A 57,671-nucleotide genomic window follows, 5' to 3' on the forward strand; every position below is an offset into this window, starting at 1 on the left:
GAAAATCCACGTGACAACGCTGTAAAAGATATGATCATTTTTCCTATCATCTTCAATTACAGACATTTTTTAGAGTTGTTACTTAAAAAGTATGCCATTAAGTACGCAAAAGATAAGAAAGACTATGAGGAGTTAGGTAAGAATTTAGCGCATAATCTTGAATTCTATTGGAAAAGAGTAAAACCGATTCTTGAGGAAGTCTATAAAGGTGCTGACTTCATTGATGAAGTAGCAATGGCGACAGAAAGCTATATTCTTCAGTTCCAAGAACTTGATAACGGGTCGTTTACCTTTAGATATCCTTTTGCGAAAGGGGAAGAATTTGCTCCGTTTTTTGAAGAAGATCTCCATATTGACGTAGTCCATTTGAAAGAAAGAGTGGATGAATTATATAACATACTCGAATACATGGAGGACCAACTTGAGCATAATAGACAGAATGAGGAGTATTTTTAATGATTGATTTTCCTAACTAGCGGGACATAAAGATGATATAAAAATCAAAATCGATTATCGAGGAGCAAGCCTAGTGCCTGTTCTTTTTTTGTTGGATTGTCGAGAATTGTCGGATGATTAATAAAGGTATTCACTCATAATATGGGGAAAGATGTCATAAGGGAGGTGAGAATGTGAATTTACAACAAATGAAAGAGATAGAAGACCTGAAAGAACATGTAAAAGAGAAAGAAAGGCAAAGTGCAACTCTTTTTAAACAGAATGTTGAACCGCTTGTAAAGAAATATGAAGACGACTTTATGGCGAATACTTCTGTTTACTTTAAAGAGAACGGTTTTGATATCGAGAAGGCGGATGACGGTTCTGCTTTCAAAGCGGAATATAAAGAATTATGGTTTAGCGTAGAAAAATCAATTCGTTCGATATCTATAAGAGAAGGCACAGCTTTGAAGGCTATGATCAATATAAGTTTTAATAGGTATATGGGTGGTTCAATGTCCATACCAGCTGATAAGTTTTTAGCCGAGAAAGCGAAGATACAACATGAGCTTAATAGAATTGAGAGAGAGATTGAATGCTTTTCTAACCCAAATGTTTATTATGAGTATGAAGGTAGAAGATTCACCGACACAGATGAATTGATAAGCCTTATTTTCTAACATTGAAACATCCTTCAGGTGTTTTTACTTCTACTGCTTCAATAAACTGTATGACATCAAAGAATATGAAAAAAACCAAGTCTAAAAGAGTGGGCCAAGCGCCTGCTCTTTTTATTGTGTTTAGTACAGAAAAAACCGTACAGGATGACGCATACAAGGCGATAGATATGTAAGTGGGGAATAGGCATATAAAGCTTTCGCGGGCATTGTGTGAGATTGTCGAGGGCGGACAGATTGTCCTACCCTCACTAACTGTGGTCATTTGCAGATAGTGATGTAATCTTGATTGGTCAATTAGGTTATCTCCTTGCTGTCAATCCACTTGTCAATTGCGTCTAAATCAAAAAGCAGTATGCGCTCTGATGGTTTGATGAACGGGATCTCTCGTCTACGCATGAGCGTATATATATGAGACTTTGATATCGGGCAACCTACTGAGTGAAGATACTCGCTTAGGTTCGCCGCGCCCCTTACTCGTCTGCGCGTTTGCATGGTTACACCTCCTATTAAAATGCCTCTAGTTGTTTACCTCGTCAATCAATATTATAAGGTTTGCCTTCCAGAAATGAAAAGCAAAGTACAACCGTAAAGGTATTAACACTTGTCCCTGGTACGATCCGAGAAATCGGAATGTAGTAGCTGATCAGTTTTGAGTATGGACTTTTTGGTACAAGGTGGATCGGCAGCCGGATAATCGGCCGCGAGAAGATGTATCTAATTTTGGACCGATGTCTCGAAGTGTCAGCACTTTGCGGACAACTATCCATAGTTTGACCGTGGCTGATCCAGTAGGGACCAAATTGGTCGGTACTGATTAATGAAAAGATGTCCTCAATTTTGGGGAGATGAAATAGGCCGGCTGATATTTCAGCTGAGAGAGGTATACGCAGATTTGCACAGTCCAAAATTGGACAGTCAGATATTTAGCAACGAGATAGTTCTTTTACAGTATGTCCGATTTTGCGCAGACCCGATAAGTCGGGAGTGAGATCCGCGTCCAATAATGGATATGTTAATCACAAGTCTCTTTAGCTGCAGAAATAATCTTGTTTCGACATACAAAAAGGAGGTGTAACGCATGAGCGTCAAAAATAATATGCCATCTATAGAAGTACAAAAAAGGATGCATGCGTTTTTTATGAGAACTTCTGCGCCAAGGATTTATGAACAATTGACAGAAGAGGAGAGACGAAAATATGATACCGACAACCACACAGCCATTCGCCAGACGGTTGGAGAACATATTAGCAGGCACTGACTCGCAAATTAAGAAGTTTCATTTGATTTTTAAGGGTATGTGAAAATCACTTACCCCTTTCTGTCCATAGCCCGCCTAAGTTATTTGTTAGCCCCAAACTAGCCCCAATACAGCCCCATATTAATGCTTTTTAATGCCTGTTATTGCATAATGAGGAATAGAGAATATATCTACAAACCTTTGCATAACAGGGTTTCGAGCGTTCACTTGTTGCTATTCGCAATGATAAATAACTATATGCAATAGAAAAGGGGGACTTGTCTTGAAGTATAAATTAAGTATATTAGATCAATCTCCTATTTCATCGGGCAGCAATGCACATGAAGCCCTTAAACAAACCGCCATCCTGGCAGGAAGAGCAGAGCAGTGGGGGTATACGCGGTTCTGGGTGTCAGAACATCATGATGCTGCAGCTTTGGCCGGGTCATCTCCGGAAGTATTGATGGCACATTTGGCTACGGTGACTGACACAATCAGAATCGGATCCGGCGGTGTCATGCTACCTCACTATTCCCCTTATAAAGTGGCGGAAAACTTTAAAGTGCTGGAAGCTGTATTTCCAGGCAGAATTGATGCAGGAATGGGTCGGGCGCCTGCAGGGATGCCGCGCGCAACCTATGCGCTGAATAACGGAAAGTATCAGAACAAAGATCAGTTTCCGAATCAAATCGATGAATTGCTGATGTATCTGAATGATTCGCTGCCTGCAGACCATCTCTATGAAGGACTGAAGGCTGCTCCGATTACAGAAGGAGCACCGCCTGTGTGGATTTTAGGCACAAGTGAAGGTTCCGCAAGACTTGCGGCAGAAAAAGGACTGCCCTATATGTTCGCACAGTTCATTAACAGTGAAGGCGGCAAAGATGCGGCGAAACATTACCGCGACCAGTTTCAGCCTTCCTTATATAATTCAATTCCCAGGCAGGGGGTCGCAGTTTTCTGTATATGTGCAGAAACGGAAGAAGAAGCGGACCGCGTGGCTTCTTCATTGGATTTACTGCTGATCATGCAGCAGCAAGGAATGCCGGTTGATGGTACTCCGAGTCCGGAACAGGCGGCCGCATACGCTTATAGTCAGCTGGAATGGGAACTAGTCCAGTTGAATCGTGAACGCATGGTGGTCGGCACGCCTGACTCTGTCAGCAGACAGCTTGCACAGCTGGCGGATAAGTTCCAAGCGGAAGAAATCATGCTGGCTTCGATAACTTATGACTTTCGTGATAAACTGAAGTCATATGAATTGATCGCAAAAAATTTAATCGAAGGGAGCAAATAACAATGAAATTGATCGACACGAAATATCAGCTGAAAGACAAGGAAAAGCACGTGGGAAAGGTCGCCGGAGTCGAGCATGCAGATGTACTCAATATTCAGTTGAGAAAAGGCGAGGAAGTGGCTGAGCATGACGCAGACCGGGAAGTTTTCATCATAGTCAAAAGAGGAAGAGTGCAATTCACAGTGGAAGGCGAACCGGTGGAAGTGACGCCTGATAACATGCTGCATATGGCACCACTTGAGAAGCACAGCCTGTATGCTTTAGAGGATTCGGATGTAGTAGTTATGAAGATTGCGAAGTGAATAGGAGGCTGAGAGAAGTAGGGAGCTTAAGGAGCTTAGGTCGTGCCTGTGTGTCACACAAATCAAACACAATTCAGAATACTTTCCCAATTGTTTGGCGCACAGGCACCCTAAAAAAGGGGATGAATAGATGTTTCCACAAATTGAGACTGACAGATTACGATTGAGAGAAATTGAACAGGACGATGCTGCAAGTCTTTTCGCGTATTTTTCTACAGATGAGGTAACGAGATATTATGGGCAGGATTCATTTCAGCAGATTGAACAGGCAGAGGATTTAATTAAGAGTTTTTCAGCAAGTTACGATGAAACGAAAGGAATCCGCTGGGGAATTGAACATAAAGAAACCAATGAACTGATCGGAACAATCGGTTTTCATTTGCTGTCACTCCGTCATAAACGGGCAGAAATCGGTTATGACCTTCATCCGGAGCATTGGGGCAAGGGATATGCTTCCGAGGCAGTGAAAGCAGCAATTTCCTACGGTTTTGAAGTGATGGAACTGACGCGAATAGGAGCTGTCGTGTTTATCGAAAATGAAGCTTCTAGTAAATTATTGCTGAAATTGGGCTTCGAAAAAGAAGGAGTTTTGCGAGACTATATGTATCAGAATGGAACAGCGCACGATACATACATATACTCGCTGCTGAAGGTGCCTGTGCGCCATACAACTTGAACACAATTCTGAGTAGTATCTGAATTGTGTGGCGCACAGGGACACTAAAACCTGGGAGATGAGCCGTGTGAGCAAACTAACTATCCGTACAGAAGATGAACCGGCCCTAAGAATTTCGGAAAGTGATCCGGCGATGAAAAAGTTGATTACTGTCATCGGAGATTTGGAGATTTTACTGCGTGCCGATTATCTAACCTCAATTGTCCGGTCCATTATCGGCCAGCAAATTTCCGTCAGTGCGGCAAGTGCTATTTATGCCCGTATGATGGATTTGCTGGGCGGCAACATAACAGCTGAAGCATTGCTGGCTGTGCCAAAGGAAGAACTGAGGCAGGCGGGCTTGACTGAACGCAAAGCGGATTACGTCAAAGACCTGGCGAATAAAATCGCGTCAAATGAGCTGGATTTGGAAAATATCGCTGATTATGATGACGAAGAAGTTATGGAACAGCTGATAAAAGTGAAAGGGATAGGAAAGTGGACAGCAGAAATGTTTCTGATCATGTCGCTAGGGCGCAGTGATGTGCTGGCTATAGATGATGTGGGAATCCAGCGTGCTGCCAAGTGGCTGTATGGAGTAGAGACGTCAGAACGGCGTCAAATTTTGATTGAAAAATCCCCGATCTGGAAACCGTATCGCTCAGTCGTATCTTTTTATTTGTGGGAAGCGATTCACCTGGGTTTTCTGGCTGATTATGAGTCGGTGGATGAGCTGGTTGGTGAACAAGACTGATAAATATGCTGTTCAGTCAATATAATTTTCATGAAAGCTGGGCGAAAGATTATGTGAAACGGTACATAAATCCGGCTGACAAAGTTTTAATCATTCCCTTTTCATTTAGTGATTCCGTTAATAATAGTAAAGACTGGGATCATGCATACAATCAGGAATTTGGAAAGTTTTATCAAAATATCTGCACGCCTTTTTTGTCTTATAGCATTCAAGAAACAAATATCAGCTGGCTTAATTATTTTCTCGATTCCCATGAAACAGCGAAAGAAATGATCAAGAACAGTGATATAATCTTTTTAACAGGCGGCCTCCCGGACAAGTCGATGGATCGGTTAAGGGAGTTCGGTTTACTGAATGAAATTACGAATTATACAGGTGTGATAATTGGCAGCAGTGCCGGAGCTATAATTCAGCTGGCCGAATACCATATAACGCCTGACAAAGATTATGCGAGTTTTTCTTACAATAAAGGGTTAAACTTATTAAGCGATTTTGATATAGAAGTTCATTATGAAGGCAGCGATGTTCAAAACAGTTCCATAAGGAAAGTGTTGGAAGAAAAAGCGGATACCGTATTTGCGATAGGAGATTCCGGTGGGATGATAGCAGCAGATCAGGAAACGATTTCATTCGGAGATACTCAGAAGTTCAGCAGCCATAAATTGAAAATGAGAAATTAGGTTATTGGAATACTGTGAGTAGTTCCGGAAATGTGTCTTGCTCAGACACCTCGAAAATTCCGTCCAGAATATATTTCATCTTCTCGGCGTAAAGTAACTTACGTCTTCATTCATATCAAAAGGAGCCTTTACATGGATCTCATTCAAGGATTGATCAGCTTTATTTTACACATTGATGAACATCTAGTCGATATCATCCAGATATTCGGCGGCTGGTCATATGCTATTTTATTTTTAATCATTTTTATTGAAACCGGTGTGGTGGTGTTTCCGTTTCTTCCCGGCGATTCCTTACTGTTCGCAGGAGGAGCATTTGCAGCAGTAGATGCTTTTAATATTTGGCTGCTTGTCGCAGTCTTCTTTGTAGCAGCCGTATTAGGTGATACAGTAAACTACCATATCGGACGCAAAGTCGGAATGTCGATACCGCCAAACAGCTGGCTGGGAAAAGTCATCAATAAAGAAAAAATGAAAGCTGCAGAAGAGTTCTTTAACAAGCATGGTGGGAAGACGATCCTGATTGCTCGCTTCATGCCATTTGTCCGGACGTTCGCCCCATTCGTAGCAGGCGCAAGCCGAATGAACTACAGATACTTTGCATTCTACAACATCGTCGGCGCAGCGGTTTGGGTAGGATTATGCACATTGCTTGGGTATTTATTTGGTAATATTCCTATCATTAAAGAGAACTTTTCGACAGTATTGCTGGCAATCATCTTTTTATCCGTTTTGCCTGCACTGATTGGTGTAGTGAAAAATAAATTCGGTAGCCAGCCTGCACGGTGACAAAGACTTTGACGGTGCCTGTGCGCCATGCAATCTGGGAACTATTCTGAATTGTTTCTAATTTGTGTGGCGCACAGGCACCATTTAAATCTTCCTGCACATTTCTCGCAAACTTGCAGTGAATCCTTCTGTTTGCTCTGCCGTTCGTTTCTTTGGACCGCGCAGGCGTCCGCCGGCTCTGCGAATCTTTTGCGCCTGGTGTCTGGCGGAAAGAAGCTGGTCGATATTGTCGTTCGTGTACCATCTGCCGTTCTGGTCGATCGGCAACCCTTGTTTGGCCAGTGCCATAGCTGCCAGACCGTAGTCTTGTGTTATCACGATATCGCCTTTCTTAATCCGGTTGACGAGCACGAAATCTACCGCATCCGCACCTTTAGAAACAGTGATGGTTTCTGCACCCTCCCTATGCATTTCATGTGCTGTATCGCAAATCAGCACACAGGGCAGGTTGAATTCATTAGCAATCGCGATGGTTTCATTGATTACAGGACAGCCGTCTGCGTCCACTAAAATTGTTGTCACACTTTTCTTCTCCTTCCGATCTCTTTCAATAGGTTTAGTATAACAAATTTCGGGTATGGTAAGGGAAAACAAGAGACAGAGGGTGACAATATGGCTGATTTACCTGAAAACGAGAAGACTACTATTGAAGAACGTGAAGAGTATGGACGGAAAATCGAAGCACGCAATGATTCCCTGGAGAACAAGGAAGTACTGCCGGAGACGAGAGCATTGGCAGATCACGAGATTCCGCCGCCGTTGACGGAAGAGGAAATCCGAGCAAAAGTCGGCGATCTGAATTACAAAAACGCCAATGATGATAATGCACCGACTGCTATTAATAGCTGATGAGATGAATACTTTATGCAATAGGGGCATCTTGGATGTTCCTTTTTTGTGTTGAATTGAAACCTAATGACCGTGAACTCCGTATATTTCATATAACTTACAATGGAGTGATCGTCAATGAATGAAGGATATTTTGTCGGATGGGGAACGCTGGCACTGATCAACGCGGTACTGGCACAAGGGAAAAATCGAAGCGGCTTGAATTGGTTCATCATTTCGCTTGTGATCGGCCCAATTGCTACGCTCAGCTTAGCACTCTTTGATAAAAAATGATAAACTGTTTAGGAAACCGAAATAACGAGGGGAGTTACTGACACATGCAAATGAACGCAGAAATTTTATTCTCAACTGATGGAAAAGTAACAAAGAATCAATTGGTGAAACAACTGACAGAGAACGAAACGGGAGGCTATTCCTCACTCGTTCTGGAGGGAAGACTGGCAGTGATCATCAAGGATAAAAAGTGGAAGACATTAGAAGACATCCGCAGTATGGCAGGTGAAATATCTCGTGACCTGGCTGCGCGGAAAGTGGAGTCTGCCACGATCAAAGCGGATCAAATAGGGAAGAAATGGTCGTCTGGAGAAGAAGCAGTGACCGCGTTTGTGGAAGGCTGGCATCTTGGGGCGTATCATTTCGACCGCTACCAATCCAAAAAAGCGAATCCTTTAACGAAACTGGAGGTCGCCGGGGCAGATCAGGAAGCTGTGAAAACAGGGGCTGTCCGTGCAGAAGCGATGAAATTCTCACGTGATCTGATGAATGAATTATCAGATGTTCTGAATCCCGAGACGTATCCTGGAGTGCTGAAAGATTATTTCAAAGGCACGAAAGTAAAAGTTGAAGTGCTAGGCAAGAAGGAAATTGAAGAGCGCGAGATGAACGGCGTCCTGACAGTTTGCCGCGGCAGTAAATATGAGCCTTCATTTGTTGAGATGACTTTGCAGACTGATGCTTCCAAGCCTCTTGTCGCGCTGGTCGGGAAAGGTGTCACCTATGATTCAGGCGGTATCAGCTTGAAAGGCGGCCGCGATGACAGTGATATGCGGATGGATATGGGCGGTTCTGCTGCAGTGTGCGGCGCGATGTCACTTCTTGCATATTCAGATGCGAAAGTAAATGTAGTGGCATTGATCCCAATGGTGGAAAATACACCGGGACCGGATGCCGTTATGCCGGGTGAAGTCATTCAATACAAAAACGGCATCAGCGTACAGGTTGGGAATACCGACGCAGAAGGCCGCTTGATTTTGGCGGACGGATTAATACGTGCGAAGGAATTGGACGCGGAATACACAGTCGATATTGCTACATTGACCGGCGCAGTAGTGAGCGCGCTCGGCACGGAAATCGGCGGTGTCTTCGGCGATGAAGATCTGGCGTATAAAATGAAAAAAATCGGTGATCAGAACGGTGATTTCGTCTGGCCGCTGCCGTTGGTGGATGTCTATGATGAGTCGCTGACCAGTGCTTACGCGGATATCAACAATATCAGCTCGATGTCGGAGGCGGGCTCGATCACAGCAGGACTGTTCCTGCGCAAGTTCGCGCCTGAGAAAAACTGGCTGCATGTCGATATGGCAGGCGTCATGGATAAGCAGAAGGCGAAGGGCTATTATACGAAGTCTGCAACCGGCTTTGGTGCCCGATTGCTTGCGGATTATACAGTTTCATTGACTAAATAAAGAATGACAGGTTGTCCAGAAAGCCGGAAATCGAGGCTTTTTGGACAACTTTTTTATGTGGATAATCATTAGATTCGGGTTTGTGATCATAGACACCGGTCATCCGCTCATACTCGCACTCAGCTTGATCATAAACTCCTTGCCTTTGATCATAGGGAAATGACAGATTACTTAATCACAGTAATTTTGCTGTCTTCCGGATAAGCACAGCAGGTAGTTCATCGTAATTTATCTTAAGCTGTTGTTTGTTCGTGCACTTGGATTGTTAATACGTGTCCTAACGTACCTGTTTTAAAAATTTTATTGAGTCATCATTAATACATCAAATCTTTCTCGAATGAAGTTATTGCCAGACCGGCAGAATACGCAACACATCTGCTGCAGTATTTTCACTGATATTATCGATTAATTCATTCATGTTCATCTCTCTACCTGCCCTGCATGCGGTTCGTAATGCTTTTTCACTTCGCTATATACCTCGAGCGCTGTCTCATAAAAGTTACTATCCGGCGCGAGCACGTACGTTTTTTCAGTGTCTCCTAAATTAAAATTTCCTGTATTATCAACTTGCACGCTGCCTGATATTTGGTCATTATGAATGAACGTAATAAAAATGGACTGCTCATCATTTACCGGTTCGTCAACTTCATCGGTATACTTGATTTCATTATAGGCATTTGTGAGCTCTTGAATCATGTCAGTGTCTAGATTTTCCTGAGCTTCAAATGATTCTTCGAGCATTCCAATCGTAAAGTAATCAGCTTTTAGCTGTGTCATTTGAGAATCATGCGCACATCCGCCGACCATTAAAAACAGCAAGAAGACACTGCATATTACGATATATCTCTTCAACATTTTCACCTCGAAATGATATTTTTAAAAACCCGCTATTACTTTAATAGAATATTCCTGACGTATTGCGCGTTTTCTTTTTCGGTACCCAGATTTACTCCGAGTATATAGTCACCTGTTTTTACCGTCAAACAAAAACCTCGATTGTCACGTATTTTCCCATTTACAGGGCAAACTGCATGCGAATTCGAAGTAATTCACCATGGTTACGCTTTATCGTTTATCTGAATTTCATTCAATATTTGTTTTTGTTTTAATATCGTGACGAATCCGTTTGGTTTTACGTCTAAGTATAGAGAAAGAGGTGAACGTTTTGAACGATGAGGAACTCGGCAGGTGGTTTAATGAATACGGTGAATCCATTTTAAGTTACATACTATTGATGGTAAGGGATTACCAGCAGGCAGAGGATTTAACACAGGACACATTTTTAAAAGCTTATAAAAATTATCATTTATTCGAGGGAAACTCGGCACTGAAAACATGGCTGTTCTCGATTGCATACAATGTGACACAAGATCATTTCAGAAAAAAGCACCCGTTGCAGTATTATTTAGGATTAACGATGACGGAGAAAGATTATATGCCAATCCCGGAACAAATTGTAGCCATGCATGATCAGACGGAACAGTTGTATTCGATTATTCAGCAATTAAAGCCATCTTACCGGCATGTCATTATTTTAAGGAAACTGAAAGAGTTTTCTACAGCAGAAACCGCAGGCATTTTAAATTGGTCTGAAAGTAAAGTGAAAATGACGTTAAAAAGAGCGTTGGCTGAATTGAAAATCGAATTGCAAAAAGGAGGATTCAGCTATGAAAGATTCATTGGATGAGCAGTTACATCATCTGCAGGAAGAGCTGCGGATAACGGAAGAGTCTAAAAGGCAGTTACAAAACAAAATTATGCATAGCATACATAGCCGCAAGCAACATAAATCGAGACCGTATCTCTGGGCTGCAGCGGCAATTTGCCTGGCCATCATATTCATGTCTCCATTTTATTCAACTACCATGGCGGGACTGGCTGCTAAAATTTCTCCGATATCAATTACACCAGGCATCGCAGACAGTGATGACAACTCAGGTCTGACATCTCAACTTTATCAGTTAGTGGAAGGGGAAGGATATGAAGTGAATTCTGTAGGGGTATTGCCTTCTCCCGATACCATTGAAATCTCGCTTGTACTAAATGAATTTTCATTACAGTATGCAAAACAGCAACTGGAACCAAAGATCATGAACTTTCTCTCAGATAACGGTTATGACAGTTACGAAATAAAAATCCTGAAAGCAAATGAGAAATTTTTGCCAGATCGTGCGGATAAAACTAATGATCTGTATGATCAGGTACGTGAAATTGTAAAAGAAATATTTACTTCGTATGGATATGCAGAAGAAACAGAATATGAATTGGCAGGCTTAAAAACCTCATTGTTTTCAAATGTTGTGACACTGGACATGCCTGATCATATTAAGGAGAAAAATAAAATTGTAGCAAGTATTGAAAAGGAGCTAAAGACTCAAAAACTAAAAGTGAAAAAAATTGAAGTGAATTCATTCAATCTGGAACATCGACAGCAAGATAATCGCTGGGCTTATATGGTTTCAGATATAAATGAAGCTTTGGCAGGAAAGTCAGTTTATAAACTGGCGGGGATTTCGTATATGGTGAGAGAAGGACGGTCGTATGTGACGATTAAAACAGAGCTGGATAGCCGAACGTCTGACGAAATATTGGAAGAGATTGAAAGAGCGATCCGAGAGTATTTGTCGCTGCCGGACATACAAGAGATTATTCTAAATGATAAGTATGCGATCCAGTTAGTAAATTCAGATGAAGAATTGCTTGTTGAAATAAAGAACTAATCATGAACAGGGAGACCACTGTAAATTGCAGCGGTCACTTTCTTGTCACTACTCTGCACGATATCTTCTTTTATTCATGACTAACAGCAGGTGATAATAGATATTAGCTGCAACAAAGCCCATCAATGCATAGGAAAAGATAATGGATGCGGGATGGTAGACAGGCATTAGAACGAAAATAAAGGCCGTGCCGGCAAGAAGCCCTGTCACTGAATAGACAACCATTTTTTTCAGATATCGGACTTTTGCTGAATGTAGTGTTGTACGTTCAATGATATTATCAATCAGGATAGAAACAGGTATACCAATTACAAGAAAAACAGGACCAGAATATAAGAGTACAAAAGCAAACGTCTCGAAAAAACCGAAATAATAAACATTCGCTTCACGCTGGGAATCAGGTATATACGAAATAGATGAGTAAATAATTGCAAATACAATCGCTGCCAATACTGCCGCTGTAAATCTTTTCATGTGTGGTACCTCCTCTGGTTCCTGCATCAATTCTATCATAATATAATATGGGGATTTTGATAGCAAACATGAGGGATTCTTTAAATCGCATAAAAAAAAGAGGGGAAGCAAAACTTCCTCTCTTCTTTCCTATGTACACCAAACGACTTCGCGTGAAAATGTGCCTTTATGCGCAAGGCAGCGGTCTGTGATGGTAAATCCAGCTTCCTTCAGCATTCCGTCGATGTTTTCGATTGTAATGAACAGACAGCCTTTCGCAAAACGTCTTGCTTCCTTCAAAATTGCCAGCTGCCCTTCAGCCGTAATATGTGTAAACAAATTATAAGGCATATCAATAATTGCCACATCATACTGCTCGTTCACTTCCGCAATAGGCCCGATTGTTACGTCGCCCTCAAGATCAAAATACGCTATATTTTTCCGTGAACCATAGACAACAAGCGGATTAATATCGCGTCCTTCAATTTGAATGCCCATTGATAATGCCTCAACCAGTACCGTACCAATGCCGCAGCATGGATCGATCACCCGCAAGCCTTCGGGGTGAGGCACCGCAATATTAACAGCTGCCCGTGCCAGCCGGGTGCCGAGCGCAGTCGAGTACATATGAGGTTTCTGCTGATGCACATGCCAATCAGACAAACTTTCCGTCAGCTTTCCTGCATACCAGCGATCATTGAGCTGCACAATCCCAATCAATAATTCCGGATCATCCAGCTCAGGCTCACCTGTAATTTGCAGGCCTATTTTGCGCTCGATCTCCCGGCGTTTCGCATGACCGATCTTCGGCGTGCCGGTGAGTTCCATGTCATTTAAACAGGCAGTCTTGAATGTTTGCTCCACAGCTAATTCAGCGGCCTGCTCTGCCAATGAATCCAATGTATTTCCCTGAATCCACACTTCAAGTCTTTCCTTGATGAATGGACTGCGTGACGGATTGATCTCGACATCGCTTATTAGAATATTATCCTGCACGTCACTTCCGAAAAAAGCACGCATTTCCATCCGGCATAATTCCTGTTCATCGCGATGCCGGATATACGTATAGATAAACTGTGATGCTGCCACTTACTTACCTGCTTTCATTTGGCTGAGGCCGCCGAGCACTCTATGGAGAAGCTGAAGAGTCTCTTGAATTGTCATGGATTCATCAAATCCTTTAATTGGATCAAGAGGCATATTCACTTCCCACAGTCCTTCATTGTCAGAGAAGGAGATGCTGAAACCCAGTAATTGCTGCTGCAGCTGTTCTTCAATGAATGAACGGATGGCTTCGCTCTCTTTTTTTCTGCCCTGCAAACCGAACAGCGCCATATATGTTCCGAAAATATCATCCACTTCGAGCACGAGCGAATCGACTTTATATTCTTCAAAGTCCGGAGACGCTACATAGAAAAATTCTGGTAGGTTTGATTTCAGATAGGATATCGGTTGCTGTAAAAAATGTTCATCTGCTTCACGGAGCATTTCTTCCGTTTCCTTTGCGCAGATTTCTAATGTCTCAATTGTTAATGGATTCATTTTGTTCACTCCTCGTTAGTAAGTATACCGGATTGCTTTTCGGGATACCAAGGATTTAAGTGAATTAACACTTCATCGACGTCTTCATTCTGTGCAATAATCAAATTGCGCAATCTGCTCGTAATCACATGTCCTTCCTGAACTGTCAAATCACCTGGAATAGCGATGCGGATATCGACTAATACATAATGACCGTGCTCTCTGGCGCGCAGCCGGTCAATCCGTTTTATTTCAGGCATGGAATGAATGAGCTCTTCAAAGGCAGTTAAGCGCTCATCACTTACGCTTTTTTCCATCAGAATATCAATACTTTCTTTACCGATTTCAATTGCAATTTTCAAAACCAGAATGGATACGATAATTCCGGCAATCGGGTCTCCATAGGCCAGCGGCGGAATTTCGAATGAATCTCCAAGCAATGCCAGTCCTATCCCGACAACTGCTGCAAGAGAGGCATAGACATCAGCTAAATGATCATATGCTGTCGCAATCAGGCCTTTACTATTTTCCGAACGTCCGACACGTATCGTATAAACGTACAGAGTATATTTCCAAATGAGTGAGATAACAGCGGTCAATAAAGCGATCCTGCTGGCGGTCGCCGGATCTTCAAATAATGCCATCACTGCTTCAAATGCAATATAAATAGCGGCCAGTCCTAAAATTATGGCAACAAAACCCGATCCGATTACTTCAGCCTTGCCGTGTCCGTAAGGGTGATCTTCATCTGCAGGGCGTTTTGATATCCTCATAGAAGTCAATGCAGCAGCCGAAGCAACTACATCACCCGCATTGTGGAAGCCGTCCGCCAGTAACACAGGACTCTTGAAAACAAAGCCGACGATCAACTTTAAAATGGTCAGTACAATATTGCTCAGTAAACTTATCCAGATCGCCATGATAGAAGAAGCTGAGTGTCCTTGGTTACTATTGATCATAAGTGTTTCCCTCCTCTACTAGTGTTTCCCCTAAGCAACAAAAAAACCTCGCCTGTTGCAGGCAAGGTTTGGAAAATTTTTAATGGTTGTGTTAGGACAAATTTAGTCATCGTCATCACTCATTCATTTGTAGTTCATTTATTATCCCATGAAATGAAGTTCTGTGCAACTGAGCCGATTGGTGAAGCAGCTAATCAAAGTTACTATAGGATTCGAGTTATGGTATAAGTTGATTTGTAAAGTGCAGAATTTAGGTGGTGCGGTTTTCGTTGCTCGACTTGGCAGGAAGTTTGAACAAAGTGTGGGTTTGCAGTTTAACCCCGCTTCGGCGCTGGGGGATTGCCTTACGCTCTGAGCCTACTGGCGAAAGGCGTGCCAGCAGTCTCATAGCAACGGCCGACCCCGCAGTTGCGCCTACGCTGGTGTGGAGAATGTATGACATGCTGCATTTTTGCAGAGTGTGATTTAGTTGGTATGGTTTTCGTTACTCGACTTTGCAAGCGCGTTGATTACAAGAATCTGATTCCTTTTTGAATGATAAGTTTTGCATGAACACCATAGTTACTATAATAAACTCAAATAGTATGCTCATACAGCCTACTCACACACAAACTATTAAAACACCAGTCAGTGTACCGGAGTGGAAGGCGGCGACTCGGGGAGGATCTGCCCGATAGGATGAGACAACTAAAGGGAGCGAAGCGAAAGAAGATGGCAGAAGGCACCCTGTATTGCCTTGATTTTTGCAAAGAGCGCAAAAATACGGCAAAGCGAACCCTTCGCTGTTCGCTTGGCTCACCGAGGGCCCTCCCGAAAGCGTCCGCCTGGAACGCAGGGAAACGGTCTCTTTCCACTTACCCCATATTGCGCAATCACAGGCTTTCACACAACTATTATTGCTGTTCGACTCGTGGTTTACCCTGTGCAGCAGCAATCACATAACCGATCAGCCCGAACACTACTGCCGGCAAAATCCAGCCGACACCCTGTGTGTATAATGGCAAGTAGCCGAGCACCTTCACTGCAGGTGCCCATTCCAGACCGAATGCGCTTAGCATATCAAATATTCCAATCACGCCGGCAGCGATTAAACCAAGAATATAGACTTCATGGTAGCCGCGGAATAAACGATGGAACAAACGGAAAATTATCAGCACGATTGCCAGCGGATAGATACCCACCAATACCGGAATCGTCACCGCAAGCAGCTGTGTTAAACCAATATTGGCAACAACAGTAGAAAATATGGAAATGATAAATACAAATCCTTTGTATGATACCGCAGTGGCGACCCTTGAAAGATAGGACGCACTGGCAGACACCAGTCCGACGGAAGTCGTCAAGCAGGCAAGCGTTACGGCAAGGCCGAGCAGATACAGACCGTTATTACCCATCAGGGCATATGCAAGCTTCGCTAAAATATCTCCGCCGTTCGTAGCGCCTTCTGCCACGCTCCGGCTCGTCATACCCAAATAGGCTAACCCTGCATACACAAGACTCAATCCTATCACAGCAATAGTACCGGCCTTCATAGTAATGGAAGTAATCGCTTTTCTATCCGTAATCCCTTTCGCTTTCACGGCATTAATGACAATGATGGCAAAGACGAGAGCAGCCATTGCGTCCATCGTTCCGTATCCTTCAATAAATCCTTTGAAAAAGAAGTCCTTGGAATAGGGCTCTTGAGGCAAACCAGCTTCACCAACAGGGTTGACAATGCCGATCAAGACAATGAGCGTCACGATAGCAAGCAATATTGGTGTTAAAATACTGCCGAACCGATCGACCATTTTATTGGGCTTCAATGACAGCCAGATCGTCACGGCGAAGAAAAGAATCGAAAACAATACCAATGCCAGCCGGGTATAAGAATCTGGAACAAATGGGGAAACCGCAATCTCAAATGATACAGTCGCCGTACGCGGCACTCCAAAAAACGGTCCAAGTGCTAAATACACAACTAAAGGAAAAATCATGGCGAACAACGGCGAGGCTTTTCCGGCCAAGTCGCTTAACTGATTCCCGCTCATCGTCACGGCAATGACACCTAAATAAGGGAGTCCGACACCCGTGATTAAGAAGCCCGCCAGCGTAATCCATGTCTGCGTGCCTGCCTGCTGACCGAGAAGCGGCGGGAAAATCATATTTCCTGCGCCAAAAAAGAGGGCAAACATGGTCAGCCCTAATTTCAGCGTGTCAAATCTGGTAAAACTATTCATTGTAAACTGCCTCCTGAAGTACTCTGAAAACTATATGTATTTTGATAATGGAACTTGTGCATAACCTCCATGTTATGCATTGCTGTAACACTATAAGATAAGTAATAATGTTCTGTCAAGTATACACAGTTGTTTTCACTATATAATGAAGAAACTGGAATTGAACCATAAAAAAGGGCCTCCGAAGAGACCCGCAAACATTTACCCCATAATATGATAACCTGCATCTACGTAAATAACTTCTCCTGTTACTCCGCTAGACAGATTACTAAGCATCGCTACCGTCATATCAGAAACTTCTTCCGGTTTAACATTGCGCTTTAGTGGAGCACGTTCTTCGATTTGACTCAGGATGGTATTAAAGGAAGGAACTCCTTTAGCAGACAATGTGCGCACTGCACCTGCAGAGATGGCGTTGACCCGGATATTCTTCTCGCCGAGTTCAGATGCTAAGTAGCGTACGGACGCTTCAAGAGCAGCCTTCGCAACGCCCATGACGTTATAGCCTTCCAATACACGTTCCGCGCCTAAATAACTCATCGTGATGATTGCGCCGCCTTCCGTCATATATTGGCGTGCTTCCCGTGCGGCAGCCACCAATGAATAAGAACTGGAGTCCTGCGCAAATGCATAGCCGTCACGTGTTGTCTCTACGAATGGATTGTGTAAATCTTGCTGATGAGCGAAAGCAATAGAGTGAACGACACCGTGGATCACGCCGACTTGTTCACCGATGGTCTTAAATGCCTGCTCCATGCTTTCATCACTGTTGACGTCACACTGTACAATTTGTGTAGCTTTCAATTCATGTTTATCCAGAGCTTTCTCTAACTTTTCACGGGAACGGTCTTTTCGGTAGGTGAAAATGACATTAGCGCCAACAGAGAATAATGATTTTGCTACACCCCAGCCAATGCTTCGTTCATTCGCAACACCCATAATAACAATGTTTTTACCTGATAGTTTTAATAAATCTTCCATAATAGCCTCCTGAATTACAGTAGTCACAATAATTTTCATACTCCTCATAATAGTACCATATTGAATGAAAGAACTGATACCTTTTCTGCAGACGGATAACTGCATTTATAAATTGACTGTTAATAAATAAAAATACAGTTGACTTTATAATTATACATACGTATACTTATCACTAATGAATAATGAGGTGATGACGATGAAGGTAGGAATCATAGGAGCGTCAGGGTACGGGGGCCTCGAATTGATCCGGCTGCTGCAGGGCCACCCCGAAATTGAACAGATTGATTTATTCACATCTTCGGAAGAAGGAACCATATTTTCTGATAAATATCCACATTTAATGAATATTCATGATCAGCCTATGCAGGCGATAGAGCAGGAAAAAGTCCGGCAGCTGGATACTGTTTTCTTCAGTACTCCGGCAGGCGTAACAACTTCTTTACTTCCGCCACTAGTAGGAACGGGACCAAAATTAATTGATTTAGCAGGCGACTTCCGGCTGAAAGATCCGACTTTGTATGAACGGTGGTATCAAAAAGATGCACCGGAACTGACATTTCTTGAGAAAAGTGTTTATGGACTGCCTGAATGGAATAAAGAACTGATTAAAGATGCCGAATTCATCGCAAATCCGGGATGTTATCCGACTGCCGTGCTGCTTTCATTGCTTCCATTATTAAAGAATGGGTTGATTGACGGAAGCCAGCTGGTCATCGATGCGAAAAGCGGTGTATCCGGCGCGGGCAACAAACCAAGTGCAGCTACGCACTTTAGTGAGACAAACGAAAACTTCTCCATCTATAAATTGCATCAGCATCAGCATATCCCGGAAATCGAGCAGGCGATGAACCATTTCGCCGGCCAGCCGGAGCCCATCACATTCACTACGCATCTGGTGCCGATGACAAGAGGCATCATGGCGACAAGCTATGCAAAAGTGAATGGCCAGTTTACTGAACAGCAGTTAGCAGAATGCTTAAGAGAAACATACAAAGACAGCCCGTTCGTACGTGTTCTGACGGATATTCAAAAAATCGGGACAAAACAAGTCTACGGTTCCAACTATTGCGATATACATGTCAAGGTAGATCCAAGAACGAACCGGGCAACCATCGTGGCGGTCATCGACAACCTCGTAAAAGGGGCTGCGGGCCAGGCCATTCAGAATATGAACATCCAATATGGATTGGATGAAACGACCGGAATTGATAATATACCATTATTTATTTGATTCATAGACATCATAGAAAACACCAGAATTGAAGGGAGCACTACTATGGAAACCATCGAAAGCATGAAGCGTATCTCGCGTAAAAATATTGTGTCACCAAAAGGGTTTAAGGCAGTCGGCATCCATTGCGGACTGAAACATAAGAAAAACGATCTGGCGCTCTTGGTCAGCGAAGTGCCGGCAAGCGTTGCGGGAGTCTTCACTACGAATGCGATCCAAGCGGCTCCGCTGAGTGTCACGAAACAAGTCGTCTATGAGACGCAGAAAATGCAGGCAGTCGTCATCAACTCGGGTAATGCCAATGCATGCACAGGTAAACAGGGAATGCTGGATGCGCTGCAAATGCAGCAGGAAACAGCTGATCACCTGGGAATTGATAAAAGCTTAGTCGGCATCGCTTCAACAGGCGTCATTGGGGAAGCAATGAAAATGGAGCCACTGCTAGAAGGCATCAAGCAACTGCAGCCCATTGATAGTCTGGAAGGTTCCATTCAATTCTCTCAAGCTATTTTAACGACTGATACGGTTACAAAGAATACAGCGTATGCAACAGCGGTGGATGATCGCGAAATCGTTATTGCCGGCGTGGCAAAAGGTTCCGGCATGATCGAACCGAATATGGCGACTATGCTCGGTTTCATTACAACAGATGCAAACATTGAATCGGAATACTTACAGCAGGCATTAAAGGAAATAACAGACGTTACGTTCAACTCGATTACAGTTGACGGAGATACTTCTACCAATGATATGGTACTGGTCCTGGCGAACGGAATGGCAGGAAATGATGCGTTGACACCTGCGCATCCCGATTGGCAGTCGTTTATTAATGCACTGCATGCGGTGTCACTCGACTTGGCGAAAATGATTGCTAAAGACGGAGAAGGTGCAACAAAACTGATAGAAACAAAAGTGACAGGTGCAATTTCTGATGAAGAAGCGCGTAAAATTGCCAAATCAGTAGTTGGTTCCCCGCTTGTGAAGACAGCAGTTTTCGGATGTGATGCCAATTGGGGCCGTATCATTGCAGCAATCGGCTACAGCGGGGCGGCAGTTGATCCGGATACGATTAATATCTATATCGGCACGACGCTTGTAGTGGAAAACAGCGAGCCCGTCGAATTTTCTGAAGAAGATCTGCTGATTTATCTGAAGCAGCATGAAGTGAAGTTTTTAGTGGAACTGAACCAGGGACCGAAAAACACTGGTCAGGGAACAGCATGGGGGTGCGATCTGACTTATGACTACGTCCAAATCAATGCAACCTACCGTACGTAAGCGCCAGGTTATCAAACTGGGCGGCAGTATGCTCGATGAATTGAGCACAGCTTTTTTTGACAGAGTGAAACAATTACAGCAAGAAGGCATACAATTAGTAATCGTCCATGGCGGCGGACCCAATATCAATCAGGAACTTGCGGACCGCGGCATCACATCTTCCGTAGTGAACGGCTTTCGAGTGACATGTGGAGAAGCCATCGGTGTCGTCCAGTCCATCTTAATCGGACGTGTGAATCCCGCGCTCGTTCACCGTTTTAATGAAGAAGGTGTCAAGGCAATTGGATTGAGCGGTTTTGATGCGAATCTGTTCACTTGTGATTTGCTGGATTTTGAGACCTATGGATATGTAGGGGAGATTCAGGAAGTGAAAACGGAGATTCTGGATTCATTGCTCGAAGCAGGTATTATTCCCGTCATTTCCTGTATCGGTGCAACGAACAAAGGGGAGCCGTTAAATGTTAATGCAGATACAGTCGCAAGCCGCATTGCACTAGCAATTGAAGCGGAAAGTCTGCTGCTTGTAACAGATACGCCGGGTATTCGGATTCAAGATCAGCCACAGGCGCATGCAGTGCCTTCAGATATTCAGGGCTGGATTGAATCGGAAGATATTTACGGCGGGATGATCCCGAAAGTGCAGGCGGCAATGGACTGTCTCCAGGCAGGAATTCCATCTGTCCAGATTGTCGGGCAGCAATTGTCCGGCACGATTATTACAAATGAGGAGGCTGTCGTGTGACTTCATTATTCAATAACTATGCAAGACGTTCTGTGCACCTGGTGAAAGGCCGGGGTACGGTCGTCACGGACGATCAAGGGAAAGAGTACCTCGATTTTACAAGCGGCATCGCCGTCGTCAGTCTTGGCCACGCACATCCCGCGATTGTCAAAACGCTGAACGAACAGGGTGAAAAACTGTGGCATACCTCGAATTTATTCGAAAGTCCTGAACAGGAAAAGTTAGCGGAAACGCTGATGAAAGATACCGGTCTTGCGTACGCATTATTCTGCAACAGCGGTACAGAAGCGAATGAAGCGGCAATCAAACTGGCAAGAAAGCATACTGGAAAACATCATATACTGACGTTTAAACAGTCTTTCCATGGACGGACTTTTGGTGCCATGGCAGCAACCGGTCAGGAAAAGATTCAGCAAGGCTTCGGTCCAATGCTGGAAGGCTTTGAATGGCTGCCGTTTAACGACGCAGTTACGCTTGAAAATGCAGCGAATGAAAAAACAGCAGCGATCATGCTTGAGGTCATCCAAGGCGAAGGCGGCGTCAATTCTGTTGACCCGGCATTCGCAAAAGCCGTAATGGAAACTTGTGAAAAGTACGGCATCCTATTGATCATTGACGAAGTGCAGACGGGAATCGGTCGAACGGGCACGCGCTATGCTTACGAGCAGACAGCTTTGAAACCCGATATCGTCACACTGGCGAAAGGGCTCGGCGGAGGCTTTCCGATTGGGGCACTCTTAGCGGGGAAAGAGTTGTTCGATACATTCGGTCCAGGTTCCCACGGCACGACATTCGGCGGGAATCCGCTAGCTGTATCGGTCGCTCAGACAGTTGTCGATCTAGTGTTTGAACCTGCATTCTTACAAGATATACAGGAGAAATCAACATACTTGAAAGAGCAGCTGACTGCGGCAATTCCAGCAGATAAGTATTCATTGCGAGGAAACGGGCTTCTGATCGGAATTCATTCGAATGAAGAAATCGGTTCTGTGATCCAGCAAGCAGAGCAGCAGGGGCTATTGCTTGTGCCGGCGGGAACGAATGTTATCCGCTTGCTGCCCCCGCTGACTGTCACGAAGGATGAAATTGATCAGGCAGTTGCGATTTTGAAGAAGTTATTAGTGTAAAGCTACTTGAATTAAAGCAGTCAGCGAACTGCTATTCAATTTGCAGGAATTCTCCAGCAGCGGAGGATTCCTTTTTAGTTTTTTCTATACAAAAAAATCTCACTCAGGTATAGTAAATGAAACAAAATTAATAGATTGGAAGTGTTGCAGACTTGAAAAAACTATGCGGTATGCTGCTGGCTTTGTTCATCGCAGCTTTTGTATTCCCACTGTCTTCTTTTGCCGCTGTATTCACAGATGTGTCAGACCAACATTCCGCCGCTGCAGAAATAAAATATTTAGCCGATAAAGGAATCCTTCTAGAAAAGCCGAATGAAAAATATCGAGTCAATGATCCAATTACGCGCTTAGAAGCTTCTGCGATGATCCAGCGGGCACTTAATCTGCCGATGGAGAATCGTCCGAGTGTAGAATTGAGCGATATAAAAACTTCCCATCCTCACTATGCACTCATTGCGACGATGGTCGATGAAGGGATTTTCACAGGTAATCCCAAGCAGCAATTCCTGCCGGACGGCAACTTAAAAAGAGGACAGATGGCTGCTGTTTTTGTTCGTGCATTTGACTTGAAAGGAAAGACCGATTATCGCTTCCGTGACGTGCCAAGTACATACTGGGCACTCCCGGATATTCAGACATTGTCTGTCAAATCCATAACAACAGGCTTTCTCGATAATACTTTCAAGCCTAATCAATCGCTGACACGCGGACATTTTGCCGTGTTCCTTGCGCGAATTCTAGAACCGGAATTTACAGACACCCCCGCCTGCTATAAAGGGGATAATAGAGCACAGCAAATCATTAATGTTCCTGTTGCTACGCTGTGGAAAACGCCTGGTGACAAGCGTCATGTTGATGCAGCTGCTGTCAGTAAAACACCGGATATCGCCAAGTGGCTGAAGGAAATGGATCTGCCTCAAAAACAATGGCTGGTAGGCAAGGTCGAAACACAGGCCCTTTACGGTCAGGAAGTAAAAGTATTGCAGACACATAAGGACTGGGTGCAAGTGGCTGTTCTGGATCAATCTTCACCGAAGAATGCAGCGGGTTATCCGGGGTGGATGCTGAAAAGTCATTTGACGACTGTCTATCCCAATTATTCATCATGCGAAAAGGCAATGGTGAAAACGAAGACTGCTGTTTTATCACAGGATGAGAAAGGTCAAAAGCCTTTCCGTACGATTAGTTTTAATACCACGCTGCCGATTGTTGGAAAAGCGGGGAACCTCATGGCTGTTCAGACACCCGCTGACGGTGTGAAATACATCAACAAGAATACTGTCAAGACAGTGAACGCAAAAGGAACGATGCCGAAACCGACAAAAGAGCAAATTATAGAAACGTCTAAAACTTTTGATGGATTGTCTTATCTATGGGCAGGCACTTCCGGTTTCGGCCTGGATTGCTCAGGATTTACGTATTCCGTTTACCGCCAGCATGGCATAGACTTACCCAGAGATGCCTCTGTTCAAGCCGTTAACGGTTTGAAAGTGAATAAGAAAGATTTACAGGCGGGGGATTTACTGTTCTTTGCATACAATAAAGGAAAAGGCACTGTACACCATGTGGGCATGTATATCGGCAATGGCCAAATGATTCACGCGCCGAATCCAAAACGGACAGTAGAAATTGTACCGCTGACATTGGAACCGTATAAAACAGAATACGCCGGGGCACGCCGATACCTGCGTTAAAGAAAATATTTTGATTTAATAAATATTATCAAGCTGGTTAGTTCACTATCATGTAATTAATAAAGAAGTACAATCATACATCCTTGCGCTGTTTTAAATGGTAGCCGTGGAGGAAGATATGAATAAGTGCTTCTTTTTTTATGTTTTGAATTACTTTTTAAATTTAAAAATTGTAATAGAAGAGTTTGCAATTGAAACTACACAGTGCTGCAACTTGACATGTGGCCTCAATGGGCAAGAATACCAAGCTAATAAGTCAGCTATATTAATGGCTAACTTTGCTTGCTGCGTAGCTATTCACTTAAATTTGCAACGCCAATTTGAGTTGTAAAACTGTGTATTTTCATTTTGCACTATACAATTTTAGTGGAAAACTCAGTATTATAATAAAGGAATCGAAGAACGATTTTCGCGTCCCTAGTTGACCTATCATACGATGGATGCTGTATACGATTTCGAAACGAATTACGAACAGGTTCATCGCGTGGGTCATCGATCAATCATTGCCTACAAACTAAGAAATGAACCAGAGCCTATAGATTTTCATGAACATTTTGCGCTGGCTTGTTTTCATGAGTATCCGTAAGGTTATAATGCCAACTATGAAACGTCGATATATACGTACCCGATAGAATGCAAGGAATGTTTGCTCGCAAACGAGGGTATCTGCCTGAAAGTATACAAAGTCAAATTCACCACTGATCTGCGGAGATATACGGCACTAGCTCGCGGCTCTAGTGCTTTGAAAAAGTTTTTTAATTGCAGAACTGCCGTTGAACGCGTCAATGCTTGAAAGACTTTTCCAGCTGACCAATGTACATTATCGCACAGGAAAACGGGCAAATGTTCATTTCGACTTATTAGCCCTAATATTATAACGCTTCTAAGCTCCTACTGATCGAATCAATGTCTAGTTATCATTGTTTCAAGCTGCATGATTTCTTTTTTTGAAATACAATTTGCCAATTCGGCCCTTGTTTGTGTTTTTTAAAAGAGCAATTCTGAAATTGACTCATGTGTGAAAAAATAGAAACAAACTAGTTAACTCAATCCAAAAAAACTTATAGCTAAAAGATTTAGCTAACGAAAATGAGATGAAAGTCATAATGCTATGATATAATTGAACGAGTATTTGCAGTGTTTCTATTGTAAGTATATTGAATCATTGATATTGTGTTGAATTGAAGGATAAATTGCATTTTATCAGTTAAATTAGAGTGTTTAGTTTATTTAATTAGCTAAAGTAAACTATTGTATTATATTTTCTGAAGTTTATTAAGCCAGTAGGCAAGTCTTTGTCAGTTTCATAGTAAAAGGATGGGGGGTATATTCATGAGTGAAATGGATATTTTTGTAGAATTAATCAATGATCAGGAAGCAGACAGGATATTAAAATTTTATGGGGAAACGTTAGTTGGAACTAGAAATAAAAAGGCTTCGTTAACTCAAAAAAAACAATATATAAAAAGAATTTTCAAATCAAACACACCAAATATGATAAAGAAAAGGATGAAAGGTAGTCGTGAACCCTTTTATAATTATATTCAATCATATAAGTCTTCAGAACTTGTTAAAGAAAATAACTTCCTAGAGACAGTAATCTTCCTAAATGAAGTAAATAGTGAAATTCCCAATCATGTTAAATTTGTCATACTGTTTTTAAATTTCCCTGAAGAAACCAAACAGAAGTTTGATATTATACAAGAAAATATAAAGGAAAGAAAATATCCTTTTAATTTTAATGAGAGTTTCGAAGACTCTACCGAATTAAAGGCATTTTTTAGAAAATCGAGGAGCTTTATAGGCGAAAAAGCTCCACGAAACATAGTAGATAATGTTTTAGAAATTCTAACAGAACAAGAAAAAGATCTTTTGAAAAAATGTGAAGATGAATTAGAAAACTATGACATTCTTTCTTACTACAACAATATAGAATATTTCAAAGAGAAGTATAATTTGATTTTTTCTAATGCAGCCTATATTCTTACCCACGATAAAGAAGATAATGACATCCTGATGCTTCTGGCAGTTGAGCTGTTATATGATTTATTAAAATTAAAGCATCAAATAAAAGAGAAACTTTTTAAAGAGGAAGATGAAAAGTTTAAAGAAGAACTATTAAACATTAAAATTGATAAGAAGAAAAAAGAAAAAGAAAATGAAAGAAAGATATCACTTTTACTTACGGATTTTTCTAAAGAAAGAAGAATTTTAACAAGCACTATTAATGAAAAAGATAGACATTTAAAACAGCTAGCAATAAGTGAAGAAAATTTGAAAAGGGAAAGAAATAAACTAGAACAAACGCTTATTTCACAAAAAGAAGAAGAAAAGACAAAAAGGGAAGAGACAGAGAGGATAATCGATAAATTGTCAAAAGAACTAGAGTCAGTGAATGAGGTTAGGAAAGAAAACAAGATTATGATGACGAATAATTCTTCAAAAGTTAAACACAATTGGGGAATAATTTGTGCAATCAATTATGAATTAACAAAAGAAATATACCCTGAATTAGACATAATTTATTATAAAAATAAACGAGAGGTAAAAGAGATACTTGTTAATAATCAGCTATCTACAATCTATCTGTTAATAAATGGACTCCCGACTGCAGAACTTAATAATATTAAAGAAAAGATAACTTCAAGTGAAAAAGAGTACAAAGTAATAGATTTCAATAATTTTAAAGAATTTCTAGATTGGATTGGGTATATGAAAACAATCGAAAGGAAAGTGTATAGTAATGGATAAAATATATCAAGAAAATGAATTAGCGCAAATTAAAGAAAATTATATAGTAGGTACACTAGCAACTGAAGAAGATAATATACCGTGGCTTGGTGATACTAGGGAGCCAGTTACATACTCTGCAAAAATGAATGATGTGATTTTCTTTGTTAAACCCCTAAGCCAAGAACCTAAAAATATGATAAGTTTGCATGACAATATAAATAAGCCTGATCTTTACGTTGGTTTTAGTAATAGAAGTATCAGTAACTTGCCATTTAATTTTAGAAATAAAAATGTTGATGAGCAAGTTCAAGATATAAAAGATTTATTAATGGAGAAGTTGCTGGTTTTTAAACCTGTCCTAACTCAAAAACTTAATACTAGTCACAAGAATATAGAAGATCTAACGCCAGAGGGTGACCTTAAACAAAATATGAGATACTACTCAATACCTAATTTAGATATTGATTCTAACGAGTTGGAAACCAAGCTGAAACATGAAGAACCTATATTTTTTGAAAGATATAATCATGCTATGCCCGCTCCGCTATTCATTTTAACCAAAGATAATTACATATTCGGAAATATTAAGGAAGATCAATGGAGACTTGATCCTTCGTTCAATCATTCGAGCCGTGTCATAATATCGCCAAAAACTATAAAGCGTGTCAAAATTGAAGAAATTGAGAAAAAAAAATACATTGGATCCAACCGAGAAAGAGTAGTCTTCTTCGAAGATGAATTCATAGATACAACAATAGCTGATAGACTTGATTCTGAAGGAGTTACGTTAGACGATGTTAAAAATGAACTAGATCAGCAAATTGAAGATAAAAATCCAAGTGATGTAATTATAAAAGCCTCTGAAATTAACTCTATTCATGAAATAACATTTCTAAAGGACTTAGAATTGAAAGCCAAATCACGCAACCTTATTTACAGTAGAAGAGACTTACTTAATTTTCATACAAGTATTAAGTCTAGTGTCATGACTATTCTTTCTGGACAGAGCGGTATAGGAAAAACTAAATTAGCTACTTTATATGCTGAAGGATTAGGGTTGAGCAGGCTTAGTAAAAATATGCTCATTATTCCTATTTCGCCTGCGTATACTGAGCCAGCTGATATTCTGGGATACTTAAACCCGTCAACAGGGCTATATATGCCTTCTGAAACAGGATTAATAGATTTTTTGAACCATGCTGAAAGAAATGAAAACCAAGTTCATTTTTTAATTATGGATGAAATGAACTTAAGCCAAATAGAATTTTACTTTGCACCATTTATTTCTTTATTAGAATTAGATGAAACAGAAAGATTTTTACAATTGTATAGTGAAAATTCTATTTGCCATAACAATCAAATTTATAAAAGTAGTATACAGCTAAAAGATAACCTAGTCATCGTTGGGACTATGAATACTGATGAAACTACTAAAGACCTCTCAGATAGGCTGCTGGATAGATCAAATATAGTTGTTCTAGAAAAAATGACATTTTCAGAAATTGAAAGTGAGATAAATAAAAAGGATGTTTTGAGTAAAGAGAATACTGGGGCTGAGCAAGCATACGGAGAATTGTTTATGTCCTGGAAGAGTATAGGGGAGAGTTGGAATGCTTTTAATAGAGAAGAACTTTCTTTTTTTGATGAAGTGGACAATTGTATATCAAGTGTAGATCCATTGAAGGGATTCTCAATCCGTAGCCTAATTAAAATGGGTTCTTATTTAAATAATTTACCAAGCGATGAAAACAATGACTTTAAACTAGATCGAAGGATAGCAGTAGATTTATTCATTAAACAAAGAGTTATAACTAAAATTAGAGGGTCCCTGGAAGAGTATGAAACATTAATAGGAACATTTGGTTCAAACGAAAGTGAAATGATTGAAGGAGAACTATATGAATTATTTGATACTGATAGGGCTAAAATAATTAGTAATTTTGAATTTACTAAAGTAGAGTTAGTTAGAAAAGCAAGGGAGCTTGGAATTAATGGCTATGCAACCTGAAGTCGTATTCACTATTTACCCACATTATCAGAAACCTATTGAAAAGAAAGCCGTATTAGGTGAGAAAGGAACTGTTTTTTCTGGGATAAGTATTACTGAATATCAGAAAGTCGATGTGAAATTAATATGTCCAGAGGATCAAGAAGCAATATTGAATATACAGACAAGTGAGTCAGACGAAGTAATAAAAATAAACCCCGATAGCAATTCAACTAATATTATGAGTGGCGGTAGTTCTGAATATATGTTAGTCCCGGGTCATTATAGATTTGAAGTACTTTCTAAAAAGAAAAAATTTAATGCTTATTACACTATTCGGGCAAATAACTTTTCAGATGAGGCGCTCTTAAATTTAAGACAATACGCGGAAAGCTTACTTAAAGGATTGTCACAAGACTTAATTAGGCAAAGGTCTGGCATGGTAAAGAATGACGTGGATTTTAATCCTGGTTTAATGATGCTTTTCCGTTTTATAAAGGAAAGTAGCCAAACGGTATTTGGCTATTTAGATTTAATAGCTAAAAATCCAATAACAGAATTATTCGGAGAATATAAAGTTATGAATGTACCAAGCAAACTTAATAGCAAAAACTTCAAATGGCAAGCACAAAAAGGAACAAGAAAAAATACAAGTCTTAATTTACCCGATAAGTATTATATAAAACACGCAAAATTGTCGTCTGAATGTAATGAAAATACATGGATGTCCTATATTATAGAATACTTTATTCGTTGCTTAAGAAAATTAGAAATGAGTTTTCAAAATGAGATAAATAACATCGCTCTTAAAATAATGAATCAAGAAAGTATGGTAAAAGAAAATGAAGAAATAATAAATAAATGGTCGAATAAATACGGCTATAAAGATACTATTAGGAGACTCAGAATAAAAGAGGAAAGAATAAATAAAACCATCGGTATTATGGAAATAGAGCGATTAAAATACTTGGAATATAAGTATGAAATACAAAAATTATCGAGAAGTTTTGCTAGTTATCAACAAAATGAGTGCTTTAATAACAAATCATTTCAAAAACCTATTAAAGTTTCTCAAAAATTATTAAAAGACTTTAGATATAAACAGATTTATACGACATACAAAGAGTTAATAAGAATGAACTCAAAACAGTCTAATTTGAAGTTTTCAGGCGTGCAATTTAGAAAGACATGGCAACTATTTGAATATTATAATTTAGGATTAGCCATAAGTATATTAATAGAAAATCAGTACAATTGGGTATCGGGCTGGTTAGCTGATAAAGATAACCCACATCAACACATAGGCATACTACCACCAAATACTATAATGCGATTTGAGAAAGAAAACAGTGATCACTTTATAGAAGTCGCATATGACACTGAAATTGCAACAACAATTGATGATAAAAATAAAAGTTGTTATTTTACAAGTACTGGTAGAAGACCGGATATTCGTATAACTATATTTTTAAAAAACGGCGCTTTATTTTCAGATAAGTGTGGTTTAATAATAGAGTCGAAATGTCGACGGCATAACTATTTGATTAATCAAAACATCGATCCAGACGTTAAAATTCAATTAAGTGATTTTAGAAGATTGGAGTACTTTGACTCGAATTCGGAAGAAAAGAGTAAGAATCCAGTCAAAACACCAATCGATAAAGTTATAGTCCTATACCCCAAACAAAATGGGAAGAAGCCTGTTGAGTTAGATCATATTTATAGAGAGAGTATGGTCTATATACAAGTAGAACCTAGTGATCAAAATAGCACTGAAGAGTCTTTTGGTTTCTTTAATCTAAAAAAACACATTGACGAGTTTTTATTACAAACAGAGGAGGAGTAAAATGTATAATAAGGAAAAAGAAATTCAGAAGATACTAAAGGGGAAATTTATGCTCGGACCTAAATTATTAATGAATGCCGATTTAACTGGAATAAACTATTTCTCTGGCGATGAACAGTCAGCCTACTATGAGTTGTATGGGAATACATCTATTTTTCACTTGATAATTATTCAGCCATCTAAGACCCTATTTACCAATCAATATGTTGGAAAAAACTTTTTATTATTTTTATTATTAGAAGATGAAAAAGTTAGAGGCGGTTTTTTACTACTAAATGAAGTAAACTTATTAAATGAATTTAAAAGGGTTTTTTCTTATTTAAATACCGAGCAAGTTGAGGAGTTAAATACTCTATGGAACAGTACTGTTTCAGCCCATTATAAAAAATTGAGTAATTAAAGATATCTGACTTATTTTTTGAATGCGTTTTATACGACTCATTATACGTTGAACCAAACATTGTAGAAAGGAAAAACTTGCGCACAAAGGATACTGAATGGAAAATTGTAGCGGTCAGGTATCCTTTGTGTGCAAGTGCAAGGGATCAGTTAGATAATGGGCCTTCATAAAGCAAGTTATCCTCTTTTAGATCGATGATTTTCACATGCTGGTCGTGCTTAATGAAAATACTCTTATAAACTTTTTCACCATTTTGATTTTCGAAAAGGATGATTCGTTTGCCCGGATTATCCGTCTCGACGCGGGATGTAAGCTCATCCATTGGCAAATGGTCTTCCAGAACAGCGGATTCTTCGTATTGTGACAGTCCGGAATCAGTTGAAGCCGGCTGATCTTCAGTATTTTCTTTTTCAAGTGCCGTCTCGCTGTCTTCAGTTGCTGCCTGATCGGATTCTGCAGCATCTTGTTCAGGCTCTATTGTATCTACAGAAATTTCATCCTCATCTTTCGGTTTTGCTTCTTCGTCGTTTCCGCAGGCAGCTAAAAATAAAGCGAGCACCGGCAGCAGCCATAATTTCTTCAATGTAAGTCACTCCTAAATAGTTTGGAATTCGTCGTTTAAACAGTTTAAAAGAAAATATCGTGTAAATCAATTTAAGTGCCTTATTCTATTGAAAGAATAGAATATGACTTTACAGTTGGTACGGCTATCAAATTAGTCTTAGCAAATTATCCAGAACTTCTTATTTCCTGAACTTCTTAAGTGAACAGGAAAGCCCTCAACTATACTCTTACTATTCAAAATTCATATTACTTTTATCATGTTATGTGATATAGTAAATATATAGTAGATAGGCGCTGAACGGGGGAACGTGAATGGAAAAACTTTTGAAAAAATCATCAGCAAGAAGAGCGTTGAGAAAAGTGCAAGATGTCACAAAGCGTATTCAGCCTTTTATTACCAACGAGCAATCATTCCATACGAACTATCAGAAGCTGCACAAGTTGCTGGACGATGAACTGAGAGAAGACGAATACTTCGTTATTGTCGATGAAACCGGGAAAAGCTATATCCACACGAACCGCCTGTGGGAAGGGACCTTGTTTGCCGATCCGGCAGGTCTTAAAGCAGCCAACACAAAAGAGCCGTTGCTGCAAATATATGACCGGCAATCAGGGGAGCGTCTCATTGATGCCTCCGTACCGATAACACAAGTCAATGGCATGCGTTATAATCTGCGGCTTGGCCGGATTGTCCATCAAAAATATATACTTTACGGAATGACAGCAGCGATAATTCTGCCGGCTGCTGTTATGGCGTTTCTTGCTTATCTATTCAATCTCCCGTTCAATCAGGGAGCGGTTTTTACTGCTGTGTCACTTATTATTTCTGCAGTCACAACCATTTCACTCTATAAGATGGTCATGAAAGGCATCCGGTCATGGCGGTCAGTAACGCGAAAGATTTCAGCAGGCGACCTTACAGCAGAGGTAACTGAACGGTCTCGATCCGAATTTAACCAAATTGGATTTGAAATTAATAAAATGGTCATTGGAACTAAAAATATTGTCAAAGAGCTCGACCAGTCATCCAGTATCGTAGACCAAATCAGTGAGGATCAGGCTTCTGAAGCCAAGCGGATATCAGGCGTCTTTACTGCATACGGCGATACGATGCAAAATTTCCAAAGCGGAACAGAACAGCAGCTTTCATCGCTACAGTCTGCCAATGCTATGGTACAGACGATGATGCAGGGAATTCGGGAAATGGAATCACGTGTACAGCAAACTCTTTCCAAATCTGAAGAGGCTTCTTCGGCCGCAGAAGAAGGCAGCCAGGCAATCGAGGAATCTGAGCAGAAAATGCAGCAAATTAATGAAGCAGTCCAATTGTCCTCTCAGAAAATCATGCAAGTGGCAGACGATATTAATCAGGTAATCCAAAAAGTTTCATTGATCACAAAAATTGCCGAGCAGACCAATTTATTGGCATTAAACGCCTCGATAGAAGCAGCCCGGGCGGGAGATGCAGGCAGCGGATTTTCTGTCGTTGCCAATGAAGTCCGGAAACTTGCGGAAGAAACGAATGACTTTGCAAACGACGTCGTCCGTACATTAGAGAAGACGAATCATGAAGTGAAAATTGCTGTAGAGCAGGTGGAGTCGAATACCGATACGATTCAGGAAGGTGTCGAAATCGTCCAAGTAGCAGGACAGTCCATCCATCAAATGAACGAAGCAGTCATCGAAACGAAATCGGCTGTCAGCAGTAACAGCAGACATGCGGAAGAGTTGATCAAAGACGGCGAACAGATTGAAAAGATCATTGAACAGATCACTTCTATTTCCGAGCAATTCACGGAAAGCGTTACTGAAACCGTTGCGGGAATGGATGAACAGATTGAAGGAATTCATCAGCTCGCCGGTGATGCGGTAAGACTGACAGATCAAGCTGCTGCACTGAATCGAATTGTTCATCGATTCAAGTTTTAAAGCAGGTGCCTAGTGGAATGAAAAGCAGGCTTGCTAAACCAATTGGTTTAGCAAGCCTGTTTATCTATGCGGTCACACTCGGCTGAGGCTGATTCTTATATTGTTTCGCTTCATCCTTGCGCTTTTGTTGCAGGCGTAAAAAGATGTTATTGCCGAGCAGTGACGCAATGATGAAGAGGGTTCCGAGGTAATCAAATACTGTCAGTTGATAACCCTGTACGAATGAAATGACCAGCGTCGTTACAGGCACGAAGTTGATGAACAGTAATCCGTTCAATGGAGACAAGATCCGCACGCCGACATTCCAGCCGAGCAAAGCAATGATCCCCGGAAAAATAATCATGAACAGCATATGCGGGGTGACCGTCTGCAAAATAGCAACTGTCGGTACCGAAATATAACCTGTCAGAGTTACGAAAAATACTACGACACAGGCAGTAGCTGTACCAAGCAGACAGCTGAGTGTAGAATACCGAAGAGCAGACCAGGCGCTGAAATGGTCACCTCCCATTGTATAGATCACCCAGCCGATTACCGCCAAAAAGATCAGCAGAGACGGGACGATATCATCCGTTGCAGTCAAGAACGAGCGCAGATCGCCTTTCGTTATAACCAGCATGACACCGATAAATGCAGTGAATACACAAGCCAGCGTGAAACCATGTGGCTTATGCCGGCTGACGAACCAAACGATGACAATCGAAATCATCGGCATCATCGCTTCCGTAATAGATGCGACCATAATCCCTGGCTCGCCCATTAAATCCTCACCCCAGAAAATGAAGAGATTATAGACGACAAACGCCATTGTGCCGAAGAACCAAAGCGAAAGCCCTCTCTTCTCCATGCGGAATGCCTGCTTTCCTTCTTTCAACCACAATAAAATGACTAGTAAAAAAGTTACCGATACATAGCGGATCAACGTAAAATAAAATGGATCTATGGCTTGAAATGCGCTATTGGCAACAGGGAACATCGCACCCCAAGACGCACTGGCGATAAAGCATAGAAACGCTCCCCATAAAATTCTGTTTTTCATTAAAACAAACCTCCTCGAAGTACTAACTCTAGTAAACTAAAGATTTGCCATCATGTAAAACGAATTATAATGATGCGTACTATCATTTTTTTTGATACCATAGAGATAATAGAGAAATGAGGGAGTAAATTGGAGTTTAAGGACTTGGAAATATTCCAGATGGTTGCAGAAAAAGGAACAATTACGGAAGCTGCAAAAGAGCTTCGTTATGTACAGTCAAACATTACTTCCAGGATTCAGAAACTGGAAAATGAATTGAAAACCCCGTTATTCAATCGGCATAACCGCGGAATGATTTTGACGCCGGAAGGAAAGAGGCTTCTCATTTATAGTGAAAAGATTCTGTCTTTGACAAATGAAATGAGAAAAGTCGTGCAGAATGATAAGGAGCCTTCAGGAAAACTGGAAATTGGCTCTGTCGAAACGGTGATCAAACTGCCTGTAATTCTATCGAGATATAATAAAAAGTACAAACAGGTGGATTTATCTTTATTGAGCGGGGTCACGGAGGAGCTGCAGTATAAAGTGTTGAATCATCAATTGGACGGTGCTTTTATTTCGGCGGGCCACGCTCATCCAGATCTGGCGGTGCATGATGTACTGGAAGAAGAACTAGTTCTTCTGTCTGATAAACCCTTTCAATCACTTGAAGATATTAAAGATGAACCGATTTTGTGCTTCAGTAAAGGCTGCGGCTACCGGGAAAGGCTGGAACTCTGGCTTGCGGATGAACAGTTCACTCCGACAAAAATGATGGAATTCGGTACACTTGAAACAATTCTTGGCAGTGTGGCAGCGGGGCTTGGTGTCACATTTGTGCCTAAGTCCACAGTCGCGCATCTTGTGGAACAGGGACTTGTGCATACGTATCCTTTACCCCCGAAATACAGCCGCATAAAAACGGTGTTTGTACGAAGATCAGATTCATATTTGACGCCGACAATTAACAAGTTCATTAAGATTATAGAAGAGTTTCATGAAGAAACATCCAATCAAGTTCAAAAATCGACACAAAGTTAACTTCGCAGGAAGGTTATATATGATAATATGTAGGGTAGTTTATAAAAATAGAATTAGGAGTGTCTATAGATGAATCCCAGCAATCACACAACAATTCACGGCTCATTCAAAAAACGTAATTACAAACCGGCCATCATCATTATTTCGGTTATCCTTATTGGCGCAATCGGCGTGTTGGCGGGTATGCCCGGAGTTGAAAACTTCACAGCATTTGATATTACGATACTGCCTCTTTTGAATGCCATCTTTAACAGCTTTACATTTATTTTCCTGGTCTGCGCATTAGTCGCAATACTGAAGAAAAATATTACGGTGCATAAACGCTTTATTTATGCAGCATTCTGTACAACGGCACTATTCCTCGTGACCTATGTCTCCTATCACTTTTTATCCGAGTCTACTCCTTTCGGAGGCAGCGGATTCATGGCAGGATTCTATTATTTCATCTTAATCACACATATTGTCCTTGCAGCAGCGATTGTGCCGCTTGCTCTGACTAGTGTCGCAAGAGCATGGAATATGGAAAATGCACGCCATCGAAAAATTGCGCGCTGGACAATGCCGATCTGGCTTTATGTCAGTCTGACTGGTGTACTTGTGTATATCCTCATTTCACCTTATTATTAAGAAACAAACTGAAAAAGCATCAGTCATCTGTATTTCTTGACTGATGCTTTTTCTATAACACAGTAAACTAAATATTACAAATAATCAGTTGAATGGATGTGTTTGTATGAAAGTAACAAATTTTATGTCAGATGACTCGTTCGACAAAATCTTTCAGCAGGAATCGGATGATATTAATGAACAGTTAAAAAAGGAAATCCTTGTCGCGATGATCGGTGACATCAATGCAGGAAAGTCCTCTACATTAAATCGCCTTATGCAAAAAGACGTGGCGGAAGTAGGCGCACAGCCCGGAGAGACAAAAGAAGTAAAGAAATATTATTACAGAGAAAATATCCTGTTTGTCGATACACCCGGACTTGATGATATTTACCAGGAACATTCACAAGAAACACTGAAATTCTACAATGAAGCCGATGTCATTTTATTCTTTTTGAATGCAGCGGGTACGGTCCTTTCAGATACCGAACTGAAATCTCTGAATAAAATTGCGACGCTTAACAAGAAAATTATCATAGTTCTTAATAAAATCGATGCCGCAGATGACATTCCGAGTTTAGTGAACTACATACTGGAGCATACTGGGTTTGCTTATCCCGTTATCCCGGTTTCATCTAAAACAGGGGAACAGATGGAGTTTCTTCAGAAAGAAATTCTGCAGCAATTGAAAGAAACGAATAAAGATGTACTGCTGGCATCCAATATGGCCGATAAATCATCGATCGCTAAGCGTTGGATTTTAGCAGCGGGAGCTTCCGCAGCAGCAATTGGTGCAGTGCCGATACCCGGAGCAGATTTTGTACCGCTTACTACACTGCAGGTCGGTCTGATGCTGAAACTGTCAACGCTGTATGGAAAACCGATTACGAAGGATCATGCAAAAGAGTTGATTATCGCAACCGTTGTTGGCAATATCGGAAAAACAGCATTCCGCCAAATCGTCAAAGTGATTCCAGGTGCAGGCATGGTAGTGGCAGCGAGCGTCGCGGGTTCGATGACTGTCGCACTGGGATATGCAGTTAAATATATGTATGAAAATGAGATGGAACTGAACCCGGCAACATTGAAGAAGGTGTATAAAACATTTTTGAAAAAAGAAAAGTAAAAAGGGGCTGACTGTATGGAGTGGTTTAATTATGCAACGTTTGTGGTGGCTTTATTGGCGGGATTGTATTCAATGGAAAGCATGAAACGCAATAAAGAATTGGAAGAACGAGTTGAAAAGCTGGAGAAGAAGCAGACAGCTGAGCTCGATAAGCACAGGCTATGAGTGCAACGGATGTCTGTCCCATCTGCAAAGGGGACAACCATTGCGGCAATGGACTGCCAAAAGAAAAAGGAGTCTGCTGGTGCACGTTTAAAACATTTCCTGAAGAAGTTTTCTTCCATATTCCAGAACAAGAACTGCATAAACACTGCATTTGTCAGCACTGTCTGGAAAAAATCGCTGCAAAAAAACAGGCAGGTGAAGGTCACTGACCCTTCGCCTGCCTGTTGGTTATTCTTCTTTAAAAGAACGCTGCGCCAGTTCTTTTTCGTAAATAAACAGGGCATTCTTATCTTCGCGGATACGCTTTAAATATTCGATATGTGTATCAAACGTTGATTCTTCCTCAACTTGTTCATCCAGGAACCAGTTCAGAAATGAAATTGTCGCATGCTCTTTTTCTTCCCATGCCAGATCCATAATTGAGTAAAATGATCTCGTGACTTCTTTTTCTTGTTTCAATGCCACTTCGAACGTGTGGACCAAGTTATCGAAAGATGTAGCAGGCGCCGGTATTTCTGTAATGATGGCACGGATGCCGCGGTCGTTCAAATAAGAATAAATCTTCATGGCATGGAAGCGCTCCTCTTCCACCTGTTGAAGGAAGAAGTGGGCAAAACCGCTGTAATTTTGATATTCACAATAGGATGCCATAGATAAATACGTTTGAGCTGCGGCAAATTCATTGTTCATCTGTTCGTTCAATGCTTGTGCTAATTTTTCGCTGATCATATGCTTTCGACTCCTTTTTCTTTTAGGGTTCTATACCCTGTCAGGAAGCTTTTCAATCTGAAGTATGCTGTACACTCCTAAGTATACATGTAGGAAGCCTCAATTTACTAGAGAGTCGTGTAATTTCTCTCAGAACAAGCAAGGCTGATATCAAACTCTTTGACTCTAGTGATATACTGTACATATGAATGAAAATGATATATCTAATTAATGAAGTGAAAGAAGGAATTGACATGTACAATTATACAATACCCGCCCTGGATCAGCGGGCTGGTGCAGAAGCCAAAGCTTATATAGACACGTTGACGAAGCCTGTCGGCAGCTTAGGTAAATTAGAAGAGATAGCTGTCCAGATAGCTGAAATGCAGGGACAGTTTATGCCGCATCTAGAAAAACTCGGTATTCTGGTATTCGCTGCAGACCACGGAGTGACAGAGGAAGGGATATCAGCATTTCCGCAAGAAGTAACCCGTCAGATGGTCAGTAATATGGCACAGGGCGGTGCCGCGATCAATGTGTTCGGAAGACAGCAGCAAGCGGAATTTTCATTGGTTGATGTAGGAGTAAAAGGCGAGGAATTCGAAGAGCCGGTGAAGAACCGGAAAATACGTGAAAGTACTCGGAATTTCGCAAAAGAAGCAGCTATGACAGCTGAAGAAGCCTTGCGCGCGATTCAGACTGGCTATGAAGAAGCGGTGGCTTTGTTTGAGAAAGGAGTCGACTGTTTGGCGGTCGGTGAAGTTGGAATAGGGAATACGACAGCGAGCAGTGCAGTAGCAGCAGCAGTTACCGGTTTGGATCCTGCAGAGCTGGTGGGATTCGGTACAGGCATTTCATCCGAACAGCATGCTCATAAAATTGATGTCGTGAAAAGAGCTCTGGATTTTCATCAGCCTGATGCGGAAGACGGCTATGATATTTTGCAGAAGGTCGGCGGTTTGGAATTAGCTGCAATGGCAGGGGCGATGCTGGCGGCAGCAACAAATCGCGTGCCGATTATTCTGGACGGTTTTATTTCTACAGCTGCAGCCTGTGTAGCAGAGCGGCTTGGAAAAGGAACAGTGAATTATATGCTGCTGGGTCATCAATCGATGGAACCGGGACATCAAAAAGCATATAGCTATCTGGGGAAAGAGCCGATTGTATCACTGAGCATGCGTCTTGGAGAAGGAACTGGAGCAGCGGTTGCCTTTGGAGTGATCCAGTCTGCTGTGCGTATGGTGAATGAAATGGCCACTTTTGAAAGCGCAGGCGTTTCAGCTAAAAGCGAATAGAAAAACAGGAAGGTGTTTACATACACTTTCCTGTCTTTTTCGGTGTGGACAAAGATTTGTAACACTTTGTAAAAAATATCGAGTTTTTTTGATTTTACTTTTAAGAAAATGATATAGTTAGAAGTATACAGTAATCAACTTATCATTAATTGTGAAACATAAGCAGAAAAGGAGAACGGATCTTATGACGAAAGAAGCCCATATTGTATCGTCTGATACACACAGCCGCTCGGCGTCTGCCTTCTTCTCAGATATTAAATCATTGATTAAAGGACCTGTCCTTATCGCGAATGTATTACCGGTTTTTGCTGGTTTCTGGCTGGGACTTTATTTTTCTGGAATGACTCTTGCGGGGAACTGGACAATGTTCTGGCTGACGATGATCGGCAGCACGTTCCTGATGGCAGGGGCGCTGGTGATGAATAACTGGTACGATTCAGACATCGATACCTTTATGGAAAGAACGCAGCAGCGGCCGACAGTTACAGGGAATTTTCAACTGAAAACGGTATTAAATATCGGAATGATATTATCTGGGATTGGTATGTTATTGTTGTTATTCACGACTTTTGAAGCAGCACTTTATGCATTTATCGGCTGGTTCACGTATGTAATTCCCTATACGATGTGGTCTAAACGCAAGTATACATTAAATACTGTAATCGGAAGTGTTTCAGGTGCAGTGACACCTTTAATCGGCTGGGCTGCAATCATGCCCGCCAATCATATTGTGCCGATCGTACTGTTCGCTATTTTATTTATTTGGCAAATGCCTCATACTTTTGCAATTGCGATGAAGAAATACGATGATTATAAAGCGGCAAATGTGGCGATGCTTCCAGTCGTCAAAGGCTTTGATTTTACTAAGCGTCAGATGCTGAATTACGTTCTGTGCCTGCTGCCGCTGCCGTTTTTACTGCCAATGTTCGGGACAGCTTTCCTTGTGGTTGCCACCTTGATGAATCTCGGGTATATCGGAGCCAGTATTTATGGATTTTATGCAAAAGATAATTACAGATGGGCAAATGTTATGTTTTTATATTCAGTAAATTATATGACACTGCTGTTTGCCATGATGATTTTGCTGACATTTTAATTTCGATTTGAAGACTTCTCTTGCCTTATCGGCATAAGAGAAGTTTTTTCTATCTCACTGCTCTGCGAAAAGAACTGTGCACTAGGTATTTTCAGCTGAATAAGTATTCAGATATTGTCTTTTCTTAATTGGGTATGCTAGACTCGTAGGTAATCGAATAAGTTTCCTTCGGGGCAGGGTGGAAGTCCCTACCGACGGTGATGAGCTTACGAGCTCTTAGTCCGTGACCCGGATGCTATTAAGCAGAAGGTGGATTTGGTGAAACTCCAAAGCCGACAGTTACAGTCTGGATGAGAGAAGGAACAGTGCGTTTTTTAAATTTGTCATTTATAACGCTTATTTTGTCATGGTCACAAGCCCCGCATTTTTATTCTGCGGGGTTTTTTTCATTGATAATGTCACAGAGGAATACAGCAAGTTGGAGTGTGTTGCAGTGAATCAAGACTTTATGGAAATGGCGCTGAAGCTTGCAGAAAATGTTGCAGGTCAGACGTCTCCCAATCCGCCGGTCGGTGCTGTTTTGGTGAAAGACGGCCGAGTGATCGGGATGGGTGCGCATATGCAGGCAGGTGAAAGTCATGCAGAACGTATTGCGCTGGATATGGCGGGCGAAAAAGCGAAAGGTGCTGATTTGTATGTCACGCTGGAGCCGTGTTCCCATACCGGCAGAACCTCTCCGTGTGCAGATGCAATAATCCAAGCAGGTGTCTTACGTGTATTTGTCGCGATTTCGGATCCTAATCCGCTGGTGGCAGGCAAAGGCATGGAACGTCTGCGAGCCGCGGGTATACAGGTACAGGATGGCCTGTGCAGCAAACAGGCACAGAAACTGTATGAATCATTTTTTCATTTTATTCGAACAAAAACACCTCATGTGACAATGAAAACAGCGATGACAATTGACGGTAAAATTGCAACTTCTGCAGGAGACAGTAAATGGGTGACGAGTGAGCAGGCAAGGCTCGATGTCCATCTGCTTCGTCATTCCCAAGATGCGATTTTAGTAGGCGTTCAAACTATACTTCATGATAACCCTCTTCTCACCACCAGACTGCCCCAAGGTGGAAAACATCCTATTCGAGTTATTTTAGATACCTGGCTGCGAACACCGGAACACAGTCATGTGATTCAAAACAGTGATACTTCCACATGGATTTTTTGCGGAAAAGATGCAGATCCGCAGCGTGAAAATTTATTTACACAGCCTCATGTTCAAGTGATCCGTATGCTCAAAACTGATCTTGTCATCGGAGAAATTCTCTTGGAGCTTGGCTTGCGGGATGTCATGACGCTGTTAGTTGAAGGCGGTGCAGCGGTCAATGCTTCCTTTGTCAAAGCACGCGCTGTACAGAAAGTGATTTGTTATATGGCGCCTAAATTGCTTGGCGGCCGGGATTCGCTGACACCGGTCAGCGGGTTGAATCCGCGCATGATGAATGAAGCTCTCAACCTGATTTTCGAAAGCGTGGAACTAATCGGTCCCGATATCAAAATAACAGCTATACCGAAAGTGGGGGATTGAGCAGTGTTTACAGGAATTATTGAAGAAATTGGTTCAGTCAAAAGCGTACGGCCCGGTTCCCAATCGATGACTCTGACAATTGCTGCCTCGAAAGTACTGACAGATGTTCATCTCGGTGACAGCATCGCGGTAAACGGTGTCTGTCTGACGGTAACAGAGTTTACAGTCAGTCAGTTTTCGGCTGATGTGATGCCGGAAACTGTATCGTCTACATCTCTGCGCCAGCTGACAGCCGGGAGCAGAGTGAATTTAGAACGTGCACTTGCTGCAAACGGACGATTTGGCGGTCATTTTGTCACCGGCCATATTGACGGAACAGCTGTGATACGTGAGAAGAGAACTGTCGATAATGCCCTTTATATCAGGCTTGCATTGCCCGAAAACTATGAACCTTATTTGCTTAAAAAAGGCTCGATTTCATTAGACGGAACATCATTGACGATCTTTGAAGTAAATCAAACAGATATCACCATTTCGCTCATTCCACATTCACAGGAAATGACCGTGCTCGCCAACAAGCGAATAGGCGAAACGGTCAATTTTGAATGTGATATGCTCGCAAAATATGTGGAAAATATGCTGAACCGGGGTGTCGGTAAAAAAGAAACAATGTCTGAAGATTATTTGAGGCAGCATGGATTCATGTGAGTGAATGAGGAGGAGAAATTAAATGTTTCATACAATCGAAGAAGCACTGGAAGATTTAAAACAGGGCAAAGTCGTCATCGTAGTAGATGATGAAGATCGTGAGAATGAAGGGGACTTTGTCGCGCTGGCAGATCAGATCACACCTGAGATTATTAATTTCATGGCAGCGAAAGGACGCGGTTTGATCTGTGTGCCGATTATGGAGGAGAAAGCACAGCAGCTTGGATTGCAGATGATGACAGATCATAACACTGATTCACATGGCACCGCATTTACCATCAGTGTCGACCATATCACCACACATACTGGAATCAGTGCATTTGAACGTGCTGATACAATTGTCAAGATGATGGAGCCTGCTGCAGCTGCGAATGAATTCAAACGGCCGGGTCATATTTTTCCTCTGGTTGCGAAATCTGGAGGGGTTCTGGAACGCACAGGACATACGGAAGCTGCAGTAGACCTGGCTAGGCTTGCCGGCAGTTCACCCGCTGGCGTCATCTGCGAAATTATGAATGACGACGGCACGATGGCGCGTGTACCGGAATTGCGGAAGATGTCGGAAGAGCTGAATTTAAAGCTGATTACGATCCAGGATTTGATTCGTTATCGCCTGCAGAAGGAGCAATTAATTGTAAGGGAAGCGGAAATCAAGCTGCCTACTGATTTTGGGGAGTTTCGCATGATCGGTTATACCGAGGCGCTTACCGGTAAAGAGCATGTGGCATTGGTTAAAGGCGATATGACAACGAACGAGCCGGTCTTGGTACGTGTTCATTCCGAATGTCTGACGGGAGACGTATTCGGATCCTTCCGCTGTGACTGCGGACCTCAATTACATGCCGCATTAGCGCAAATTGAGCAGGAAGGCCGCGGCGTGCTGCTGTATATGCGTCAGGAAGGCAGAGGCATCGGCCTCATCAACAAACTCAAAGCCTATGAACTGCAAGAGCAGGGATACGACACAGTAGAGGCCAATGAAAAATTAGGCTTTGCGGCAGATTTGCGTGATTACGGTATAGGAGCACAAATACTGCGCGAACTTGGTATCAGACAAATGCGTCTGCTGACCAATAATCCAAAGAAAATAGCGGGTTTGAAAGGCTATGAATTGGAAGTTGTTGAACGCATGCCGATTCAATTGCCGATGAAAATAGAAAACGAAAAATATCTGCAGACAAAAGCAGAAAAACTCGGGCATTTATTAACGATCTAAGGAGAGATGACAATGGGGAAATTATTTGAAGGTAATTTAACAGGTACAGGGTTAAAAGTGGGTATTGTTGTAGGGCGTTTCAATGAATTTATCACAGGGAAATTACTTTCGGCAGCACAGGATGCATTCAAGAGACATGGCGTAGCTGAATCGGATGTGGACATTGCGTGGGTGCCGGGGGCCTTTGAAATCCCGTTCATTGCGAAAAAAATGGCAGATTCCAAGAAATACGATGCAGTCATTACGCTGGGCACTGTTATTCGCGGCGCAACGCCTCATTTTGACTACGTCTGCAATGAAGCGGCAAAAGGAGTTTCGCAGGCAGGTCTTCAGTCGGGAGTACCTGTCATCTTCGGTGTATTGACGACAGATACGATTGAGCAGTCCATCGAGCGCGCGGGCACAAAGGCTGGAAATAAAGGATGGGATGCAGCCGTTTCGGCAATTGAAATGGCAAATCTGTCGCGCCAGTTTGATTAATATTGCGTTTGGAGCAGCTGCTCCAAACGCAGTGACAAAGAAAGCGCTTTAATTATTTTCGTGCATGTATTGACCAACTGTAATTCATCTGCAATAATAGAGTCAGTCAGTAGTGAAAATTAGATGTGAGTACATCTGAAGAAGAAGGTACAACATGGAAAAGCTTGATACAAGGATTGGACGCCAGGCAGTTTTGTATACGTTCTCAGAGAGTGAAGCAGAAGATCAAAGGATTGAGAATGAACTACAGCAGCTGGGGTGGCGTTATGGTAAGGGTAAAGTAGGATCGATGGAGTTTCAAAAGATTGTAGCGGCCATCGAAACCCTGGCAAAACGGCAAGGAATTGTAGACCAGGATGTCTATCGTGAAATGCACTCGCTGTATCACGCGATTATTGAAGCCATGCACGGCGTAACGCGCGGCCAGGTGGAATTAGGCGGCATGCTGCGTACTGCGGGTCTCCGCTTTGCGATTGTCCGGGGCACGCCTTTCGAACATGAAGCAGAAGGCGAATGGATTGCCGTGGCAGTTTACGGTACAATCGGAGCACCGGTTCGCGGTTTCGAACACGAGGCAATTGGTTTAGGGATCAATCACATGTAAATAAGAAATAAGCCTATAGTTATTTAGACAATAAGGAGGCTATATTGACATGCGCGGTACCCCTTTAGGGATCCGTCTGTCGATATAGCCTCTTTTTGCCTGCTCAAAAAGGTTTCTTACTTCATGAGATGTATACAACTGGAGCAAATGACAACGAGGAGGAAATGAATATGATCGAATTAACTGGACGTACACTGACAATTGAAGAGGCAAGAGAAGTATTGGTAAATGGAGTGCAGGTAAAGGCTTCAGAAGAAAGTATGAAAGCGGTTCAGAAAAGCCGTGAAGCAGTAGAGAAGATTGTGGCAGAAGGTAAAGTTGTTTACGGTATCACAACAGGATTCGGTAAATTCAGTGATGTGCTCATTGAACCGGAAAATACAGAAGAGCTTCAATTAAATTTGATTCATTCGCATGCATGCGGAATCGGCGAACCGTTTCCTGAAATGGTTTCCCGCGGGATGACATTGCTTCGTGCAAATGCTCTTTTAAAAGGATTTTCAGGAATTCGCCCAGTCGTAATCGAACGTTTGCTGGATCTTGTCAATGCCGGCATTCATGCGGTTATCCCGCAGCAAGGGTCACTCGGCGCAAGCGGAGACTTGGCTCCTCTGTCACATTTAGCACTTGTTTTGATGGGAGAAGGAGAAGTATTCTATAAAGGCGAGCGTATGGAATCCATGAAAGCAATGATTCAAGAAGGCATCGAGCCAGTGAAATTGAAAGCGAAAGAAGGCTTGGCGCTGATCAACGGAACGCAGGCGATGACCGCAATGGGACTGGTCAATTACATCGAGTCGGAACAGCTTGCTTATCAGACAGAAGCAATTTCTACATTGACATTGGAAAGTTTGCGCGGAATCGTGGATGCTTTCGATGCGGATGTTCACGAAGCACGCGGCTACCGCCAGCAGACAGAAGTAGCGGAACGTATGCGCCGTATGTTCATCGGCAGCCAGTTGACAACAAGACAAGGGGAACTTCGTGTGCAGGATGCGTATTCATTACGCTGTATTCCTCAAGTTCACGGGGCGTCTTGGCAGGTTCTTGATTATGTAAGAGAAAAGCTGGAAATCGAAATGAACGCGGCAACTGATAATCCGTTAATTTTTGATGAAGGTGAAAAGGTTATTTCAGGCGGCAACTTCCACGGCCAGCCGATCGCATTTGCTATGGACTTCCTGAAAGTTGCCATGGCAGAGTTTGCGAATATTTCAGAGCGCCGGGTTGAGCGTCTTGTCAATCCGCAGCTGAACGATTTGCCGCCATTCCTGAGCCCAGAACCCGGCTTACAGTCCGGAGCGATGATTATGCAATATGCTGCAGCATCATTAGTTTCAGAGAATAAAACGCTGGCTCACCCGGCAAGTGTTGACTCGATTCCGTCTTCTGCCAACCAGGAAGATCACGTCAGCATGGGGACTATCGGTTCCCGCCATGCGTACCAAATCATTCAGAATGCGCGCAGAGTACTGGCGATTGAATTGATCTGTGCAATGCAGGCTGCAGAATACAGAGGAGCTGAAAAACTGGCTGACTTTACGAAGAAGTTCTATGAAGAAGCTCGTACTGTTGTACCAAGCATTAAAAAAGATCGCATTTTCTCTAAGGATATCGAAGCTGCTGCTGCATGGCTGCTTGAGATGGACTGGAAAGCATTTGCGGATCAATCTCTGCCGAAACAAGCATAATCAAACTGCTAACCTAATATTGTGATGCAAGAGTGACATTTCCAGTGTAATGCCGGCGGGGAGTATTTCTGTCCGGCTGCAGCTGGATGTTATTCGCAGGTTGTTGTAAGCGCTTGCTTCAAGGGCGCAGATAGAAGACATGGGAGATGAGAAAATGTTATTTAATACAGTTGTAGTATCCGTCGTTATAATGGCAGTACTGAGTTTATTCCGAGTGAATGTAATTTTCGCTATTTTAGTGGCTGCAGGAGTGGCGGGTCTGATGGAAGGGCTTTCTTTATCAGATGCCACGTCCATGCTCGTTTCAGGAATGGGCGGACAGGCGAATACCGCGTTAAGCTATATTTTGCTCGGGATGTTTGCCGTAATGATCGGCATGTCAGGAATTGCAGGATTTTTAGTGAAGAATTTAGTGAGAATATTAAGAGGCAAGCGGATTATTTTATTATTAACAATTGCTCTCGTTGCCTGTTTCTCACAAAACTTAGTACCGATTCACATTGCATTTATCCCCATTTTAATTCCGCCAATGCTGCATTTGTTTGATAAAATGAAAATTGACCGCAGAGGTGTTGCGACAGCGCTTACTTTCGGATTGAAAACGCCGTATATTATGATTCCTGCGGGATTCGGTTTGATCTTCAAAGGAATTATTGTTGATGAAATGGTTGCAAGCGGAATGAATATTACACTTTCCGAAGCTAACTTGGCTATGTTGATTCCAGGCAGTGGTATGATTGTCGGACTATTGGTTGCTGTATTCATTTCCTATCGTAAGCCGCGTGAATATGCAGATGATGATGCAGAGAAAATCAATATACTGAGAGAAGAAGAAGCGGAAAATATTGACTTGAAATTTAATATCCGCCATGGCTTTACAATCGTTTCAATTATTGCCGCGCTGGTTGTCCAGCTGACTACGGATTCGTTGATACTTGGTGCGCTCGCGGGGATCTTTCTGATGTTCGTCCTGACTGTTATTCCATTTAAAGACGGGGAAAAGGTCGTAAATGACGGCATCGCGATGATGGGTATGATTGCTTTTGTCATGCTGATTGCTTCTGGTTATGCTACTGTACTGAAAGAGACAGGAGCTGTAGAAAGTCTTGTCGATTCAGCAACAGGAATACTGGGCGACAATAAAATGATGATCGCCTTTATCATGCTGATGGTTGGTCTCTTGATCACAATGGGGATCGGTTCTTCATTCGGGACGATTCCGATTATTGCCGCACTTTTTGTTCCAATTTGTATGGCGGTCGGATTCTCGCCTCTTGCTACAGCCGCTTTAATCGGTACAGCAGGAGCACTGGGCGATGCTGGATCTCCGGCATCAGACAGTACGCTTGGACCGACATCGGGTCTGAATGCAGACGGCAAGCATCATCATATTTGGGATACATGTGTACCGACATTCTTGCACTTCAATATTCCATTGGTTATCTTTGGTGTTATTGCCGCAATGGTTTTATAAAATAAAAAGAGCAGACCTGATTCACGGGTCTGCTCTTTTAGTCATTTTGTTGCAGTAACGCCTAAACGCTCACGTGCCTGCTCTGTTGCTTTAACCATATGTTCTAGAGCTGCGATTGTTTCTTCGCGCTTTCTTGTCTTTAAACCGCAGTCCGGATTAATCCAGAACTGTGAAGGATCCAGTACTTCCAATCCTTTGTCGATGATTGCTGTCATTTCTTCTATTGCCGGCACACGGGGGCTGTGGATATCATAGACGCCGAGACCAATTCCTTTATCATAGTGATATTCATTGAACGACTCGACCAGATCACCGTGGCTGCGTGACGTTTCAATAGAAATAACATCTGCATCCAGTGCACTGATTGCATCGATAAAGTGGTTGAAGTCGCAATAGCACATATGCGTATGGATTTGCGTCGTGTCTTCTACCGAGGCAGTCGCAACGCGGAATGCATTCACTGCCCAATTTAAGTAGTGATCCCATTCTGTTTTCTTCAATGGAAGTCCTTCACGCAGTGCAGGCTCGTCTACTTGAATCATATGAATACCGGCTGCTTCAAGTGATTCGATCTCTTTGCGAAGTGCCAGAGCAATTTGATTTGTGACTTCTTCTCTTGGCAGGTCATCTCTTACGAAAGACCAGTTCAGGATCGTGACTGGACCTGTCAGCATTCCTTTTACTTCATGATCCGTCAGCGACTTTGCATAGACGGATTCCTCAACAGTCATCGGTTTTGTGAAAGCAACGTCTCCATAAATGATGGGAGGCTTGACACAGCGCGATCCATAAGACTGAACCCACGCTTTCTCAGTAAAGACGAAACCATCCAGTTTCTCGCCGAAATATTCAACCATATCGGTACGTTCGAATTCACCGTGTACCAGGACGTCCAGACCCAGCTCTTCCTGAATTTTAATCCATTCACTGATTTCTGCATTGACGAAATCCTTATACTGCTGATCTGTGATCTCACCTTTGCGCCATTTTGTACGTGTCCTGCGCACTTCCGGTGTTTGCGGGAAACTTCCAATTGTAGTAGTGGGAAGTAAAGGCAGTTGAAATTTTTCATGCTGCTTTGCTTTACGCTCTGCGAACGGTAGATTACGTTTGCTGTCTGATAGTATACTGCCTGATGAAGCTTCGCGTATATCTAGGCGCTTGCGGGCAGACAGTTCATTGAATGCAGTCAATGCTCTTTCGCTGTCAGCAAAGTCTGCCGCTGTTTCTTTACCTTTGTGCACTGCGTTGCAGAGAGCGTTGATTTCTCTGATTTTCTCATCCGCAAATGCCAGAGCATTGGTGATGACGGAGTCCAGTTTCTGCTCGGAACGGATTGTTACAGGTACATGCAGGAGGCTGCATGACGGTTGAATCCATAGTTTTTCTGCGCTTGTATACTGCTTGATTGTCTGAAGAAGGGATAGTTTAACATCTAAATCAGAGCGCCAGATGTTTCGTCCGTCCACTATGCCCGCACCTAAGATTTTATCGCCGGGGAAGCCGTGGGTTGTCAAGTTTTCAAGGTTCTTTTTACCGCCGTGTACGAAATCAAGACCGATTCCTGCAACGGGCAGGGCAATTGTTTCTTCGTAATGTTCAACAGAGTCGAAATACGTCTGCAGTATAATATTGAGACTGCCGATGTTTTTCGTCAGCTGAAGATAGATTTCTGTTACAGCTTTCATTTCATCTGCAGAGATGGATGTACAAAGAATGGGTTCATCGATCTGAACCCACTTCACGCCCTCCTCCTGCAGTTCTTGAAGTATCTGCTGATAGAGGGGAATCAGCTGAAGAATGATTGCCGGAACGTCTTTGTCTTCATAGCCTTTTGATAATTTCAGCAGCGTATAAGGACCGAGAAGTACAGGCTTTCCTTCAATATTGAGTTCTTGTTTTGCTTCGCGATAGGCAGCCAAAGGTTTGTTCTCTGTCAGCTGAAAACGCTGGCCTTCATATTCCGGTACGATATAGTGATAATTCGTATTGAACCATTTGGTCATTTCCGATGCAACTGCATCGTCATTTCCGCGTGCCATCGAAAAATATTGTGCAGTCGAAACCGGACCGCCTTTCCACTGATAACGGGAAGGAATGATTCCGAACATTGCGGAAGTGTCCAGTACGCGGTCGTACAATGTGAAATCACCTACCGGAATCTGTTCCACTCCTGCTTCTTTCTGCTTTTTCAAGTTATGCAGCCGGATCTCTTTAGTTGTCTGAAGTAGTTCCTCTTCTGTAATTTTCTTCGACCAGAAGGCTTCAAGTGCCCTTTTCCATTCACGATTTTCTCCGATAACGGGATAACCCAGTATACTGCTTTTTACCATTTTTCATTTCCCCCTTACATTTTTTTAATAAAAAAGCATCTCTAACGAAGTATGTTAGAGATGCGCGTATGTGTAAATATACATGCGTAAATAAGCATGCATTACAATTTGCGTGTGTCTAACACCTCCCTATTCACCGTAGGATTAAGCGTTATGAAAACAGGCAGGTATCTGGCTGGACGCAAAGGCGTCTTCACAGTGGCGGGACCGCTCCAAGAAAAGGATTCCCTTTTAAGAAGTGAAAGACATGACTCATTCTTTCATTTCACCTATTTTCAAACTATTCAATTCAGATGATTGTCTCTAAAACTATCACACAGCTGTTTAGGTGTCAAATTTAATATAATTATAAAAAGGTCTGGACAAATACAAAATTTAACGGTAGGATGTATTTAAGTTTATATAACCCATTGGTTTAGTATGATTTTAGATGTTAAAATGATTGGAGAAGGAGAGTGAAAGATATTGAGCGAAGAGGAAAAATGGATTCCTTACATCCGGCAGGCTTGTCAGGGATTGGATTATGGAACGGTAACACTCGTGATTCATAATGGGCAAATCGCACAAATTGAACGACTTGAAAAATTTCGATTCCAATCAATGAAAGAAGAAAAGGGCGGTCTACTCAAACGGGACAAATTGAATACGCGGGCTGATCAGACACACTGAAGGCTGCATGTTGGGATACCTCACCATAGGTATGCGTAAACATGTCAGCCTTTTTTATTTGAAAAGTGTACTGGCTGAAATTACAGGTGCCGGGCTCGACCGGTAGTAAAGGGAGAGATGGGAAATGAAGAAGCGATTTGCAGTAATCTGGCTTAGTATTTTAGTATTGTTGACTGGCTGTTTAGGAAAAGAAGATGCAGCAGACGGTACAGCGAAGGCTGAAGAAAAGAAAGAAGTGACATTGCTTAATGTGTCGTATGATCCGACTCGGGAATTTTATGAAGAATTCAATGAGGCATTTAGTGAGTATTGGCAAGATGAAAAAGGACAGAAAGTTTCCATTCAGCAGTCACACGGAGGCTCTGGAAAACAGGGCCGATCTGTTATTGATGGAATTGAAGCAGATGTCGTGACACTAGCATTGGCGGGAGATATAGATGAAATCGCCAAACATCGTGAACTCCTTCCACCAGACTGGCAGGGAAAATTGGAGGATAACTCGACACCTTATACGTCAACCATCGTTTTTTTAGTGAAAAAAGGCAATCCCAAAAATATTGCGGATTGGGATGACTTAGTGAAAGAAGATGTGTCGGTAATTACGCCGAATCCGAAAACATCCGGTGGAGCGCGCTGGAACTACTTGGCCGCATGGATTTATGCGCAGGAAAAATTCAATGATGACGAAAATAAAACTAAACAATTTGTCGGTGATCTGTACCGAAACGTCGAAGTACTGGATACGGGTGCAAGGGGCGCCACTACGACATTTGTCGAAAGAAAGATTGGCGATGTGTTACTGGCATGGGAGAATGAAGCTTTCCTTTCATTGGATGAATTCGGTGAAGATACATTCGAAATCATTACACCGTCTATCAGTATTTTGGCTGAGCCGCCCGTGGCAGTAGTGGAGAAAATAGTAAAGAAAAAGGGAACGGAAGAAGTCTCGGAAGAATATCTGAAATATTTGTATACGGATATCGGGCAGGAACTGGCTGCTAAACACTATTACCGGCCGAGAAACGAAGCGATTTTGAAGAAGTACAGCGGTCAGTTCCCCGAGATGAAACTAGAAACGATTGAATACTTCGACGGCTGGGCCAAGGCGCAGCAAGAACATTTTGCAGATGGCGGGACATTTGATGAAATTTACACAGATTCGCCGTAATTGGACAGAAAGTGAGGGATTGGAATGACACTCGCAAAGCCCGCCAGACCGAGCCGTTCATTACCGGGCTTCGGTCTAACCTTGGGATTTTCATTATTTTATTTGAGCCTCCTCGTATTGCTTCCGCTTTCGATGGTATTTTTGAAAACTGCCGGGCTTTCATGGGAAGAATTCCTGGGAGTCGTGACAGACAAGCGGGTTGTCGCATCGTACAAATTAAGTTTTGGTACGGCTTTTCTCGCAGCTGTCATCAATCTCGTTTTCGGAATTCTAATTGCCTGGGTATTCACCCGCTATCGCTTTCCATTCCGCAGACTTCTTGACGGATTGATCGATCTGCCGTTTGCTTTGCCGACCGCGGTCGCGGGAATTGCGCTGACTACTCTCTATGCGGAACAGGGATGGATTGGTCAGTGGATTCCTTTCAAAATCGTCTACACGCCGATTGGTATTACGATGGCGCTCGTATTTGTCGGCTTGCCGTTCGTCGTTCGGATGGTACAGCCGATATTGCAGGGGTTAGAGCGCGAACTGGAGGAAGCATCTTACATGATGGGGGCTACGCGGTTGCAGACGTTCCAGCATATTATCTTTCCGGAAATCGTGCCCGCCGCTCTGACGGGCTTTGCGCTGACATTTGCAAGGGCGCTCGGTGAATATGGTTCCGTCGTTTTCATCGCAGGAAATATGCCAATGAAAACGGAAATTACACCACTGATCATCATGACGAAATTGGAACAATACGATTATGCAGGCGCCACTGCGATTGCGGTCGTGATGCTTGTCATTTCCTTTATTCTGCTGTTGTGCATCAACGGACTGCAATGGTGGGCATCAAGGAAAACGGAGGAAAACTGAAGGAGGGGCTGTCATGGCTATCGAACTATCACCGGAACAGACAGCTGACGTGAGAAAACATGCGACTACCGAACCTGCGGTGGTCAGGATTGCGTTGATTATCATGGTTACGGTTTTTTTAATTCTGTTTCTGCTATTTCCTTTGATTATCATTTTTACTCAGGCTTTCAGCAAAGGCTGGCAAGTATATTTAGCGGCGATTTCCGACCCTGATGCACTGTCCGCCATTAAATTGACGTTGATTGTAGCCGCAATCGCCGTGCCGTTGAATGCAGTCTTCGGCATTGCGGCGGCCTGGTGTATCACGAAATTTCGATTTAAAGGAAAGAGCATTTTCATCACATTGATCGATTTGCCGTTTGCCGTTTCACCTGTCATCGCCGGCCTTGTATTCGTGCTGCTATTCGGCGGTCAGGGAGTGTTCGGTGAATGGCTGTTCGAAAATGATATAAAAATTATATTCGCGGTGCCGGGAATTATCCTGGCGACAATGTTTATCACGTTTCCGTTCGTCGCAAGAGAATTAATTCCGATCATGCAGGCGCAAGGGTCATCTGAAGAAGAAGCATCCATGCTGTTAGGCGCGAGCGGCTGGAAAACGTTTATTCACGTGACGCTGCCGAATATTAAATGGGGACTGCTGTATGGAATTATCCTTTGTAATGCTCGGGCAATCGGAGAATTTGGTGCTGTTTCCGTTGTGTCCGGCCACATACGCGGATTGACCAACACAATGCCTCTGCATATTGAAATATTATATAATGAATATCAATTTACGGCTTCATTTGCTGTCGCGTCATTAATGTCGGTGGCAGCTATATTCACATTGGTACTGAAGAATTTTTTCGAATGGAAGATGGATAAAGGAATGGGGGAGAAGGCATGATCCGGCTGACAGATATATCGAAACGGTTCGGGAACTACCAGGCGCTGAAAGGAATTGATCTGGATATCCCGTCCGGTGAACTGGTCGCATTGCTCGGGCCGTCTGGATCAGGGAAAACTTCGCTTCTGCGCATCATTGCAGGACTGGAAGGCGCAGATGAAGGAAGCATCCGTTTTGACGCAGACGAAGGGAATGAATTAGAGAAAAATGTAGGATTTGTCTTCCAGCATTACGCACTGTTCAAACATATGACTGTATTTGAGAATGTCGCATATGGCTTGAAGGTGAAAAAAAGAAAAGATCGTCTGCCGAAAAAGGTAATCCGGGAAAAAGTGCTTGAATTACTAAAGCTCGTCCGTCTGGAAGGTTTTGCTGACCGTTATCCGTCCCAGCTTTCAGGGGGGCAGCGCCAACGGGTCGCTTTAGCGCGGACATTGGCAGTGGAGCCGAAGATTTTATTGCTTGACGAGCCGTTCGGCGCGCTGGATGCGAAAGTGCGCAAAGAGCTGAGAAGATGGCTGCGTCGTTTGCACGATGAAGTAGCGGTCACAACAATTTTTGTGACGCATGATCAGGAAGAAGCACTGGATGTGGCCGACCGCATTGTCATTTTGAATGACGGGAAGATTATTCAGGAAGGCTCTCCTGATGAAGTCTATCATCATCCGAACAGCCCGTTTGTCTATAACTTCCTTGGCGATGTCAATTTATTTAAAGGACGGCTGGAAAAAGGCAAGCTGCACCAAGGAGTCTGTGAATGGGAAATTAATGGAGACATAGTCAGCCAAAGTGAAACGGCTGTCGGTTTCGTCCGACCGCATGATATTTCGATATCCCGCGACCATGCGCTGAAAGATTCGGTTCCTGCCTGGATCACCTATATCCAGGCATTCGGAAAATCAGTCAGAATTGAATTGAAAAGGCAGGACAGCGAAGAATATCTGGAAGCAGAATTATCCAGAGAGCAGTTTACTGAGCTGAGACTGCAGATTAAGGAATTGGTTTTTGTGAAACCGAATCAGCTGCATGTATTCACTCCTGATGATTATGTAATTTAAAATCGCCTCTGTTATATAACTGTTGAACAGGTCATAGAATGATAGGTCGATAAAGTGCTGTGCAAATTTTCACAATTCAGTTGAAAGTTATCTAGACTTTAGGTATGATAAGTACTAACACGACTTCAAATTAGGACATGAATCGTCAATTACAAGACGCTTTCTTGATCAATGGCTGTGGGGGCAACTATGATCAATGGCTGAAGAATCGTGTTCGATGCCGTATGTTATACAACAGAGCGGCAAAAAATCTTAAGGGGTGGATTTATTCCATGACAAACTATGAAAAAGTTGGTAAACTGCAAGTTGCAAACGAGCTGTATAACTTCATTAATGAAGAAGTTCTATCAGGCTTAGAAATCCGAAAAGATCAATTTTGGGCGGACTTTGATTCACTTATTCATGAACTTGCTCCTGAAAACAAAGCGCTGCTGGAAAAACGCCTTGACCTGCAGAAGAAAATTAATGAATGGCATCAGAAAAATAACGGAAAAATTGATCCAAATCAATATAAAGATTTTCTTAAAGAAATCGGCTATTTAGAACCGATTGCAGAAGACTTCCAAGTAACGACTTCGAATGTAGATGAAGAAATTGCAGTACAGGCAGGCTCCCAGCTGGTAGTACCTGTCGATAATGCACGCTATGCTCTGAACGCAGCCAATGCAAGATGGGGAAGTTTGTATGATGCATTATACGGAACGGATGTCATCAGTGACGAAGGCGGCGCAGAAGCAGGGGTGCAGTACAATCCGATCCGCGGTCAGAAAGTAATCGATTTCGCTAAAAACCTGCTGGATCAGGCAGCTCCTCTGTCTGAAGGGTCTCATGCTGATGCGGCAGCGTATACAGTAGCAGACGGCAAGCTAGAAGTCACACTGCAGAACGGCAATAAAACAACTTTACAAGACACTTCTCAATTTGCTGGTTACAATGGTACGGAAGATGCTCCGTCCGCTGTATTGCTGACAAATAACGGCTTGCATATCGAAATTGCGATTGACCGCGCTCATCCGGTTGGAAAAGACGACGCAGCGGGCGTAAAAGATCTGATTATGGAAGCGGCGCTTTCTACATTAATGGACTGCGAAGACTCTATCGCGGCAGTGGATGCTGAAGATAAAGTCGGCGTTTACCGCAACTGGCTGGGTCTGATGAAAGGTGACTTGGAAGCTTCTTTCCAGCGCGGCAGCAAAACGGTTACGAGAAGAATGAATCCTGACCGTACGTATAAAACGGCGGACGGCAAAGAACTGTCATTGCATGGCCGTTCATTAATGTTCGTACGTAATGTTGGTCACTTGATGACAAATAACGCAATCCTTGATCAACACGGTAATGAAGTGCCGGAAGGGATCCTAGACGGTGTCATCACTTCGCTGATTGCTACACATAATTTGAAAGAAGACACGGAATTCAAGAACTCCCGTCACGGTTCAATCTATATCGTTAAACCGAAAATGCACAGTCCGGAAGAAGCTGCATTTGCGAATAAACTTTTCGACCGTATTGAAGACGTGCTGAAATTAGAACGCAATACATTAAAAATTGGTCTAATGGATGAAGAACGCAGAATGTCGTTGAACCTGAAATCTGCAATCAATGAAGTGAAAGAGCGAATTGCTTTCATCAACACGGGATTCCTAGACCGTACGGGAGATGAAATCCATACGTCGATGGAAGCTGGACCTGTGATCCGTAAAAATGATATGAAAGCCTCAAAATGGCTTGCTTCCTATGAATCTTCAAACGTTGCAGTAGGAATTCAAGCAGGACTTCCAGGACATGCGCAGATCGGCAAAGGAATGTGGGCAATGCCTGATATGATGGCTGCGATGCTGGAGCAGAAAATCGCTCATCCGAAAGCGGGCGCAAGCACAGCATGGGTGCCTTCACCTACAGCAGCTATTTTGCACGCACTGCATTATCATGAGGTGAATGTGAAAGAAGTGCAGGCGGGTGTCGACAGCTCGATTGATTATCAGGACGGTATTCTTGAAATTCCACTGGCTCCGAACTCTGATTGGCCGGCTGAAGAAATTCAGTCTGAACTGGATAATAATGCGCAGGGAATTCTTGGCTATGTGGTCCGCTGGATTGATCAGGGGGTTGGATGTTCAAAAGTTCCGGATATCAATGATGTCGGTTTGATGGAAGACCGCGCAACATTGCGTATTTCAAGCCAGCATATTGCAAACTGGCTGCGTCACGGTATCTGTACAAAAGAGCAGGTACAGGAAACTATGGAACGCATGGCAAAAGTGG

Annotated in this window: 56 protein-coding genes, 1 pseudogene and 1 riboswitch (2 of these 58 running past the window's edge); of the genes and pseudogenes, 45 read left to right on the forward strand and 12 right to left on the reverse strand. The window is 42.5% G+C overall.

Annotation, left to right across the window (positions count from 1 at the left end; all coding sequences use genetic code 11):
• The 9 genes from GDZ68_RS08200 to GDZ68_RS08240 all read left to right on the forward strand — a co-directional run.
• A protein-coding gene (locus GDZ68_RS08200; RefSeq protein ID WP_153721793.1) for a hypothetical protein crosses the window boundary here: on the forward strand, window positions 1-456 show its 3' portion. Its footprint begins 165 nt before the window's first position; the window shows 456 of its 621 coding nt (coding positions 166-621); the start codon falls outside the window, past its left edge; its stop codon occupies window positions 454-456.
• 173 nt (window positions 457-629) lie between these two features.
• Complete coding sequence (locus tag GDZ68_RS08205; protein WP_153721794.1) at window positions 630-1,115, forward strand: hypothetical protein; 486 nt, start codon at window positions 630-632, stop codon at window positions 1,113-1,115.
• A gap of 1,078 nt (window positions 1,116-2,193) precedes the next feature.
• Window positions 2,194-2,373 (forward strand): hypothetical protein, encoded by a 180-nt coding sequence (locus GDZ68_RS08210; protein WP_153721795.1) that lies wholly within the window; start codon window positions 2,194-2,196, stop codon window positions 2,371-2,373.
• A gap of 262 nt (window positions 2,374-2,635) precedes the next feature.
• On the forward strand, window positions 2,636-3,649 hold the full coding sequence (locus GDZ68_RS08215) for an LLM class flavin-dependent oxidoreductase (RefSeq protein ID WP_153721796.1): 1,014 nt from the start codon (window positions 2,636-2,638) through the stop codon (window positions 3,647-3,649).
• 2 nt (window positions 3,650-3,651) lie between these two features.
• Window positions 3,652-3,951 (forward strand): cupin domain-containing protein, encoded by a 300-nt coding sequence (locus tag GDZ68_RS08220; RefSeq protein WP_153721797.1) that lies wholly within the window; start codon window positions 3,652-3,654, stop codon window positions 3,949-3,951.
• 130 nt (window positions 3,952-4,081) lie between these two features.
• Window positions 4,082-4,627 carry a GNAT family N-acetyltransferase gene (locus tag GDZ68_RS08225; RefSeq protein WP_153721798.1) on the forward strand — a complete coding sequence of 182 codons (546 nt, stop codon included), beginning with the start codon at window positions 4,082-4,084 and terminating at the stop codon, window positions 4,625-4,627.
• A gap of 67 nt (window positions 4,628-4,694) precedes the next feature.
• The gene (locus tag GDZ68_RS08230) at window positions 4,695-5,360 is read left to right on the forward strand and encodes a DNA-3-methyladenine glycosylase family protein (RefSeq protein ID WP_194841099.1); all 666 of its coding nucleotides are present in this window, start codon (window positions 4,695-4,697) and stop codon (window positions 5,358-5,360) included.
• Between the two features lie 53 nt (window positions 5,361-5,413).
• Entirely contained in the window at window positions 5,414-6,040 is a 627-nt protein-coding gene (locus GDZ68_RS08235) for a Type 1 glutamine amidotransferase-like domain-containing protein (RefSeq protein WP_228551052.1), read from the forward strand.
• 132 nt (window positions 6,041-6,172) lie between these two features.
• Window positions 6,173-6,826 (forward strand): DedA family protein, encoded by a 654-nt coding sequence (locus GDZ68_RS08240; RefSeq protein WP_153721801.1) that lies wholly within the window; start codon window positions 6,173-6,175, stop codon window positions 6,824-6,826.
• A gap of 84 nt (window positions 6,827-6,910) precedes the next feature.
• On the opposite strand, the gene GDZ68_RS08245 is transcribed toward GDZ68_RS08240, so the two are convergent.
• Window positions 6,911-7,348: a YaiI/YqxD family protein gene (locus GDZ68_RS08245; protein WP_153721802.1), complete on the reverse strand. Its 438-nt coding sequence runs from the start codon at window positions 7,346-7,348 to the stop codon at window positions 6,911-6,913.
• Between the two features lie 90 nt (window positions 7,349-7,438).
• Here GDZ68_RS08245 and GDZ68_RS08250 point away from each other — a divergent pair, with 90 nt between their 5' ends.
• The 3 genes from GDZ68_RS08250 (at window position 7,439) to GDZ68_RS08255 (ending at window position 9,360) form a co-directional block, all read left to right on the forward strand.
• Complete coding sequence (locus tag GDZ68_RS08250) at window positions 7,439-7,675, forward strand: hypothetical protein (RefSeq protein WP_153721803.1); 237 nt, start codon at window positions 7,439-7,441, stop codon at window positions 7,673-7,675.
• A 117-nt stretch (window positions 7,676-7,792) separates the two neighbouring features.
• Window positions 7,793-7,948, forward strand: coding sequence for a hypothetical protein (locus GDZ68_RS18070; protein WP_194841100.1), 156 nt, complete (start codon window positions 7,793-7,795; stop codon window positions 7,946-7,948).
• A gap of 44 nt (window positions 7,949-7,992) precedes the next feature.
• On the forward strand, window positions 7,993-9,360 hold the full coding sequence (locus GDZ68_RS08255; protein ID WP_153721804.1) for a leucyl aminopeptidase family protein: 1,368 nt from the start codon (window positions 7,993-7,995) through the stop codon (window positions 9,358-9,360).
• Between the two features lie 420 nt (window positions 9,361-9,780).
• Here the strand turns inward: GDZ68_RS08255 and GDZ68_RS08260 are convergent, their stop codons facing one another.
• The gene (locus GDZ68_RS08260; RefSeq protein WP_153721805.1) at window positions 9,781-10,215 is read right to left on the reverse strand and encodes a hypothetical protein; all 435 of its coding nucleotides are present in this window, start codon (window positions 10,213-10,215) and stop codon (window positions 9,781-9,783) included.
• A gap of 301 nt (window positions 10,216-10,516) precedes the next feature.
• Here GDZ68_RS08260 and GDZ68_RS08265 point away from each other — a divergent pair, with 301 nt between their 5' ends.
• Together GDZ68_RS08265 and GDZ68_RS08270 are read left to right on the forward strand one after the other, a co-directional pair.
• A complete protein-coding gene (locus GDZ68_RS08265; protein WP_228551058.1) occupies window positions 10,517-11,047 on the forward strand; it encodes an RNA polymerase sigma factor in 531 nt (176 codons plus the stop codon).
• Window positions 11,028-12,080, forward strand: a complete 1,053-nt coding sequence (locus GDZ68_RS08270) for a DUF4030 domain-containing protein (protein WP_153721807.1) — start codon at window positions 11,028-11,030, stop codon at window positions 12,078-12,080. The genes GDZ68_RS08265 and GDZ68_RS08270 overlap by 20 nt, the downstream gene beginning before the upstream one ends.
• Window positions 12,081-12,128: 48 nt before the next feature.
• Here GDZ68_RS08270 and GDZ68_RS08275 read toward each other — a convergent pair whose 3' ends face one another.
• From GDZ68_RS08275 to fabI, 6 genes are all read right to left on the reverse strand, one after another.
• Window positions 12,129-12,554 carry a hypothetical protein gene (locus GDZ68_RS08275; RefSeq protein WP_153721808.1) on the reverse strand — a complete coding sequence of 142 codons (426 nt, stop codon included), beginning with the start codon at window positions 12,552-12,554 and terminating at the stop codon, window positions 12,129-12,131.
• A 129-nt stretch (window positions 12,555-12,683) separates the two neighbouring features.
• Complete coding sequence (locus GDZ68_RS08280; RefSeq protein WP_228551053.1) at window positions 12,684-13,622, reverse strand: TRM11 family SAM-dependent methyltransferase; 939 nt, start codon at window positions 13,620-13,622, stop codon at window positions 12,684-12,686.
• Entirely contained in the window at window positions 13,623-14,075 is a 453-nt protein-coding gene (locus GDZ68_RS08285) for a protoporphyrinogen oxidase (protein ID WP_153721809.1), read from the reverse strand.
• Between the two features lie 5 nt (window positions 14,076-14,080).
• Window positions 14,081-15,010, reverse strand: a complete 930-nt coding sequence (locus GDZ68_RS08290; protein WP_153721938.1) for a cation diffusion facilitator family transporter — start codon at window positions 15,008-15,010, stop codon at window positions 14,081-14,083.
• Window positions 15,011-15,906: 896 nt separating this feature from the next.
• Window positions 15,907-17,232, reverse strand: a complete 1,326-nt coding sequence (gene brnQ / locus GDZ68_RS08295; RefSeq protein ID WP_153721810.1) for a branched-chain amino acid transport system II carrier protein — start codon at window positions 17,230-17,232, stop codon at window positions 15,907-15,909.
• A gap of 201 nt (window positions 17,233-17,433) precedes the next feature.
• Window positions 17,434-18,213, reverse strand: coding sequence for an enoyl-ACP reductase FabI (gene fabI / locus GDZ68_RS08300; protein WP_153721811.1), 780 nt, complete (start codon window positions 18,211-18,213; stop codon window positions 17,434-17,436).
• Window positions 18,214-18,409: 196 nt separating this feature from the next.
• Here fabI and argC point away from each other — a divergent pair, with 196 nt between their 5' ends.
• From argC to GDZ68_RS08345, 10 genes and pseudogenes are all read left to right on the forward strand, one after another.
• The gene (gene argC, locus GDZ68_RS08305; RefSeq protein WP_194841101.1) at window positions 18,410-19,444 is read left to right on the forward strand and encodes an N-acetyl-gamma-glutamyl-phosphate reductase; all 1,035 of its coding nucleotides are present in this window, start codon (window positions 18,410-18,412) and stop codon (window positions 19,442-19,444) included.
• Window positions 19,445-19,489: 45 nt separating this feature from the next.
• Window positions 19,490-20,722, forward strand: a complete 1,233-nt coding sequence (gene argJ, locus GDZ68_RS08310) for a bifunctional glutamate N-acetyltransferase/amino-acid acetyltransferase ArgJ (protein WP_153721813.1) — start codon at window positions 19,490-19,492, stop codon at window positions 20,720-20,722.
• Entirely contained in the window at window positions 20,685-21,464 is a 780-nt protein-coding gene (argB, locus tag GDZ68_RS08315; protein ID WP_153721814.1) for an acetylglutamate kinase, read from the forward strand. The genes argJ and argB overlap by 38 nt, the downstream gene beginning before the upstream one ends.
• Window positions 21,461-22,591, forward strand: coding sequence for an acetylornithine transaminase (locus GDZ68_RS08320; protein ID WP_153721815.1), 1,131 nt, complete (start codon window positions 21,461-21,463; stop codon window positions 22,589-22,591). The genes argB and GDZ68_RS08320 overlap by 4 nt, the downstream gene beginning before the upstream one ends.
• Window positions 22,592-22,743: 152 nt before the next feature.
• Complete coding sequence (locus tag GDZ68_RS08325) at window positions 22,744-24,285, forward strand: S-layer homology domain-containing protein (protein ID WP_153721816.1); 1,542 nt, start codon at window positions 22,744-22,746, stop codon at window positions 24,283-24,285.
• A gap of 388 nt (window positions 24,286-24,673) precedes the next feature.
• Window positions 24,674-25,236: pseudogene (locus GDZ68_RS18210) on the forward strand (IS5/IS1182 family transposase); the annotation flags it as partial.
• Between the two features lie 381 nt (window positions 25,237-25,617).
• Window positions 25,618-27,036: a hypothetical protein gene (locus GDZ68_RS08330; protein ID WP_153721817.1), complete on the forward strand. Its 1,419-nt coding sequence runs from the start codon at window positions 25,618-25,620 to the stop codon at window positions 27,034-27,036.
• Entirely contained in the window at window positions 27,029-29,026 is a 1,998-nt protein-coding gene (locus tag GDZ68_RS08335; RefSeq protein ID WP_153721818.1) for an AAA family ATPase, read from the forward strand. Before GDZ68_RS08330 ends, GDZ68_RS08335 begins: the two co-directional genes overlap by 8 nt.
• A complete protein-coding gene (locus GDZ68_RS08340) occupies window positions 29,010-30,851 on the forward strand; it encodes a hypothetical protein (RefSeq protein ID WP_153721819.1) in 1,842 nt (613 codons plus the stop codon). The genes GDZ68_RS08335 and GDZ68_RS08340 overlap by 17 nt, the downstream gene beginning before the upstream one ends.
• Window position 30,852: 1 nt before the next feature.
• Window positions 30,853-31,251 carry a hypothetical protein gene (locus GDZ68_RS08345; protein ID WP_153721820.1) on the forward strand — a complete coding sequence of 133 codons (399 nt, stop codon included), beginning with the start codon at window positions 30,853-30,855 and terminating at the stop codon, window positions 31,249-31,251.
• A 145-nt stretch (window positions 31,252-31,396) separates the two neighbouring features.
• On the opposite strand, the gene GDZ68_RS08350 is transcribed toward GDZ68_RS08345, so the two are convergent.
• A complete protein-coding gene (locus tag GDZ68_RS08350) occupies window positions 31,397-31,834 on the reverse strand; it encodes a hypothetical protein (RefSeq protein WP_153721821.1) in 438 nt (145 codons plus the stop codon).
• Between the two features lie 293 nt (window positions 31,835-32,127).
• Here GDZ68_RS08350 and GDZ68_RS08355 point away from each other — a divergent pair, with 293 nt between their 5' ends.
• On the forward strand, window positions 32,128-33,744 hold the full coding sequence (locus GDZ68_RS08355) for a methyl-accepting chemotaxis protein (RefSeq protein WP_153721822.1): 1,617 nt from the start codon (window positions 32,128-32,130) through the stop codon (window positions 33,742-33,744).
• Between the two features lie 64 nt (window positions 33,745-33,808).
• Here the strand turns inward: GDZ68_RS08355 and GDZ68_RS08360 are convergent, their stop codons facing one another.
• Window positions 33,809-34,783 (reverse strand): DMT family transporter, encoded by a 975-nt coding sequence (locus GDZ68_RS08360; RefSeq protein ID WP_153721823.1) that lies wholly within the window; start codon window positions 34,781-34,783, stop codon window positions 33,809-33,811.
• A gap of 129 nt (window positions 34,784-34,912) precedes the next feature.
• Between GDZ68_RS08360 and GDZ68_RS08365 the strand changes: the two genes are divergently transcribed.
• The 5 genes from GDZ68_RS08365 to GDZ68_RS08385 all read left to right on the forward strand — a co-directional run bounded on the left by GDZ68_RS08365 (window position 34,913) and on the right by GDZ68_RS08385 (window position 37,909).
• The gene (locus GDZ68_RS08365; RefSeq protein WP_153721824.1) at window positions 34,913-35,803 is read left to right on the forward strand and encodes a LysR family transcriptional regulator; all 891 of its coding nucleotides are present in this window, start codon (window positions 34,913-34,915) and stop codon (window positions 35,801-35,803) included.
• 69 nt (window positions 35,804-35,872) lie between these two features.
• Window positions 35,873-36,430 (forward strand): DUF420 domain-containing protein, encoded by a 558-nt coding sequence (locus GDZ68_RS08370; protein WP_153721825.1) that lies wholly within the window; start codon window positions 35,873-35,875, stop codon window positions 36,428-36,430.
• Window positions 36,431-36,536: 106 nt separating this feature from the next.
• Window positions 36,537-37,535: a YcjF family protein gene (locus tag GDZ68_RS08375; RefSeq protein ID WP_153721826.1), complete on the forward strand. Its 999-nt coding sequence runs from the start codon at window positions 36,537-36,539 to the stop codon at window positions 37,533-37,535.
• A 15-nt stretch (window positions 37,536-37,550) separates the two neighbouring features.
• Window positions 37,551-37,700 carry a hypothetical protein gene (locus GDZ68_RS08380; protein ID WP_153721827.1) on the forward strand — a complete coding sequence of 50 codons (150 nt, stop codon included), beginning with the start codon at window positions 37,551-37,553 and terminating at the stop codon, window positions 37,698-37,700.
• The gene (locus GDZ68_RS08385) at window positions 37,697-37,909 is read left to right on the forward strand and encodes a cysteine-rich CWC family protein (protein ID WP_153721828.1); all 213 of its coding nucleotides are present in this window, start codon (window positions 37,697-37,699) and stop codon (window positions 37,907-37,909) included. Before GDZ68_RS08380 ends, GDZ68_RS08385 begins: the two co-directional genes overlap by 4 nt.
• Window positions 37,910-37,928: 19 nt before the next feature.
• Here the strand turns inward: GDZ68_RS08385 and GDZ68_RS08390 are convergent, their stop codons facing one another.
• Complete coding sequence (locus tag GDZ68_RS08390; protein WP_153721829.1) at window positions 37,929-38,429, reverse strand: ferritin; 501 nt, start codon at window positions 38,427-38,429, stop codon at window positions 37,929-37,931.
• 233 nt (window positions 38,430-38,662) lie between these two features.
• Between GDZ68_RS08390 and cobT the strand changes: the two genes are divergently transcribed.
• The 9 genes from cobT to GDZ68_RS08435 all read left to right on the forward strand — a co-directional run bounded on the left by cobT (window position 38,663) and on the right by GDZ68_RS08435 (window position 48,434).
• Complete coding sequence (gene cobT / locus GDZ68_RS08395; RefSeq protein WP_153721830.1) at window positions 38,663-39,703, forward strand: nicotinate-nucleotide--dimethylbenzimidazole phosphoribosyltransferase; 1,041 nt, start codon at window positions 38,663-38,665, stop codon at window positions 39,701-39,703.
• A gap of 184 nt (window positions 39,704-39,887) precedes the next feature.
• Window positions 39,888-40,799, forward strand: a complete 912-nt coding sequence (cyoE, locus tag GDZ68_RS08400) for a heme o synthase (protein ID WP_153721831.1) — start codon at window positions 39,888-39,890, stop codon at window positions 40,797-40,799.
• A 160-nt stretch (window positions 40,800-40,959) separates the two neighbouring features.
• Window positions 40,960-41,105: riboswitch (FMN riboswitch) on the forward strand.
• Between the two features lie 127 nt (window positions 41,106-41,232).
• Window positions 41,233-42,321, forward strand: a complete 1,089-nt coding sequence (ribD, locus tag GDZ68_RS08405) for a bifunctional diaminohydroxyphosphoribosylaminopyrimidine deaminase/5-amino-6-(5-phosphoribosylamino)uracil reductase RibD (RefSeq protein ID WP_153721832.1) — start codon at window positions 41,233-41,235, stop codon at window positions 42,319-42,321.
• Window positions 42,322-42,324: 3 nt separating this feature from the next.
• Window positions 42,325-42,969, forward strand: a complete 645-nt coding sequence (gene ribE, locus GDZ68_RS08410; RefSeq protein ID WP_153721833.1) for a riboflavin synthase — start codon at window positions 42,325-42,327, stop codon at window positions 42,967-42,969.
• A gap of 22 nt (window positions 42,970-42,991) precedes the next feature.
• The gene (locus GDZ68_RS08415) at window positions 42,992-44,185 is read left to right on the forward strand and encodes a bifunctional 3,4-dihydroxy-2-butanone-4-phosphate synthase/GTP cyclohydrolase II (protein WP_153721834.1); all 1,194 of its coding nucleotides are present in this window, start codon (window positions 42,992-42,994) and stop codon (window positions 44,183-44,185) included.
• A 12-nt stretch (window positions 44,186-44,197) separates the two neighbouring features.
• Complete coding sequence (ribH, locus tag GDZ68_RS08420) at window positions 44,198-44,665, forward strand: 6,7-dimethyl-8-ribityllumazine synthase (protein ID WP_153721835.1); 468 nt, start codon at window positions 44,198-44,200, stop codon at window positions 44,663-44,665.
• 154 nt (window positions 44,666-44,819) lie between these two features.
• Window positions 44,820-45,269 (forward strand): hut operon transcriptional regulator HutP, encoded by a 450-nt coding sequence (gene hutP / locus GDZ68_RS08425; RefSeq protein WP_153721836.1) that lies wholly within the window; start codon window positions 44,820-44,822, stop codon window positions 45,267-45,269.
• A gap of 170 nt (window positions 45,270-45,439) precedes the next feature.
• The gene (hutH, locus tag GDZ68_RS08430) at window positions 45,440-46,960 is read left to right on the forward strand and encodes a histidine ammonia-lyase (RefSeq protein WP_153721837.1); all 1,521 of its coding nucleotides are present in this window, start codon (window positions 45,440-45,442) and stop codon (window positions 46,958-46,960) included.
• Window positions 46,961-47,114: 154 nt separating this feature from the next.
• Window positions 47,115-48,434: a Na+/H+ antiporter family protein gene (locus GDZ68_RS08435; protein WP_228551054.1), complete on the forward strand. Its 1,320-nt coding sequence runs from the start codon at window positions 47,115-47,117 to the stop codon at window positions 48,432-48,434.
• Window positions 48,435-48,475: 41 nt separating this feature from the next.
• On the opposite strand, the gene metE is transcribed toward GDZ68_RS08435, so the two are convergent.
• Complete coding sequence (gene metE / locus GDZ68_RS08440) at window positions 48,476-50,767, reverse strand: 5-methyltetrahydropteroyltriglutamate--homocysteine S-methyltransferase (RefSeq protein ID WP_153721839.1); 2,292 nt, start codon at window positions 50,765-50,767, stop codon at window positions 48,476-48,478.
• Between the two features lie 465 nt (window positions 50,768-51,232).
• Here metE and GDZ68_RS08445 point away from each other — a divergent pair, with 465 nt between their 5' ends.
• The 6 genes from GDZ68_RS08445 to GDZ68_RS08470 all read left to right on the forward strand — a co-directional run.
• Window positions 51,233-51,436 (forward strand): YezD family protein, encoded by a 204-nt coding sequence (locus GDZ68_RS08445; RefSeq protein ID WP_153721840.1) that lies wholly within the window; start codon window positions 51,233-51,235, stop codon window positions 51,434-51,436.
• Window positions 51,437-51,560: 124 nt separating this feature from the next.
• Window positions 51,561-52,604, forward strand: coding sequence for a sulfate ABC transporter substrate-binding protein (locus GDZ68_RS08450; RefSeq protein WP_153721841.1), 1,044 nt, complete (start codon window positions 51,561-51,563; stop codon window positions 52,602-52,604).
• Between the two features lie 24 nt (window positions 52,605-52,628).
• On the forward strand, window positions 52,629-53,462 hold the full coding sequence (gene cysT, locus GDZ68_RS08455) for a sulfate ABC transporter permease subunit CysT (protein ID WP_153721842.1): 834 nt from the start codon (window positions 52,629-52,631) through the stop codon (window positions 53,460-53,462).
• Between the two features lie 13 nt (window positions 53,463-53,475).
• Window positions 53,476-54,348, forward strand: coding sequence for a sulfate ABC transporter permease subunit CysW (cysW, locus tag GDZ68_RS08460; protein ID WP_153721843.1), 873 nt, complete (start codon window positions 53,476-53,478; stop codon window positions 54,346-54,348).
• Window positions 54,345-55,406: a sulfate/molybdate ABC transporter ATP-binding protein gene (locus tag GDZ68_RS08465; protein ID WP_153721844.1), complete on the forward strand. Its 1,062-nt coding sequence runs from the start codon at window positions 54,345-54,347 to the stop codon at window positions 55,404-55,406. Before cysW ends, GDZ68_RS08465 begins: the two co-directional genes overlap by 4 nt.
• Window positions 55,407-55,678: 272 nt before the next feature.
• A protein-coding gene (locus tag GDZ68_RS08470; protein ID WP_153721845.1) for a malate synthase G crosses the window boundary here: on the forward strand, window positions 55,679-57,671 show its 5' portion. The gene runs 197 nt beyond the window's last position; the window shows 1,993 of its 2,190 coding nt (coding positions 1-1,993); its start codon is at window positions 55,679-55,681; its stop codon lies off the right edge, out of view.

The sequence above is a fragment of the Sporosarcina cascadiensis genome, from assembly GCF_009650995.1.
GTDB classification, from domain to species: Bacteria; Bacillota; Bacilli; order Bacillales_A; family Planococcaceae; genus Sporosarcina; species Sporosarcina cascadiensis.

Coding starts and splice junctions, on each gene's coding strand:
- argC (WP_194841101.1), top strand. CDS start 18,410: ATGAAGGTAGGAATCATAGGAGCGTCAGGGTACGGGGGCCTCGAATTG.
- cysW (WP_153721843.1), top strand. CDS start 53,476: ATGGCTATCGAACTATCACCGGAACAGACAGCTGACGTGAGAAAACAT.
- argJ (WP_153721813.1), top strand. CDS start 19,490: ATGGAAACCATCGAAAGCATGAAGCGTATCTCGCGTAAAAATATTGTG.
- GDZ68_RS08435 (WP_228551054.1), top strand. CDS start 47,115: ATGTTATTTAATACAGTTGTAGTATCCGTCGTTATAATGGCAGTACTG.
- GDZ68_RS08450 (WP_153721841.1), top strand. CDS start 51,561: ATGAAGAAGCGATTTGCAGTAATCTGGCTTAGTATTTTAGTATTGTTG.
- GDZ68_RS08225 (WP_153721798.1), top strand. CDS start 4,082: ATGTTTCCACAAATTGAGACTGACAGATTACGATTGAGAGAAATTGAA.
- GDZ68_RS08355 (WP_153721822.1), top strand. CDS start 32,128: ATGGAAAAACTTTTGAAAAAATCATCAGCAAGAAGAGCGTTGAGAAAA.
- hutP (WP_153721836.1), top strand. CDS start 44,820: ATGGAAAAGCTTGATACAAGGATTGGACGCCAGGCAGTTTTGTATACG.
- GDZ68_RS08370 (WP_153721825.1), top strand. CDS start 35,873: ATGAATCCCAGCAATCACACAACAATTCACGGCTCATTCAAAAAACGT.
- GDZ68_RS08380 (WP_153721827.1), top strand. CDS start 37,551: ATGGAGTGGTTTAATTATGCAACGTTTGTGGTGGCTTTATTGGCGGGA.
- GDZ68_RS08465 (WP_153721844.1), top strand. CDS start 54,345: ATGATCCGGCTGACAGATATATCGAAACGGTTCGGGAACTACCAGGCG.
- GDZ68_RS08210 (WP_153721795.1), top strand. CDS start 2,194: ATGAGCGTCAAAAATAATATGCCATCTATAGAAGTACAAAAAAGGATG.
- brnQ (WP_153721810.1), bottom strand. CDS start 17,232: ATGAATAGTTTTACCAGATTTGACACGCTGAAATTAGGGCTGACCATG.
- GDZ68_RS08390 (WP_153721829.1), bottom strand. CDS start 38,429: ATGATCAGCGAAAAATTAGCACAAGCATTGAACGAACAGATGAACAAT.
- cysT (WP_153721842.1), top strand. CDS start 52,629: ATGACACTCGCAAAGCCCGCCAGACCGAGCCGTTCATTACCGGGCTTC.
- GDZ68_RS08330 (WP_153721817.1), top strand. CDS start 25,618: ATGAGTGAAATGGATATTTTTGTAGAATTAATCAATGATCAGGAAGCA.
- GDZ68_RS08335 (WP_153721818.1), top strand. CDS start 27,029: ATGGATAAAATATATCAAGAAAATGAATTAGCGCAAATTAAAGAAAAT.
- hutH (WP_153721837.1), top strand. CDS start 45,440: ATGATCGAATTAACTGGACGTACACTGACAATTGAAGAGGCAAGAGAA.
- GDZ68_RS08345 (WP_153721820.1), top strand. CDS start 30,853: ATGTATAATAAGGAAAAAGAAATTCAGAAGATACTAAAGGGGAAATTT.
- GDZ68_RS08260 (WP_153721805.1), bottom strand. CDS start 10,215: ATGTTGAAGAGATATATCGTAATATGCAGTGTCTTCTTGCTGTTTTTA.
- GDZ68_RS08240 (WP_153721801.1), top strand. CDS start 6,173: ATGGATCTCATTCAAGGATTGATCAGCTTTATTTTACACATTGATGAA.
- GDZ68_RS08285 (WP_153721809.1), bottom strand. CDS start 14,075: ATGAATCCATTAACAATTGAGACATTAGAAATCTGCGCAAAGGAAACG.
- GDZ68_RS08385 (WP_153721828.1), top strand. CDS start 37,697: ATGAGTGCAACGGATGTCTGTCCCATCTGCAAAGGGGACAACCATTGC.
- GDZ68_RS18070 (WP_194841100.1), top strand. CDS start 7,793: ATGAATGAAGGATATTTTGTCGGATGGGGAACGCTGGCACTGATCAAC.
- metE (WP_153721839.1), bottom strand. CDS start 50,767: ATGGTAAAAAGCAGTATACTGGGTTATCCCGTTATCGGAGAAAATCGT.
- GDZ68_RS08220 (WP_153721797.1), top strand. CDS start 3,652: ATGAAATTGATCGACACGAAATATCAGCTGAAAGACAAGGAAAAGCAC.
- GDZ68_RS08360 (WP_153721823.1), bottom strand. CDS start 34,783: ATGAAAAACAGAATTTTATGGGGAGCGTTTCTATGCTTTATCGCCAGT.
- GDZ68_RS08270 (WP_153721807.1), top strand. CDS start 11,028: ATGAAAGATTCATTGGATGAGCAGTTACATCATCTGCAGGAAGAGCTG.
- GDZ68_RS08275 (WP_153721808.1), bottom strand. CDS start 12,554: ATGAAAAGATTTACAGCGGCAGTATTGGCAGCGATTGTATTTGCAATT.
- ribH (WP_153721835.1), top strand. CDS start 44,198: ATGGGGAAATTATTTGAAGGTAATTTAACAGGTACAGGGTTAAAAGTG.
- fabI (WP_153721811.1), bottom strand. CDS start 18,213: ATGGAAGATTTATTAAAACTATCAGGTAAAAACATTGTTATTATGGGT.
- GDZ68_RS08255 (WP_153721804.1), top strand. CDS start 7,993: ATGCAAATGAACGCAGAAATTTTATTCTCAACTGATGGAAAAGTAACA.
- GDZ68_RS08340 (WP_153721819.1), top strand. CDS start 29,010: ATGGCTATGCAACCTGAAGTCGTATTCACTATTTACCCACATTATCAG.
- GDZ68_RS08250 (WP_153721803.1), top strand. CDS start 7,439: ATGGCTGATTTACCTGAAAACGAGAAGACTACTATTGAAGAACGTGAA.
- GDZ68_RS08415 (WP_153721834.1), top strand. CDS start 42,992: ATGTTTCATACAATCGAAGAAGCACTGGAAGATTTAAAACAGGGCAAA.
- argB (WP_153721814.1), top strand. CDS start 20,685: ATGACTACGTCCAAATCAATGCAACCTACCGTACGTAAGCGCCAGGTT.
- GDZ68_RS08375 (WP_153721826.1), top strand. CDS start 36,537: ATGAAAGTAACAAATTTTATGTCAGATGACTCGTTCGACAAAATCTTT.
- cobT (WP_153721830.1), top strand. CDS start 38,663: ATGTACAATTATACAATACCCGCCCTGGATCAGCGGGCTGGTGCAGAA.
- cyoE (WP_153721831.1), top strand. CDS start 39,888: ATGACGAAAGAAGCCCATATTGTATCGTCTGATACACACAGCCGCTCG.